The organism is Rhodococcus ruitaii (genome assembly GCF_055230935.1).
On record NZ_JBUYWC010000010.1, the window covers coordinates 1 to 57,671 of the forward strand.

At 64.8% G+C, this 57,671-nt stretch carries 54 protein-coding genes and 2 pseudogenes (1 of these 56 running past the window's edge); 30 read left to right on the top strand and 26 right to left on the bottom strand.

What is annotated here, in order from left to right:
• The first annotated feature begins 353 nt into the window (after nt 1–353).
• The 8 genes from ACZI8W_RS14140 to ACZI8W_RS14175 are packed head-to-tail and all read left to right on the top strand — an operon-like array spanning nt 354 to nt 8,154.
• A complete protein-coding gene (locus tag ACZI8W_RS14140) occupies nt 354–1,103 on the top strand; it encodes an SDR family NAD(P)-dependent oxidoreductase (protein WP_463369131.1) in 750 nt (249 codons plus the stop codon).
• A 17-nt stretch (nt 1,104–1,120) separates the two neighbouring features.
• A complete protein-coding gene (locus tag ACZI8W_RS14145) occupies nt 1,121–1,891 on the top strand; it encodes an enoyl-CoA hydratase/isomerase family protein (protein WP_463369132.1) in 771 nt (256 codons plus the stop codon).
• Complete coding sequence (locus ACZI8W_RS14150; RefSeq protein ID WP_463369133.1) at nt 1,891–2,304, top strand: Zn-ribbon domain-containing OB-fold protein; 414 nt, start codon at nt 1,891–1,893, stop codon at nt 2,302–2,304. The genes ACZI8W_RS14145 and ACZI8W_RS14150 overlap by 1 nt, the downstream gene beginning before the upstream one ends.
• Complete coding sequence (locus ACZI8W_RS14155) at nt 2,297–3,424, top strand: thiolase family protein (protein WP_463369134.1); 1,128 nt, start codon at nt 2,297–2,299, stop codon at nt 3,422–3,424. The genes ACZI8W_RS14150 and ACZI8W_RS14155 overlap by 8 nt, the downstream gene beginning before the upstream one ends.
• Before the next feature lie 10 nt (nt 3,425–3,434).
• Nucleotides 3,435–4,583: an acyl-CoA dehydrogenase family protein gene (locus tag ACZI8W_RS14160; protein WP_463369135.1), complete on the top strand. Its 1,149-nt coding sequence runs from the start codon at nt 3,435–3,437 to the stop codon at nt 4,581–4,583.
• Between the two features lie 34 nt (nt 4,584–4,617).
• On the top strand, nt 4,618–5,757 hold the full coding sequence (locus tag ACZI8W_RS14165; protein WP_463369136.1) for a CaiB/BaiF CoA transferase family protein: 1,140 nt from the start codon (nt 4,618–4,620) through the stop codon (nt 5,755–5,757).
• On the top strand, nt 5,754–7,259 hold the full coding sequence (locus ACZI8W_RS14170; RefSeq protein ID WP_463369137.1) for a class I adenylate-forming enzyme family protein: 1,506 nt from the start codon (nt 5,754–5,756) through the stop codon (nt 7,257–7,259). The genes ACZI8W_RS14165 and ACZI8W_RS14170 overlap by 4 nt, the downstream gene beginning before the upstream one ends.
• Entirely contained in the window at nt 7,246–8,154 is a 909-nt protein-coding gene (locus ACZI8W_RS14175) for an alpha/beta fold hydrolase (protein ID WP_463369353.1), read from the top strand. The genes ACZI8W_RS14170 and ACZI8W_RS14175 overlap by 14 nt, the downstream gene beginning before the upstream one ends.
• A 56-nt stretch (nt 8,155–8,210) precedes the next feature.
• On the opposite strand, the pseudogene ACZI8W_RS14180 reads toward ACZI8W_RS14175, so the two are convergent.
• From ACZI8W_RS14180 to ACZI8W_RS14225, 10 genes and pseudogenes are all read right to left on the bottom strand, one after another.
• Nucleotides 8,211–8,527, bottom strand: a pseudogene (locus ACZI8W_RS14180) (IS1634 family transposase); the annotation flags it as partial.
• A gap of 50 nt (nt 8,528–8,577) precedes the next feature.
• Nucleotides 8,578–9,779: pseudogene (locus ACZI8W_RS14185) on the bottom strand (IS256 family transposase).
• Nucleotides 9,780–10,099: 320 nt separating this feature from the next.
• Nucleotides 10,100–10,978, bottom strand: a complete 879-nt coding sequence (locus ACZI8W_RS14190; RefSeq protein WP_463369138.1) for an HpcH/HpaI aldolase/citrate lyase family protein — start codon at nt 10,976–10,978, stop codon at nt 10,100–10,102.
• Complete coding sequence (locus ACZI8W_RS14195; protein ID WP_463369139.1) at nt 10,975–11,430, bottom strand: MaoC family dehydratase; 456 nt, start codon at nt 11,428–11,430, stop codon at nt 10,975–10,977. Before ACZI8W_RS14195 ends, ACZI8W_RS14190 begins: the two co-directional genes overlap by 4 nt.
• A 37-nt stretch (nt 11,431–11,467) precedes the next feature.
• On the bottom strand, nt 11,468–12,715 hold the full coding sequence (locus ACZI8W_RS14200) for an acetyl-CoA hydrolase/transferase family protein (protein WP_463369140.1): 1,248 nt from the start codon (nt 12,713–12,715) through the stop codon (nt 11,468–11,470).
• Nucleotides 12,708–13,898, bottom strand: coding sequence for a thiolase family protein (locus ACZI8W_RS14205; RefSeq protein ID WP_463369141.1), 1,191 nt, complete (start codon nt 13,896–13,898; stop codon nt 12,708–12,710). The genes ACZI8W_RS14200 and ACZI8W_RS14205 overlap by 8 nt, the downstream gene beginning before the upstream one ends.
• Nucleotides 13,898–14,647, bottom strand: a complete 750-nt coding sequence (locus tag ACZI8W_RS14210; protein ID WP_463369142.1) for an SDR family NAD(P)-dependent oxidoreductase — start codon at nt 14,645–14,647, stop codon at nt 13,898–13,900. Before ACZI8W_RS14210 ends, ACZI8W_RS14205 begins: the two co-directional genes overlap by 1 nt.
• On the bottom strand, nt 14,647–15,813 hold the full coding sequence (locus tag ACZI8W_RS14215) for an acyl-CoA dehydrogenase family protein (protein WP_463369143.1): 1,167 nt from the start codon (nt 15,811–15,813) through the stop codon (nt 14,647–14,649). The genes ACZI8W_RS14210 and ACZI8W_RS14215 overlap by 1 nt, the downstream gene beginning before the upstream one ends.
• A 123-nt stretch (nt 15,814–15,936) precedes the next feature.
• Nucleotides 15,937–16,365 (bottom strand): MaoC family dehydratase, encoded by a 429-nt coding sequence (locus ACZI8W_RS14220; protein WP_463369144.1) that lies wholly within the window; start codon nt 16,363–16,365, stop codon nt 15,937–15,939.
• Nucleotides 16,362–16,829 (bottom strand): FAS1-like dehydratase domain-containing protein, encoded by a 468-nt coding sequence (locus tag ACZI8W_RS14225; protein WP_463369145.1) that lies wholly within the window; start codon nt 16,827–16,829, stop codon nt 16,362–16,364. Before ACZI8W_RS14225 ends, ACZI8W_RS14220 begins: the two co-directional genes overlap by 4 nt.
• Nucleotides 16,830–16,870: 41 nt before the next feature.
• On the opposite strand from ACZI8W_RS14225, the gene ACZI8W_RS14230 reads away from it, so the two are divergent.
• The 5 genes from ACZI8W_RS14230 (at nt 16,871) to ACZI8W_RS14250 (ending at nt 23,637) form a co-directional block, all read left to right on the top strand.
• Nucleotides 16,871–18,802 carry an AMP-binding protein gene (locus ACZI8W_RS14230; protein ID WP_463369146.1) on the top strand — a complete coding sequence of 644 codons (1,932 nt, stop codon included), beginning with the start codon at nt 16,871–16,873 and terminating at the stop codon, nt 18,800–18,802.
• The gene (locus ACZI8W_RS14235; RefSeq protein WP_463369147.1) at nt 18,799–19,614 is read left to right on the top strand and encodes an enoyl-CoA hydratase/isomerase family protein; all 816 of its coding nucleotides are present in this window, start codon (nt 18,799–18,801) and stop codon (nt 19,612–19,614) included. Before ACZI8W_RS14230 ends, ACZI8W_RS14235 begins: the two co-directional genes overlap by 4 nt.
• A gap of 160 nt (nt 19,615–19,774) precedes the next feature.
• Nucleotides 19,775–21,250, top strand: coding sequence for a phosphotransferase family protein (locus tag ACZI8W_RS14240; RefSeq protein ID WP_463369148.1), 1,476 nt, complete (start codon nt 19,775–19,777; stop codon nt 21,248–21,250).
• Nucleotides 21,251–21,306: 56 nt separating this feature from the next.
• Nucleotides 21,307–22,446, top strand: a complete 1,140-nt coding sequence (locus tag ACZI8W_RS14245; protein WP_463369149.1) for an Rv3169 family protein — start codon at nt 21,307–21,309, stop codon at nt 22,444–22,446.
• A 75-nt stretch (nt 22,447–22,521) separates the two neighbouring features.
• On the top strand, nt 22,522–23,637 hold the full coding sequence (locus tag ACZI8W_RS14250; protein WP_463369150.1) for an NDMA-dependent alcohol dehydrogenase: 1,116 nt from the start codon (nt 22,522–22,524) through the stop codon (nt 23,635–23,637).
• Nucleotides 23,638–23,771: 134 nt separating this feature from the next.
• Here the strand turns inward: ACZI8W_RS14250 and thiD are convergent, their stop codons facing one another.
• The gene (thiD, locus tag ACZI8W_RS14255; RefSeq protein ID WP_463369151.1) at nt 23,772–24,563 is read right to left on the bottom strand and encodes a bifunctional hydroxymethylpyrimidine kinase/phosphomethylpyrimidine kinase; all 792 of its coding nucleotides are present in this window, start codon (nt 24,561–24,563) and stop codon (nt 23,772–23,774) included.
• 127 nt (nt 24,564–24,690) lie between these two features.
• On the bottom strand, nt 24,691–24,990 hold the full coding sequence (locus ACZI8W_RS14260; protein WP_463369152.1) for a hypothetical protein: 300 nt from the start codon (nt 24,988–24,990) through the stop codon (nt 24,691–24,693).
• A 147-nt stretch (nt 24,991–25,137) separates the two neighbouring features.
• On the opposite strand from ACZI8W_RS14260, the gene ACZI8W_RS14265 reads away from it, so the two are divergent.
• The 11 genes from ACZI8W_RS14265 (at nt 25,138) to proB (ending at nt 40,022) form a co-directional block, all read left to right on the top strand.
• On the top strand, nt 25,138–27,129 hold the full coding sequence (locus ACZI8W_RS14265) for an alpha/beta hydrolase family protein (protein WP_463369153.1): 1,992 nt from the start codon (nt 25,138–25,140) through the stop codon (nt 27,127–27,129).
• The gene (locus ACZI8W_RS14270) at nt 27,126–27,701 is read left to right on the top strand and encodes a hypothetical protein (protein ID WP_463369154.1); all 576 of its coding nucleotides are present in this window, start codon (nt 27,126–27,128) and stop codon (nt 27,699–27,701) included. The genes ACZI8W_RS14265 and ACZI8W_RS14270 overlap by 4 nt, the downstream gene beginning before the upstream one ends.
• 49 nt (nt 27,702–27,750) lie before the next feature.
• Nucleotides 27,751–30,420, top strand: a complete 2,670-nt coding sequence (locus ACZI8W_RS14275) for a valine--tRNA ligase (protein WP_463369155.1) — start codon at nt 27,751–27,753, stop codon at nt 30,418–30,420.
• Nucleotides 30,417–31,856 (top strand): bifunctional tetrahydrofolate synthase/dihydrofolate synthase, encoded by a 1,440-nt coding sequence (folC, locus tag ACZI8W_RS14280; protein WP_463369156.1) that lies wholly within the window; start codon nt 30,417–30,419, stop codon nt 31,854–31,856. Before ACZI8W_RS14275 ends, folC begins: the two co-directional genes overlap by 4 nt.
• A 122-nt stretch (nt 31,857–31,978) precedes the next feature.
• Nucleotides 31,979–32,308, top strand: a complete 330-nt coding sequence (locus tag ACZI8W_RS14285) for a DUF4233 domain-containing protein (RefSeq protein ID WP_463369354.1) — start codon at nt 31,979–31,981, stop codon at nt 32,306–32,308.
• 17 nt (nt 32,309–32,325) lie between these two features.
• Nucleotides 32,326–32,745: a nucleoside-diphosphate kinase gene (ndk, locus tag ACZI8W_RS14290; RefSeq protein ID WP_463369157.1), complete on the top strand. Its 420-nt coding sequence runs from the start codon at nt 32,326–32,328 to the stop codon at nt 32,743–32,745.
• Nucleotides 32,746–33,134: 389 nt separating this feature from the next.
• On the top strand, nt 33,135–36,464 hold the full coding sequence (locus tag ACZI8W_RS14295) for a translation initiation factor IF-2 N-terminal domain-containing protein (protein ID WP_463369158.1): 3,330 nt from the start codon (nt 33,135–33,137) through the stop codon (nt 36,462–36,464).
• A gap of 223 nt (nt 36,465–36,687) precedes the next feature.
• Nucleotides 36,688–36,999, top strand: coding sequence for a 50S ribosomal protein L21 (gene rplU, locus ACZI8W_RS14300; protein ID WP_463369159.1), 312 nt, complete (start codon nt 36,688–36,690; stop codon nt 36,997–36,999).
• Nucleotides 37,000–37,035: 36 nt separating this feature from the next.
• Nucleotides 37,036–37,299: a 50S ribosomal protein L27 gene (gene rpmA / locus ACZI8W_RS14305; RefSeq protein ID WP_463369160.1), complete on the top strand. Its 264-nt coding sequence runs from the start codon at nt 37,036–37,038 to the stop codon at nt 37,297–37,299.
• A gap of 154 nt (nt 37,300–37,453) precedes the next feature.
• Entirely contained in the window at nt 37,454–38,908 is a 1,455-nt protein-coding gene (gene obgE, locus ACZI8W_RS14310) for a GTPase ObgE (protein ID WP_463369161.1), read from the top strand.
• A gap of 13 nt (nt 38,909–38,921) precedes the next feature.
• On the top strand, nt 38,922–40,022 hold the full coding sequence (gene proB, locus ACZI8W_RS14315) for a glutamate 5-kinase (RefSeq protein WP_463369162.1): 1,101 nt from the start codon (nt 38,922–38,924) through the stop codon (nt 40,020–40,022).
• Between the two features lie 71 nt (nt 40,023–40,093).
• Here the strand turns inward: proB and ACZI8W_RS14320 are convergent, their stop codons facing one another.
• The 6 genes from ACZI8W_RS14320 to ACZI8W_RS14345 form a co-directional block, all read right to left on the bottom strand.
• Nucleotides 40,094–40,510, bottom strand: coding sequence for a type II toxin-antitoxin system VapC family toxin (locus tag ACZI8W_RS14320; protein ID WP_463369163.1), 417 nt, complete (start codon nt 40,508–40,510; stop codon nt 40,094–40,096).
• Nucleotides 40,507–40,764 carry a FitA-like ribbon-helix-helix domain-containing protein gene (locus tag ACZI8W_RS14325; protein WP_463369164.1) on the bottom strand — a complete coding sequence of 86 codons (258 nt, stop codon included), beginning with the start codon at nt 40,762–40,764 and terminating at the stop codon, nt 40,507–40,509. The genes ACZI8W_RS14320 and ACZI8W_RS14325 overlap by 4 nt, the downstream gene beginning before the upstream one ends.
• A 76-nt stretch (nt 40,765–40,840) precedes the next feature.
• Entirely contained in the window at nt 40,841–41,467 is a 627-nt protein-coding gene (locus ACZI8W_RS14330; RefSeq protein WP_463369165.1) for a LysR substrate-binding domain-containing protein, read from the bottom strand.
• 69 nt (nt 41,468–41,536) lie between these two features.
• Nucleotides 41,537–42,397: an NAD-dependent protein deacetylase gene (locus ACZI8W_RS14335; protein ID WP_463369166.1), complete on the bottom strand. Its 861-nt coding sequence runs from the start codon at nt 42,395–42,397 to the stop codon at nt 41,537–41,539.
• Between the two features lie 24 nt (nt 42,398–42,421).
• On the bottom strand, nt 42,422–43,960 hold the full coding sequence (locus ACZI8W_RS14340; protein WP_463369167.1) for an ATP-dependent DNA ligase: 1,539 nt from the start codon (nt 43,958–43,960) through the stop codon (nt 42,422–42,424).
• A 51-nt stretch (nt 43,961–44,011) separates the two neighbouring features.
• Entirely contained in the window at nt 44,012–44,617 is a 606-nt protein-coding gene (locus tag ACZI8W_RS14345) for a phosphoribosylanthranilate isomerase (RefSeq protein ID WP_463369168.1), read from the bottom strand.
• A gap of 131 nt (nt 44,618–44,748) precedes the next feature.
• On the opposite strand from ACZI8W_RS14345, the gene ligD reads away from it, so the two are divergent.
• Entirely contained in the window at nt 44,749–45,714 is a 966-nt protein-coding gene (gene ligD, locus ACZI8W_RS14350) for a non-homologous end-joining DNA ligase (RefSeq protein ID WP_463369169.1), read from the top strand.
• Here ligD and ACZI8W_RS14355 read toward each other — a convergent pair.
• The 6 genes from ACZI8W_RS14355 to ACZI8W_RS14380 all read right to left on the bottom strand — a co-directional run bounded on the left by ACZI8W_RS14355 (nt 45,708) and on the right by ACZI8W_RS14380 (nt 51,966).
• On the bottom strand, nt 45,708–46,646 hold the full coding sequence (locus ACZI8W_RS14355; protein WP_463369170.1) for a D-isomer specific 2-hydroxyacid dehydrogenase family protein: 939 nt from the start codon (nt 46,644–46,646) through the stop codon (nt 45,708–45,710). The two genes, ligD and ACZI8W_RS14355, sit on opposite strands and share 7 nt — an antisense overlap.
• 63 nt (nt 46,647–46,709) lie before the next feature.
• A complete protein-coding gene (locus tag ACZI8W_RS14360) occupies nt 46,710–47,111 on the bottom strand; it encodes an ectoine synthase (protein WP_463369171.1) in 402 nt (133 codons plus the stop codon).
• A gap of 42 nt (nt 47,112–47,153) precedes the next feature.
• Nucleotides 47,154–48,437, bottom strand: a complete 1,284-nt coding sequence (gene ectB, locus ACZI8W_RS14365) for a diaminobutyrate--2-oxoglutarate transaminase (RefSeq protein ID WP_463369172.1) — start codon at nt 48,435–48,437, stop codon at nt 47,154–47,156.
• A 68-nt stretch (nt 48,438–48,505) separates the two neighbouring features.
• The gene (gene ectA / locus ACZI8W_RS14370; protein ID WP_463369355.1) at nt 48,506–49,024 is read right to left on the bottom strand and encodes a diaminobutyrate acetyltransferase; all 519 of its coding nucleotides are present in this window, start codon (nt 49,022–49,024) and stop codon (nt 48,506–48,508) included.
• Nucleotides 49,025–49,166: 142 nt separating this feature from the next.
• Entirely contained in the window at nt 49,167–51,269 is a 2,103-nt protein-coding gene (locus ACZI8W_RS14375; protein ID WP_463369173.1) for a RecQ family ATP-dependent DNA helicase, read from the bottom strand.
• A 49-nt stretch (nt 51,270–51,318) separates the two neighbouring features.
• Nucleotides 51,319–51,966: a DUF3515 domain-containing protein gene (locus ACZI8W_RS14380; protein WP_463369174.1), complete on the bottom strand. Its 648-nt coding sequence runs from the start codon at nt 51,964–51,966 to the stop codon at nt 51,319–51,321.
• A gap of 109 nt (nt 51,967–52,075) precedes the next feature.
• Here ACZI8W_RS14380 and ACZI8W_RS14385 point away from each other — a divergent pair, with 109 nt between their 5' ends.
• The 3 genes from ACZI8W_RS14385 (at nt 52,076) to ACZI8W_RS14395 (ending at nt 54,365) form a co-directional block, all read left to right on the top strand.
• Nucleotides 52,076–53,071, top strand: a complete 996-nt coding sequence (locus ACZI8W_RS14385; RefSeq protein WP_463369175.1) for a thiamine-phosphate kinase — start codon at nt 52,076–52,078, stop codon at nt 53,069–53,071.
• Between the two features lie 9 nt (nt 53,072–53,080).
• The gene (locus ACZI8W_RS14390) at nt 53,081–53,602 is read left to right on the top strand and encodes a gamma carbonic anhydrase family protein (RefSeq protein WP_463369176.1); all 522 of its coding nucleotides are present in this window, start codon (nt 53,081–53,083) and stop codon (nt 53,600–53,602) included.
• A 64-nt stretch (nt 53,603–53,666) separates the two neighbouring features.
• Entirely contained in the window at nt 53,667–54,365 is a 699-nt protein-coding gene (locus ACZI8W_RS14395) for a uracil-DNA glycosylase (protein WP_463369177.1), read from the top strand.
• 36 nt (nt 54,366–54,401) lie between these two features.
• Here the strand turns inward: ACZI8W_RS14395 and ACZI8W_RS14400 are convergent, their stop codons facing one another.
• Nucleotides 54,402–55,202 (bottom strand): enoyl-CoA hydratase/isomerase family protein, encoded by an 801-nt coding sequence (locus ACZI8W_RS14400; protein ID WP_463369178.1) that lies wholly within the window; start codon nt 55,200–55,202, stop codon nt 54,402–54,404.
• An 87-nt stretch (nt 55,203–55,289) separates the two neighbouring features.
• A complete protein-coding gene (rpmB, locus tag ACZI8W_RS14405) occupies nt 55,290–55,481 on the bottom strand; it encodes a 50S ribosomal protein L28 (RefSeq protein WP_006551201.1) in 192 nt (63 codons plus the stop codon).
• 192 nt (nt 55,482–55,673) lie between these two features.
• On the opposite strand from rpmB, the gene ACZI8W_RS14410 reads away from it, so the two are divergent.
• Nucleotides 55,674–57,353 carry a DAK2 domain-containing protein gene (locus ACZI8W_RS14410; RefSeq protein ID WP_463369179.1) on the top strand — a complete coding sequence of 560 codons (1,680 nt, stop codon included), beginning with the start codon at nt 55,674–55,676 and terminating at the stop codon, nt 57,351–57,353.
• 44 nt (nt 57,354–57,397) lie between these two features.
• On the top strand, nt 57,398–57,671 hold the start of the coding sequence (gene recG / locus ACZI8W_RS14415) for an ATP-dependent DNA helicase RecG (protein ID WP_463369180.1). 2,033 nt of this gene lie beyond the right edge of the window; the window shows 274 of its 2,307 coding nt (coding positions 1–274); its start codon is at nt 57,398–57,400; its stop codon lies beyond the right edge, outside the window.

A 57,671-nucleotide genomic window follows, 5' to 3' on the forward strand; every position in this document is an offset into this window, starting at 1 on the left:
GCGGTCCATCGACGTCACCAGGTTCGGCGACACCACCCCCCGGATCATTCGAGAGACAGGGGCGAGAAGTCATACCGAACTTGGCGACCGTCACCCTGTGTTGCAGGGCTATGAAAAAGGTAACGGGGGGGAGCTGCGTGACGCTCCGTCCGAATTGTCCGGGCCGGTGGTCCGGACATGGCTTTGCCAGCCCTTTCGGTACTTCTGTAAAATTATTCGACCAAAGTATTGTGATCGCTATCGCACTCGTTTAGCGTTGAGGCAGTGCAAGTCGCACGCGGGTGTCATGTGCCCCATCAGCGGCTTGATGTCACCCGTGGGCGATGACCGAACTCTTGAGAGGAGACACTCAGTTGAGTGGACGCACAGCACTGGTGACCGGCGCGGGTGCCAACGTCGGACGGGCGATCGCATGTCGCCTGGCAGGTAACGAATCGGTGGCGCGCGTCATCGTCAACGACGTTAACTCGGAGAGTGCCACCAACGTCGCCGAAGAGATCTCTAAAGAGTTCTCCGTGGCAGCCGAGGCAATCGTCGCCGACCTGACCAAATGGTCAGAGGTCGAGGCCATGTTCGAACAGGCAGGCCAGGTCGACATCCTCGTGAACAATGCGGGTGTTCCTCCGAATTATCCTGCGCCGAAACTGTTCGTGGACACGACGCCGGATGACTGGCGACCGTGGATCGAACTCAATCTGCTCGGGGTGATGTATGCGACCCGGCTTGCGCTACCGGGAATGATCGCCGGCAATTGGGGCCGTGTGATCACGATCATCTCCGATGCCGGCCGGGTGGGAGAACCACGGATGGCGGCCTATGGAGCCGGAAAAGCCGGAGCCGGAGCGCTCATGCGAGGCGTAGCCCGCGAGGTCGGCCGCAACGGGGTCACCTGCAACAACATCGCGCTCGGGACGATGAGCAACGTCACCGCGCACCTCGACGAGGAACAGATCGCGAAGATGCTGAAAAACCATTACATCGTGCAACGCACGGGTGACTTCGAAGATCCGGCGGCCGCCGTCGGTTACCTCGCCTCGGATGATGCAAGCTGGGTGAGTGGGCAGACGCTCGCGGTCAACGGCGGATACTCGGTCACGCTGTGAGTGGGGTCGGAGAGGGTGTGCGATCGAAGCTCGTCGGTCACGTGCTCTGGGTGACACTGGATCGTCCGAGCAGCCTGAATGCTTTCGATTGGGCGGCTTACGAACAGCTGAAGACGCAGTGGGACAGGATCATCGACGACGACGAAGTGTGGGTCGGTGTGATCCGGGGGAGAGGGGATAGGGCCTTCTGCACCGGAGCCGACCTCAAGTCCCTGCCGCAGGAGATCACGGCGCGTCGCGACGCGGGTGATCCGGATGCCTATCCGCCCATCGCCTTCAACGACAGGTTTTGCCCGAAACCGCTGATCGCCTCCCTCAACGGTGACGCGATCGGTGGTGGGCTCGAACTGGCTCTGGCCTGCGACATCAGGATCGCCGCTTCCCATGCGCGGTTCGCGCTTCCCGAGGTGCGCTGGGGCGGGATGCCGGGGGCCGGTGGAACACAGCGTCTTCCCCGTGCGGTCCCCCCGTCGGTTGCGCTCGAATTGATGTTCTCGGCTCGGTTGATGCCGGCCCACGAGGCACTGCGGGTCGGGCTGGTCAATCAGGTTGTGGAGTCGGACGAGCTGGAAGCCACGACGGAGCAGGTGGTCGAGCGCATTGCTAGTCAGGCGCCGCTGGGTCTGCGCGGCATCAAACGGGCCACATACGCGGGACTCGATGCGCGCCTGGACCACGGGCTGGAGATCGAACGCACCGAGGCCGATGCGGTCATAGCCAGCGCAGACTACCGCGATGCCATGTCCGCCTTCGCAAGCGGCGCGAAACCCGAATGGAAGGGGCGCTGATGTCTGCCACTGAGACCCTGGCCCCCTCGTTCGATCCCGCCGTCCTGGAGGTCGCCGACGGATCGGTACGGCTGCTCGCTGCCCGGTGCACCGCGACCGACGATCATTCGTTTCCCTACAGCGACTTGTGCCCCCGATGCGGGGCGCCCACGGAGAAGGTTACCTTGCCGAACACCGGTGTGATTTATGCTTCCGTCCGTCTGGAGGCACCTCTGACCATGCACCCGGTGCCGACGTCGATCGTGCAAGTCGATTTGCTCGGTGTCACCGTGTCCGGATGGTTGCGCTCAGGGACCCCGGTTACCGGTTCTGCTGTCGAGATCCAGCCGCTGTCGGTGGAATCCGAGGGTACGGCAGTCACCGCATACTGCTTCGAATCGGTTGTGCAGCAAGAGGGGACGGGTCATGCGTGATGTTTATGTGTTGGGCACCGGCATGTACAAGTTCGGTAAGTATCCGGATATGCGCGGTGACGAACTCGGCGCTTTCGCGCTGCATGATGCCCTCGCGGATGCGGAAATCGAGTGGAACATGGTCGAGTCTGTCTTCGCGGGTCACGTGGATTCGGGGCTGAACTCTCCACTGGATCTGATCCATGCGTTCCCCTGGACCGGAGTTCCCGTCTACCGTGTCGAATGCGCATCCGCCACCGGTGCACTGGCTTTGGCTCGTTCGGTTCAGTCTGTGGCCAGCGGCGAGGTCGAGGTGGCCGCTGCGGTCGGCTACGAGCGGATGCTGTCCGGCGGTTTCGCAAACATGATGGGTAATGAGGGCGTCAACCTCCACAAGGTCTCCGGCTTCACGCCGCTGTCCACTTTCGGTCTCATGAAGCACCGGCGCATGACCGAATGGGGTGATACGGACGAGGTGTTCGCCCGGATCGTCGCCAAGAACTTCGGTAATGCAGCACGGAATCCCAAGGCGCAGAGACGGCGCACTGTGACGGTCGAGGATGTGCTGTCGTCGCCGCTCGTCGCCGACCCGCTCCATCGACTCGAGTTGTGTCCGGTCGGTGACGGGGCGGCGGCGGCGATCGTCGTGAGCGGCGATTTCATCGAGAAGTTCCCCGCCGTCCGGGCTGTGAAGGTGATCGCCTCGGCCTCGGTGTCGGACCGGTACCATCACTGGGGTCCATTCAACTCGAACGTCGAGAGTGCGGCCCGGGTGGCAAAGCTGGCCTACGAACAGGCGGGCATCGGACCCGAGGATCTTGATGTACTGGAACTCCACGACGCCGCATCCGTCGAGGAGCTGCTCTTCATTGAGCAGATCGGACTCGCGGAGGTCGGTGGCGGGGCCAAGCTCATCCTGGAGAACAAGACCGCTATCGGAGGGGTCACCGCCGTGAACCCGAGTGGTGGTCTCATCGCGCGCGGACACCCGGGTGGTCCGACAGGTCTCGCCCAGGTGTACGAAGTGGTCCAGCAGCTTCGCGGCGAGGCCGGTGACCGGCAACAGCCCGATGCCCGTATCGGGATGGCTCACATGATCGGTGGCATGGGGATGTGGTTCGCGCACATCTTCGAAAAGTGAAGAGGTAACTATGTTTGTCGATTACACACCCGACCACCTGCAGTTCAAGTACGCCGTCGAGGACTTCGTCGAGAAGAGGGTCCGCCCGCTCGCGTCCGAGTTCGATTTCGACGCACCCCTCAGCGCACCGCAGGTCCACGAACTTCTCGCGCGATTGGGCGGAGGTGTGATGGACGAGGTCCCTCGCACCGAGGACGACGAAATTGACTGGATCGCAGTCGGAATCCTGCTGGAGGCCCTCTCCACGGTCAGCGGCTCCCTGGCCTTTCTCGTCATCGAGTCGTTGACCTTCCCGGCTTCGCTGCATTCGCTACTCGGCGATGCCCAGCGTGCCAGGTACGGGCACCTGTTCGAGAAGGGTAAGCACCTCGCGAGCGCCTTCTCCGAGCCCGGGGCGGGATCGAACCCGTCGGAGATGATCACCAGGGCCCGACAAGACGGTGACGGCTGGGTGATCAACGGCACGAAACTGTGGTCCTCGGGGGCGGGGCAGGCGGACGGGGTCTTCGTGGCCTGTCAGGTCACCGATGACGACGGAACCTCACGAATCAGCATGTTCCTAGTCGATCGTGCCGCGACGCCCTACGAGACGAGCGACGTCTCCATGCTCGGACTGCGCAGCCATTCTCTGTCGGAGATCCGATTCGATAACGTCCGGGTCCCTGCAGAAGCCCTCGTCGGGGCTGACAGCAGGGGAGCGCGGATCCTCGGATACATGCTCCAGCGGGCTCGTTGCACGATGGGGGTCATCGCGGTCGGGATCGCTCAGCGCGCGCTCGACCTCGCCACCGCGTACGCGCGTGAGCGCACGCAGTTCGGCAAACCCATTGCGAGCTACCAGCTGGTCCAGAAATTGCTCGCCGACATGGCCACCGAGGTCACTCTCGGACGGCTGATCTCGTTCCGTGCTCTCACCAAACTGCACACGGGACAACGTGCTTCGGTGGAATCATCGATGGCGAAGTCCTATTGCGCCGAAATGGCCGGACGGGTGACGCGTGATGCCATCCAGGTCCACGGTGCCATGGGTCTCAGTAGCGAGTCCGAGGTCGAGCGGCTTTTCCGAGATGCACGGATGCTGACCATCCCGGACGGGACGACCCAAATCCAGACGCTGGTCATCGGGCGTGAACTGACCGGAATCTCGGCGATCGTATGACGGTGCCACTCGACTCGACGCGAGAGGGGACGCGATGAGTGCATCACCGCACGGAGCGGTGCGGTTACTGGACTTCACCGGCACCTTGCCGGGCCCGCTGGCCACTGCGGTCTTCGCGCAGCTCGGGGCGGAGGTATGGAAAGTGGAAGGACCGGGGCGACCGGATGTTTCGCGGTCACGACACTCATTCAAGTTTCTGAATGACGGCAAGTCGATGATCGAACTCGACCTCAAGGCCCCCGAGGATCGCACCTGCGCACTGGATCTCGCATCGCAAGCCGATGTGTTGGTAGAGGCCTTTCGGCCGGGGGTCATGCGCCGTCTCGGACTGGACTACGAGACGCTCGCGGCTGTGAATCCGCGCCTGATCTACTGCTCGATCTCAGGCTTCGGTCAGACTGGGGTCCTCAGCAACCGACCCGCACACGACATCGTGCCTCTCGCCCAGGCCGGCGTGATTAACCGACACCGAGATCGCCAGGGCGAATTGATCTGTGAGCCACTTCCTGGTCTGTTTGCCGACATCACATCGGCGCTGCTCGCGGTCATAGGTATCCAGGCCGCGTTAGCCGAGCGAGAATCAACCGGCCGCGGCCGGTATCTCGATATCTCGATGTCGGACGCAGCGCTGTTGTTGAACTCCGCTGACGTTGCGGACTCCGTGGCGACGCCCGACAGTGTCGACAGGCCGCTGGGTCAACGCTTGTCGCACTACGGGGTGTTTGCGTGCGCTGATGGTCGTCACCTGGTACTCGGCATCGCTCCTCACGAGGACAAGTTCTGGGAAGCGCTGTGCGTCGCGGTCGGTATCGACGAGGCATGGCGGGGCCTCGATTCGGGCGAGCGGGCTGACCGAGCCGAGTCTCTGCATACGATGTTGTCCGCCCACTTCAGTGCTCATTCGTTGAGTTACTGGATCGGGATGCTGGACGGGGTGGACATCCCTTGGGCCCCGGTCCGAACTGCCACTGAGGTGGTGGGTGATTCTCCTCAGAACGTCCCGGGCATGCCAGGGACGTTTATACCGATCGGGTTCACCGACCTGCCGAAGCGACAATCTGCAGGCCCTCCCGGGGCCGACACCGACGGTGTCCTCGCACAGATCTACGACGGCGCGTCGGATCACAGACGCGCACAGTACGACAGCACCAACAAGACAGGACTGCCATCATGAATCTCGCGTTTCTAGTAGCACGCGCCGCTCGCCTCTGGCCGGAGCGCGTCGCCGTTGTCGACGGTGACCGCACCCAGACCTTCTCGCAACTTGACGAGAATTCGTCACGTCTCGCCTCGGCATTACGGGCACGAGGTCTGGTCCGCGGTGACCGGGTCGCGATGCTCGTGGGTAATCAGACCGAGTGGTTCGAGATGACCCTGGGTGTAATGAAGGCTGGTCTGGTACGCACGTACCTGAACCCACGGTTCACCTCTTCCGAGGTCACTTACCAGCTAGCGCACTCAGGCGCGCGGCTCCTCATCGCGAGTGACGAGTTTATGCCTCTCCTCGACGGCGCCCAGAGCGACAGCCTCGAAGAGGTAATCGTAATCGGGGAGCAGTACGAGAAGTTGCTCGCCGCCGGCCAGCCCGATTTCCAGTTCGTCAACGTGCCAGACGAGTTCCCGATCGAGTTCCGTTACACCTCGGGTACCACCGGAAGTCCTAAGGGTGCAATCCTCACCCATGGTCAGTATCGCGCCCACGCCTACGGCATGATGTATCACACGAATTGGCGCGAGGACGACGTTCTTCTCCATGCGGGACCGCTAAGTCACTCGTCGGGTGGGATGGTCGTCGGCATGCTGGCCGCTGGCGGCAAGAACGTCATCCAGCGTGGATTCGACGTGGGTGACATGCTCCGCAACGTCGAGGAGCACAAGATCACGACGATGATCCTTGTTCCGACGATGATCTACATGCTCTTGGACAAGGTCGACGAACTCAAGGCCGACGTCTCATCGATCCGCAATATCCTCTACGCGGCGGCGCCGATGTCACCGGAGCGACTGGAACGGTGCCTCGAGATCTTCGGACCGGTTTTCGCCGGTGTCTTCGGAATGACCGAGTCTCTCGGGCCGACAACCTTCCTCCCGAAGGAGGAGCATGTTCCGGGTAGTCAGCGGCTTGCGTCGGTGGGTCGTCCGACCTCCTTCGGTGAGGCGCGGGTCGCCGACGCGGACGGAAATCCGGTGCCCGTGCGCGAGGTCGGCGAGCTGATGACTCGCGGGCCACTCGTCTTCAAGGAGTATTGGGAGAATGCCGAGGCTACGAAGAACGCGTTCACTGAAGACGGCTTCTTCCGCACCGGCGACATGGCCTGGATGGACGAAGGGGGCTACGTCTACATCGTCGATCGTCGAGCCGACAAGATCATTACCGGCGGGTTCAACGTCTACCCGGCGGAAGTCGAGCACGCGTTGCTGGCTCATGAAGCCGTCGCGGAGGCGATCGTCGTGGGCGTGGCCGACCCGACCTGGGGAGAGGCGGTCACCGCCATGGTTCGTCTGCACACCAGTCATGAGGCCACTGAGGAGGAGCTCCAGCAGTGGGTCCGCACCAATGTCGCGGGGTTCAAGGTGCCGAAGCGAGTACTCTTCTCGTCCGATGAGTTGCCGAAGAATCCCAACGGTAAGCTCCTCCGTCGTGTTGTCCGGGCAAATCTCAATGCGGAGGCCTGATGCGCAAACCGGTGACGCAGTAGACGAGGTCAATGCGGAATCGGTCGATCCGTGGTGGTTTCAGTACGCGCTTCGGCACCAACACGAGCAGCTGACCGCCCCCGTCGCCGACGCGCGGATCAGCTACCGGGCGTGGGGGCGCGTCGGCGATCCGGTGATCGTCCTGGTCCACGGAGGGCTCGCACACTCCGGGTGGTGGAATCACATTGGTCCACATCTCCGGGGATGGCGAGTGCTGGCACCGGATCTCGCAGGTCACGGTCACAGCGACTGGCGAGCCCCCTACTCGTGGGATTCGTGGGCCGACGACATCGCCGCCATGATCGCCGCGGAATCCGCATCGTCGGCGATGGTGGTGGGACACAGCCTCGGCGGCTGGGTGGCGATGAGGTTTGCGAACCGCCATTGCGACTTGGCCGCCGGGCTGGTCGTCGTCGACTCGGCAACGGGGGCCGAAGAGGTGCCCGCCCTGGGGCCGGTCGACGACCGCGGGGTGCCCCTTCGCCAGTTGCGACAGTCGCGGGAAGAGATGGTCAGTCGGTTCCGAGCATTGCCTGAAGATTCGGCGAGTCTCGACTTGTTGACCAAACGGATAGCCGAGGATTCGGTCACAAAGGTCGGTGGCCAGTGGGGTTGGCAGTTCGATCCGGCTGTCCTCACCATGCCACCCATGCGTGTGGATGAGATACGACCGATTGCCTGTCCGTCGGTGTTGGTGCGTGGCGGGCGGGGACTGGTGAGCCCGGAATTGCACAGACGCACTGCCGAAGCGTTGGGATCTCCGCTCATCGAAGAGGTCGTAAATGCCAGCGGGCACCATGTGATGCTTGACCGGCCGATGGAACTCGTCGGAATAGTGCGATGGCATACCGAGCGGTGGCGAGCTGAGTCCTGACTCAACGGGTAGTGAGCTGAGTAGGACTGTTCACCTGAGTTAGGACATTTCGCATAGTGCCCCATTTTGAGGCCGAGTTTCGCAAGAATTTCGTGCTGAACTGCAGGTATCTCGGGCGGGAAGTCTTCGGTGACACCATTGATGACGATGGTGGACGTCCGCAGTGGCCGAAGTTGCTTGACCAGCTTCGCGATCGCGATGCCGGTACGATCCTGGATCACGCGGGCAACGGCGAGCGCGGTGAACACGATGGTCAGGTGGGCATCGATCGCGTCATGCGTGCGGTGGAAGATCGGCCGAGCACGCAGGTCGGTCTTCGACATGCGGAATGACTGCTCGACATGCCACAGTCGTGATACTTCGCGATCAACTCGGGGAGGATGTCCCGAGTTCCGTGGAACTTCGGTGGCGGCCCGGTGAGCATCAGGCTGCGTTCACCTGATCATTGTGCACTATCGATGCGACGGTTTCAGCGAACTGGCGCTCCAGTGCGGCGCGGAGTATCGGAAGGTGCCGGTGACCATTGACGCGGCGGAACTGCCTACCGGCCTCGACCATCCCGGCAGCACACCAGCGCAACGCCATCTGCCCGTCACGCCAGCGTTTGACGTTCCTCGCGTGCTCGCGGCACACCGAAATCATCGACTCGACGGCGTTCGTCGAACGGAGCGTACGAGCGAGGGTGGACGGCACACCCATCGCAGCACGGTGAGCGTCTCGTCCAGACCCTCACACAGACTGGCCGCCGCCCCAGGATGGGTACGGTCGAGCTCCGTCGCCAGCGCCCGCAGCGCAGCCTCGACCTCGAGCGCCGAGTCCGCATGGTAGGCGTCGGTCATCTTGCGGCCCACGCTACTCCGAAGACGCTGCGGCAAATGGTCTTTCACGTTCCGAATCTTGTGCAGCTGGCAGCGTTGGATCACCGGCTTGTCGAGCACGTCGACCACCGCCTTGCGCAGCGCCTTGGATCCGTCGAGACCGACCAGCATCGGACGGGTGACGCCGCGGCCGCGTTCCCGCAGATCCACCAGCAGCCCGGAGACCAGGGTGGCGTTCTCGGTGGAGCCCTCCACCAACGCGAGGGGGTGCTTGTTCCCCTCGAGGTCGATGCCCAGGGCGACGATGCAGCATGATTCGGCGAAGTGCACCCCGTCGATCATCAACGCGACCAGGTCCAGCCCGGACAGATCCTTCGACAGCAGCTCGTCCAGAGCGGTCTCGGTCATCGCCACGAACTTCCGTGAGACCGCTGACGTGCTTGTCGCCGAGGATGTTTCGTTCATCCGTTCACCGACCGGTTCGAGGCCGACCGGATAGCGGCGCGTCGACAGGCCGGCGAGCATCTTCTCCATCGCCATCCTGCCCAAGACCTCGGTGAGGTGAACAACGTACGAGTCGATCGGGAGCTCACCGGATCCGTCAGCGGCCCGCACCCGTGGCCGCGACACCGGCACCCGCCGACCGCCGAGGGTCACCGAGCCGCGTTCACGGCCGTGACGGACCGCGGTGCGGGCCTGGTCGTGGCGGCCTTTCGGGCCGGCCAGTGCGGTCACGTCGGCGTCCATCAGGGCCTGCATGACCTGCAGGCCGGCGCCGACGGCCAGGGCGAGCAGTCCTTCCTGCATGTTTTCGGTGATCTCGGCTATCGCCACACTCACCTGTTCTGGCATCACGGGTGGTGTCGCGTGCACGGACCTGGTTCTGGCTACTCTTGCTCATGGCGGTCCCTTGCTGTTGGTGTGTCTTGGCAGACGCCCGATACCTACCACACGGCAGGTTTCGAGCTGGGGACCGCCACCTCAACTTCTACGAGACCCGGACAACCTCCAGCGGGCACCATGTGATGCTTGACCGGCCGATGGAACTCGTCGGAATAGTGCGATGGCATACCGAGCGGTGGCGAGCTGAGTCCTGACTCAACGGGTAGTGAGCTGAGTAGGACTGTTCAGGTGAGCCGCTCGGCAGCCGAAAGGATGCGTTCGGCTTGCAGGAAATGCGGAGCATCGAGCATTCGTCCGTCAACCGCGAGGACTCCCGCCTCGCGGTTGACGGCGAAAGCCTCGACAATTTTTGTAGCGTAGGCGATCTCGTCCTTCGTCGGCGTGAATGCATCGTTGATGACGTCGACCTGAGCGGGATGAACGGCGATCCGGCCACTGAAACCCTCTTTGCGAGCCTTCCGGCAGGCGTCGGCGAGTCCGTCGAGGTCTTTGAGATCCGAGTACAGGGTCTCGACAGCTGGCACGCCGGCCGCCGCGGCGGCCAGCAACAGCGAGGATCGAACCATCTGATAGGTGAATGCCCACGACCCATCGCATGTACGGTTGGTCGTTGCTCCGACAGCTGTGCTCAGATCTTCTGCTCCCCACGTCAATCCGTAAAGTCTGGGTACAGAATCCGTGGCGTACCGAGCGAGCTGCAAGCACGCGATCGGTGTCTCTGTTGCCACTGGAAGAATCTGAGTCGAACCCTTGTCCCGGCCGTAGGCCGTCTCGACGGCGTCGAGATAGTGGCCGATTTGCTCCACCTCGGCGGGACCCGACGACTTCGGGACGACCACACCGGCGGGCCCCGCCTCGATCACCGCTACAAGATCGTCGAGCAGGCGACCGGTCTCGAGTGCGTTCACCCGCACCCACAGCTGTGACGAGGACTCACCGCCGACCAGGTATTCGGCGACGAGCGCGCGCGCTTCGTCCTTCCTGGTTTCGACCACGGAATCCTCGAGATCGAGTATGAGAGCGTCGGCGCTGCTGTCGACCGCCTTCGCCAGCTTCTTCGGGTTGTCGCCGGGCACGAACAGGAACGATCGGAGGTCACTCATTTGGTGGGCTTCTTTCGTTGCAGTCCTGTTCGTTTGCATGAGGCGACGAGCTCATCCCGCTGGTTGTAGCCACGGTGAAGGAAGGTCACGATGCCCGCGTCCGGCCGCGAGCGGGAGTCCCGCAACTCCAGAACCTCGGTGACGACGTGGATGGTGTCACCGTGCAGAACAGGGTAGGGGAAGCGAACTTCGTCCCACCCGAGATTTGCCACAGCGGTTCCCAACGTAGTGTCGCCGACCGAGATCCCGACAATCAGGCCGAGGGTGAAGGCACTGTTGACGATGCGATGACCGAACTCGGTCTCCCTCATGTACTCCTCGTCGAGGTGTAGGAGCGCCGGATTGTGCGTCATGGCGGTGAACAGGATGTTGTCGGTCTCGGTCACGGTTCGCCGAATAGGATGGTTGAATCGTTGACCAACGACGAGTTCGTCGAACCAGACGCCTGTCATGTATTCCTCCGTAGGTGGTGTCGAGCTCTTGGCGAATTCAGTGCGCACGGGCGAATCCGAGTCGGTCTGCTTCTCGTTCGAGGTCTTCGCGAGCCGCGGGGGCCGCGATCTCGATCAGTCGGCGTGCACGCTCGGGCTCGGTACATCCGGTGAGATGGGCGATGCCGTGCTCGGTCACGACGGCGTCGATGTCCGACCGGGCGGTAGTGACCGCGCCCGTGACCCGAGGCACCACCGAAGAGTGCCCGTTGACCTCGGACCGAAGGGCGATGACCGATCGCGAACCACTGTGTGCAGCAGCGCGACTGAAGTCCGATTGTCCCCCGATCGCTCCTATGTAGCGGCCATCGATGGATTCGGCGCCTGCTTGACCGAGTAGATCGACCTGAAGGGCGGAATTGATGGACACGAGCGACGACAGCGCGCCCAGCGTTCGTGGCGAATGCGTATAGCTCGCCGCGTAAAAGTCGATCGGATAGTGACCGCGCTGGAGGCCTGAGTAGAGCGCCTGGGTGCCGAGCGCCGAACCTGTGACCACCCGACCACGATCTATTTCCTTTCGGTTGCCGGTGATCACACCGATCTCGATCAGGTGTACAACGCCGTCTGAGATCATCCCGGAATGGATTCCGAGTTCGTTGTGCGCCTCGAGGCAGCTGAGCACCGCCTCCGGAATCGTGCCCACGCCGAGTTGAATCGTGTCGCCATCCGCGATGAGCGACGCCACGTTCCGTGCGATTGCCATCTCGGCCGAATCGGCCGGGCGAGCGTTGGCCGTCGGCAGGCTGCGATCGGTTTCCACTACGGCGGCGAATCGTTCCAGAGGTACCGATGGGGCGCCGGTGGACGCCGGCATCTGAACATTGATCTCGGCGATCAGGGTACGAGCTGAAGCGATCGCGTCTCCCGCATAGTCGACGCCGATGCCAAGGGTGACCCGACCGGAAAGGTCGGGCGGTGACACCTGGATGAGTCCGACGTCGCTCGGGATTGACCTAGCAGCGAACAGGGCGGGCAGGCCGGAGTAGTGCGTGGGGATAATGGACAGTGCGCCGTTCTTGCTGAGGCGCCGGAGCTTCCCGAGCGCACCGTACGACATCAGTCGAATCTCTGATGGTAGATCAGTGGTCAACCGATCATTCCACGTCAGACCGCAGAATGCCGAGACGTGGCCGATCTCGGGTACTTGATCGATGAGTGCATTCACCAGCGGGATCGGTTCAGCCGCGCCTTGACTCCACCAAACCCCTGTACCGGGAGTGACGAATCGTGCCAGATCAATCATCGATACGCTGAATCAACGTCGCTGTCCCCAAGCCGCCCCCACAACACATGGTGACGAGCCCGAACTCGACTTGGCGTCGCTCCATCTCGGCAAGAATCGTTGCGAAAAGCCGAGAGCCAGTTGCGCCGACCGGATGGCCCAGCGCTATTGCACCGCCGTTGACGTTGACGCGGTCCATGTCAGGTTTCAGCTCACGCTCCCACGCGAGTACCACCGAGCTGAACGCTTCGTTGACCTCGAAGAGGTCGATGTCGTTTATACTCATGCCATTTCGTTCGAGTAAGCGCTTCGTGGCGGGAATTGGGCCAGTGAGCATGATGATCGGATCGACACCCACGGTCGTCTGGTCGTACACGCGAGCGCGAGGCCGAAGGCCGTGCTCACGGGTCGCTTCGCGCGAGGCGATGATGATGCCGGCGGCGCCGTCGCAGATCGGCGAAGACGTGCCCGCGGTGATCCGCCCGCTGTCTTGACGGAAGACCGGTTTGAGTTTTGCCAACGATTCCGACGTGGTCGTCCCGCGCACCGCTTGATCGGAGCGGCGGATCTCTCCGTCCAGGAACAACTCGATCATCTCGGCGTCGAAACGACCGTTCTCGATCGCGTCGTGAGCGAGTTGTTGGGACCGTACTGCGAACTCATCGAGTTCTGCGCGGTCGAGGTCCCACTTGGCGGCGATCAATTCCGCACTTTCGCCCTGCGTCACGAACGCATACAGGTCTCGGAGTTCGTCCGGCCACGGGTCGCCGTACAGTCGGGCGACCTCCGCAGGGGAGTTCATGGGCACGTGGTCCATGTGCTCCACGCCACCTGCGATCATCAGGTCGTGAGTACCGGACGACACCAACCCAGCTGCCATCTCGACAGCGGTCTGTGCGGAGCCGCAGCGGCGATCCAGGACAGTTGCCGGTACCTCGACGGGGTACCCCGCCTGGAGCCAGGCGTTGCGGCCGATGTTCCGGGACTGTTCGCCGAATGGTGCGGTGCAACCGATCACCAGATCCTCGATAGCATTTGGAGACAGTCCCGTCTTGTTCAACAACGCTGTGTAGACCGAACCGAGGATCTCGTTGGGATGCAGGTCGCGGTACCAACCCCGCTCGGGGTGAGATTTGCCCATGGGGGTCCGGAGCGCCTCGATGATCAGTGCCTCGCGGCCGCTGTCGAGAAATGGGTTGGCCATCAGATAACGATCCCTCCGTCGACGGCCAGGATCTGGCCGGTGATATAGCTTGCTGCGTCGGATGCGAAAAATACAAAGGCTCCTGCGACCTCGTCGGGTTCGGCCCAGCGGCGCATCGCGATCCGCTCGAGTTGCTTGGCTGCAAGTTTCTCGTTGGTCCGAACGGTTTCGGTCATCGCGGTGGCAGCCAGTGGGGCAAGAGCGTTTACGGTGATTTGTCGCCGCGCCAGTTCCTTGGCCAGAGACTTCGTCAGACCGATGATCCCGGCCTTCGCGGCACCGTAATTGGCCTGGCCGATGGTTCCGGTCAGGCCGGCCGCCGAGGTGACGTTGATGATCCGGCCGGTGCCGTCATCCGGCAGAAGTGGGACTGCTGCCTGCGCGCAGTGGAACGATCCCATGAGGTGGGTATCTAGGACGAAGCGGAATGCTTCCTCGGTCATCTTCGGAAACATCGCTGGCGAGGTGGAGCCGGCCATGTTCACCACGATGTTCACCTGGCCATTCCCGAGGGCGGCGGTCGCTGCTGCTGCGACGTCGACGCGGTCCCTGTCGGTGACGTCGAGTGCGAAGGCTTGCGCAGTGCCCCCATCGATCACGATTCGTTCGGCGACGGCGGACGCTGCCGCCTCGTCGAGGTCTGTCACGAGCACCGAGGCACCGGCCGCCGCCAGAGCTCGACTGACGGCTGCCCCGATTCCGCCTCCGGCGCCGGTCACCAATGCGGTGCGGTTGTCCAACCTGAACATCAGTAGCTCCTGGGCAGTTTGAGGACGTGCTCGCCGAGATAGTTGAGCACCATCTCCTGACTGAGGGGTGCGATGCGTAGAAGTCGGGCCTCGCGGAAGTACCGAGCGACGTGGTACTCCTCGGCGTACCCCATCCCGCCGTGGGTCTGCAGAGCCCGGTCCGCGGCGTCGAAACCGGCGTCCGCGCACAAATACTTGGCGGTGTTGGCCTCTCGAGCACAAGGTTTTCCGTTGTCGTATAGCCAGGTTGCCTTTCGCAGGGTCAGCTCGCCCGCGTCCAGTCGCGCCAGCGAATCCGCGAGTGGGAACTGCAATCCCTGGTTCTTCCCGATCGGTCTCCCGAATACCTCGCGCTGGCTCGCGTACTGGACGCCACGACGCAAGGCTGCGCGTCCGAGTCCGAGGGCCTCGGACGCCACTAGCATCCTTTCCGGGTTCAACCCATCCAGGATGTACCTGAAGCCGCGCCCCTCTTCTCCGACTCTGTCCTCGTCGGGGATGAACAGGTCGTCGATGAACACCTCGTTGGAGGTGACCGCGTTTCGGCCCATTTTTTTGATCGACTTGATGGTGATGGCGTCCTGTTTGACATCGGTCAGGAACAGGGTCAGTCCATCGGTCTTCTTCTCCACCTGGTCGAACTTCGTGGTTCGGGTGAGTAGCAGGATCTTATCCGACTCTTGTGCTTTGGAGATCCACACCTTGCGACCGTTGACCACGTACCCGCCTTCGACCTTGCGCGCGAAAGTGGTCAGTCGAGTGGTGTCGAGGCCTGCGCCCGGCTCGGTGACGCCGAAGCATACGTGCAGATCCCCGCTGACAACCTTCGGCAGGGTCCGCTGTTTGAGTTCGTCGGAACCGTGAACGATCACCGGATGCATACCGAAGATAGTCAGATGCATACTGCTGGCGGCATTCATGCCGCCTCCGGACGCGGAGACCTCTTCGAGGATCAAGGACGCTTCGGTGATCCCCAGTCCGTGGCCGCCGTACTCCTCTGGGGCGGTGACGCCCAGCCAGCCGCCATCGGCAAAGGTCTTGTAGAACTCGTCCGGGAACTCATGTGCGGCGTCTCGTTCCGCCCAATACTCGTCGCCGAACTTCGCTGCCAGTTCGGCGACCGTGTGCTTGATGGTCTGCTGGTCCGCGGTCAGTTCGAAGTCCACGCCTTACCTCCACAACTCGATTATTGGAGCAAACATACTAAAGGACAGACCAAAAAGACACGTTTTCTGCGAGATTTGTGGGCGATTGGGGGTAGTCCACTGGCCGTCCGGTCAAATCGGACATCATGCGTCATCAATGGCCACTTTGCACCTGACCTGAGCCGCCGCTGTCATGCACACCGAACTGTCGGCCAGTAGCCGTATCTCCAACAGTGCGAATTCGTTCGTCTCATCCCAGGCGTCCACTACGCCTTCGACTGACAGGGTCACCCCGGGGTGGACGGGGGTGCGGTAGCGAACTTCGTACGAAGCGAGGTGTTCGACACCGAAGAGGTCGGTGAGCCAGCCGGCCACGATTGCCGCCTGGAGTTGGCCCATCGCAACCAGATCGGGAAAACCTGCCCGCCGCGCGGCGTCGAGATCGTGATGGAGCGGATTGAAATCGCCGGAGGCTCCGGCGAACCGGACGATGTCGGTAACCGTGAGGGGGCCGATCGTCCTGCCCGGAAGTGCGGCTGTCGGGGATACGCGTCTCGGCTCTCGGTTCGTCACGGCAGCGGCCTTTCGATCAGTTCCTCGTCGACGATGACGACTGGGTCCCCGTCATCCGTGGCGTATACGGTCTGTAGCGCCACGATGGTCAGGGTTTGATCCCGCTTGTTCTGCACGGTGCGTCGTTCGACCACGCGGCGGGTACCGGTCAGCTGGGTAGGCGCACACACCGGCCGCAGGTAGGTCCATCTGACCGAGCCCACTACGATTCGCGCGATGTCGAGATCTAGCTGTTGAACGAAACCTTCTTGGTCGCGCTGGTGTGCGGCGGTGACCACGTAGGTCGCCGGCGCCGGGATGCCGATGAAGCCGGCTGCTCGTGCTGCGTCTTCGTCGTGGTGCACCGTATCGGTGGTGAACGATGCGCGGATCAGCTCGCGGATCTTGCCCCGCTCCACGGGCACGAGCACACGATCGAGGGTTGGTCCGGTGGTTCCCGGAGCGCTCGACATCAGTTTGGTCATACCAATAGTATAGTTGGACGTATAGGAGGATGGAATACACGATGAGTACCTATGTGTGGCGACCGACCCAGGAATATCTCGACGATGCGAACGTCCAGCGACTGATCCGCTGCACGGGCACGAGCTCGATCGGCGAACTGCGAGATTGGGCAGTCCGCCATCCTGACCAGTTCTGGGACGTCGTGGCCGCCGACCTCGGAATCGAGTTCCGGCACCCGTACTCGCATGTCCTCGACATAGGTCGCGGCGCGGCGTGGGCGGATTGGTTCGTCGGTGGACAGATGAACGTGGTGGACACCTGTCTCCGCCGCTGGCTTCAGGACGATGCGGTGGCCGAGAGCCCCGCGATCGTCCACTCCTCGGAAACGGGTCGCGTCGAACAGATTTCGTATCGCGAACTGGCTGATCAGATAGCGCGGGTTGCGGGTGGTCTGCGTCGTCTCGGGGTGGCCCGGGGTGACCGAGTGGCGCTGTATGTGCCAATGATCTCCGAGGCTGTGGTGGCTCTGTATGCCGTGGTATCGCTGGGCGCCGTGCTCGTCCCGTTGTTCTCGGGTTTCGCCCCCAACGCGGTGGCGTCGAGGATCCGGGACTCAGGCGCGAAGGTGCTGATCACGGCGGACGGCACGATCCGGCGCGGGCAGCGAGTCGACCTATTGGAATCGGTGGGCAAGGCGGTGGACGGGCTCGACGACATCGAGCACGTCGTAGTAGTCGCGAACACGACCGCCGCACCGGAGGTCCCGGCAACGATCGCGCCCTACCTCTCGTGGTGGTCGGAGCTGCGGGCGCAGGGGGCCGGTGGCGTCCTCGAGGTCGAGGCCATGGGTTCGGCGGACCCGCTGCTTCTGGCATATACCTCGGGTACGACGGGCAAGCCGAAGGGTGCTGTGCACACTCACCCGGGATTCCTCGTGAAAGTGGCAAGTGAGGTCGCCTATTCGTTCGATGTGAAACGCGGTGACGTCTTCTGCTGGATCACCGACATGGGGTGGGTGATGGGACCGCTGTCCATACTCGGCACCCACGCAAACGGTGCCACTTTGGCTCTTTTCGAGGGCAGTCCGGACACCCCGGACAACGACCGGCTATGGCGTCTGGTGGAGGCGATCGGCATCACGATGCTCGGAGTCTCGCCCACTCTGATCCGGACGTTCCGAGCACCGGAGGCCGCTGCACGCTGCGATCTGTCGTCTGTGCGTGTCATCGGCTCCACGGGTGAACCCTGGGATGAGGACACCTACGACTGGATGGCCCGTGACCTGTTCGGTGGTCGCGTACCGGTCATCAACTTCTCCGGCGGGACGGAGGTGGGCGGCTCCTTCCTGGCGCCCTATCCGGTCGAGGACATTCCGAGTTGTTCGCTCGGCGGACCCTCGCTCGGCATGGATGTCGCCGTGGTGGATGCCGACGGCGCTGCAGTACAGGGTGTGGTCGGGGAGCTGGTCTGCCGTCAACCGTGGCCGTCGATGACGCGGGGTATCTGGAAAGACGACGATCGTTATATCGCGACCTACTGGTCGACCTTTCCGGGCACATGGAATCACGGAGACCATGCGATCGTCGATGAGGACGGACAGTGGTACATCCTCGGACGATCGGACGATGTGATCAACGTGGCGGGCAAGCGTTTGTCACCGGGTGAGGTCGAATCCATCGTCCTCAGGCACGACTCGGTCGCAGAATGTGCGGTCGTCGGAGTGCCCGATTCGTCGAAAGGCGAAGTTGTGTACGCATTCTGGGTAGCGGCACCGGGATCGTCCGATGACGTCTCCGACACCGTTCGCCAGATGGTGGCCGAGGAACTGGGTAAGCCGTTTGCTCCCTCGGTTGTCAGGCGTGTGAGCTCGTTACCCAAAACGACCTCGGGGAAGGTCATGCGGCGGACCATCCGCTCGTTCGTGACCGGCGCCGATCCCGGTGACACCACAGGCACGGGCGACGCCGTCTGGCCCGAAGAGTTCGTACGGTGAGCGACGACACGCCGGCCTTTGACGAGCCGGTGCGACTCGCGATGCGTGACCACGTCGCGGTCCTGACGTTGAATCGACCGGAGCGCCGAAACGCCATTTCCGATGGGATGCGGAGGGCTCTTCGAGATCACTTGGAGGCACTGTCCGGTGACGATGACGTGCGGGTGGTCGTGCTGACGGGGGCCGGTTCGAGTTTCTGTGCGGGTGGCGACTTCAAGGCGATGGGCGAGCGAAACGACGGAGCGGTCACGCTCGACGAACGACGCGCCCATTATGAGCGGGAAACCGCAGCGACGGCACTCAGGCTGGCGGAGTTCGTCAAACCTGTTGTCGCGGCCGTCAACGGGCCGGCAATCGGAGCAGGTCTCGGCATCGCTCTCCTCTGCGACATACGGGTCTGCTCCACGAATGCTGTTCTCTCCGCACCATTCACGCGATTCGGACTGGGACCCGACTGGGCTGTTGCTGCGACCCTCAAGATGATTGTGGGTGAGGAGCGGGCGTACCGGATCCTGATGGCCGGCGAATCGGTCACGGGAAGCGAGGCTTCGGCGTTGGGCCTCGTAAGCGAGGTGACGGACGAAACAGCGGTGCTCGAGCGCGCGCTCGTCATCGCGAACGAGATCGGTCTGGCGGCTCCGCTTGCTGCACAGGCGACAAAGGCCCAGCTGGCCGCATCGAAGGTCGACCTCGTCCGCGCAGCACTCCGGATCGAGTCCGAGGATCAGCCGCGATTGGCAATGTCAACCGACCATCGCGAAGCGCTGACGGCGAGGAGCGAACGGCGCCGACCGCGCTTTCTGGGCAAGTAGATGTCGTAAAGTCTTGCACATCCAGGTACTGGTCCACTGTTTACAATGGTCTAACCATTTGTTACATTCAGTGCAGATCTAAGCCGTTCTAAAACCGGATTCCGCAGCGGACGCGCTGTCCTCAGGGCGTGTCGGTCCGCTGAGATCGATTGGACATTAGATGACCTCGGAAACCGCGCCGTATCTCAGGGTCCTCGCTCGCCAGCTGTACGATGTCGCGGCGCGGTCAACCGACCGCGCCACACAGATCGCCCTCCGTCAGGCGACGCTGATGCTCGACGTGATCGCGACCGATTTGAGCGTTCTGCCCCAGCTCGAAGCAGTGGACAGCTACGAGTATGCGCGAACGAAAGACGAAGTTGTCTCGGTTCTTATCGCTACCGGTGCTGATCCGAGACTCGTCGGGCGCCTCCGCCGACTTGACGCGGTGCATACGAACTTCGATGCGATCGTGCAAGCAGTCGGTACCGCAACCGCCGAGTTGGTGTCGTCGACAGACAAAAGCGCTCTGGCGCTGATCGAACGCATCGCCGCGCTTGAAACCATTCGACAAGACGTGCGGCACGCTGCGATACACGAAGCGGTCGGCGGCCGGACGTCGGATGGTGATCGGGACGGCGCAACGGCGGTGATGACGCAGCCGCAGCAAGTGCGGTTGGCCGCATTCCTGGCTGACAGCGCAGGTCTGCCGCCTGAGACGATCGACATCGCCGGCGTCGATGTCATACCGGGTGGACTTTCGAAGCAGACCGTCCGAGTGAAACTCGCTGGCAACAGCAAACTTCCAGCGTCTGTTGTACTTCGGATCGACAAGAGCGCCAACTTCAACGATTCGCGTGTGGGTGATGAGTACATACTTCTCGAGAAACTGTTCGCCGCGGGGGTTCCGGTTCCCCGGCCAATCGCGAACTGCGCGGATCCGGCCGTGCTGGGCTGGCGCTTCATTGTTGTCGAGCATCTGAGTGGCACCAATGTAGGAAACGCGCATGATGTTGACGACCCGAGTCGCGAACTGGGCTTCAGCTTGGCTGAGACCCTCGCGAGACTCCACGCAGTTGATCCCGCCTCGGTTCCGTCACTCGCGGGCACTGGCCGAAGTGTGGCTGAGAAGCTTGCAGAGGAAATCGCGGAAATCGAGAGGCAGTGGTCGGTCACCGGCTACTCCTCGATCGCAATGGACATCGGCCTGCGATGGCTACAGAGCAATTTGGACGTGGTCAACGAAACGAAATCCGTCATACATCGAGATGTCGGGTGTCACAACTTCCTGGTGGCAGGCAAGTCGATTAGCGGACTTTTGGATTGGGAGCTCGCGGCAATCGGAAACCCCGCCGAAGACTTAGGGTACGTGTACGACACCGTCACCGAGATGATCTCCTGGAGCGAATTCGTCGAGCGATACCAACAGCTTGGGGGACCCGCACCGACCGAAGACGAGGTCTTCTTCTTTCGGTTGTGGAGAGAAGTCAGACTGGTGGCTCTCACGACCATGGCCAAGGGGTACATCACCGAAGGACTGACTTCGGACATGGCGCTCGCCTATGGCACGAAGTACCCGCTACAACGCGTCGAACACAGGGTGTCGCAGCTCGTTTACGAGTTGAGTCAGCGGATGCTGGCGCAAGCAACCCACTAGCGAGGGCAAGTGGCGACCGCGTTGAACTCGCTGATTCTGAACTCATAAGGAGCACAATGCTGATCCCGGCGGACGACCTGCCGATCCATCAAACACCTGAGCCGTTGAGCTATCTGGCGACATCGGAGCGGAACACATACGAGCGCTATCTCTTCAACGGGTACAGCCGCGAAGAGGGGTACTACTTCGGAATCGCTTTTGCCGTTTACCCGCATCTTGAGGTGATGGACTGCGCCATAAGCATCGTCACGAGTGACGGAAAGCAGGAGAGCTATCGTGCATCTCGTGCGTGCTCGGGAGACAGAACCGACACTCGGGTGGGGCCCTTCTCTTTGACCCTCGAGGCGCCGATGCGACGACTGAGAATCGCCCTCGACGAGAATGCAACCGGAATCTCTGCGGATCTGCTTTTCGTCGCACGAACCGTCGCCTGCGAGGAACCGGCAGACGACGTACGGCGTGGTTCGCGGGTGATCATGCGTAACTCGAGGTATCTGCAATTCGGTTCGTGGTCCGGGAGCATCATCATCGACGGTCAGCGTCGTCGGGTCGATCCGTCGGATGTGTTCGGTATCCGCGACCGGTCATGGGGTTGGAGGCAGGTCGGTGAACCCGAGACAGGCGGTGCGGCTCACAAGGTGAGCCTAACGGGGAACCAGAGATACAACGTGTGGGCGCCGGTTCACTGGGAAGATCATTGTTCCGTGTGGGGATCGCACGAAGATGTCGAGGGCAAGAAATACAAGGCATTTGCGCAATTGTTCACAACCCATCGACGCGAGGCGGATTTCGACCCCATCAACGCATCTGAAGTTGCCGATATTAGTGCTGGCCATCACGAACTAAGATTCCATTCTGGAACACGCTACGTACGTGGGGGAGCCTTCCAGATGTCCGACAATGGAGGTGTCACGACAAACGTAACATTTGATACGCGAGCCCGTTTTCACATGAAGGGCCTCGGCTACTGGCACCCGCAGTGGGGCCACGGAATGTGGCATGGAGAATTCGAGGAAACCCGCGAATCTTGGGATGTAAACACGCTTAATCCCCGGGATCCTGCGAATCTTCACATCCAGCATTTTGCGACCTTCAAGGATGATATGGGTAATAGCGGGTGGGGAACGTTCGAACAGTTCATATTTGGACCGCACAAGCCGAGCGAACTAACGGGGCTGGTTGACCCCGCACCTTAAGGAAACCGGATTACGCTGGTATAGATGACTCCCGGCACATGTAAACAAAGCCACGAGTAGTTAAGAGGAAAAACAATGAAGACAACCGCCGCTGTGCTTTGGGAAGCGCCCGGAGATTGGAAAGTTCAAGAAGTAGAGCTGGATGGTCCCGGCCCTACTGAGATTCTCGTAGAGATGGCTTACGCCGGACTCTGCCATTCCGATGACCACTATGCGATGGGCGACGTCACCGTCGGTGTTTATCCGTTTGTCGGAGGACACGAGGGCGCGGGGGTGGTGCTCGAGGTCGGCAGTGAAGTCCATGACTTCCAGCCGGGTGATCATGTGATCACTTCATTCATTCCAGCGTGCGGTCAATGTCGGTGGTGTGCGTCCGGAAACCAGAATCTCTGCGACAACGGAATGATGATGCTGTCCGGTGCACAGTTGGATGGAACATTCCGCATGAAGGCGGACGGTGTCGATACCGGCACGGCGGGGGGACTGGGAACCTTTGCGCGACACCAGATTGTCGACCAGCTATCTGCAATCAAGATCGATCAAGCGGTCCCCATGGACGCTGCCTGCCTTGTGACATGTGGCGTCGCGACCGGTTACGGTTCTGCGGTCAACGGTGCTGAGGTGACGCCGGGCGATGTCGTGCTGATTATCGGCGCAGGCGGAGTCGGTATGAATGCTGTTCAGGGTGCAGCAGGTGCCGGCGCTTCGAAAGTCGTTGTCGTAGACAGCGCGGACAGCAAAAAGGACTATGCACCACAGTTCGGGGCGACCGAGGTGTTTAACGACTTCACCAATGCTGACGAGTTCGTGAAGAGCATCACAAACGGGCAGGGCGCGGACTCTGCCATTCTAACAGTCGGCATCGTAACAAACGAACTCATTGGCCAGGCATATGCTGCTATCCGGAAGGGCGGCACGGTCGTCGTTGTAGGGATGAGCAACGAGTCGGAGGAATCGGTCATCCCCGGACTCAATGCGATTGGCATCGGTATGTTTCAAAAGCGGATTCAAGGCGTTCTCTATGGTATGAGTTCGCCGCGTGCCGCGATGCCGCGCCTGCTGTCTCAGTACGTGAATGGGTCATTGAAGTTAGACGAACTGATTACCAAACGGTATCCGCTGGAGGACATCAACCGTGGCTATTCAGACATGAGGGCGGGCATCAATGTCCGCGGCATCATCGAGTTCTGACCTAATGGCAACACCGTTCAGTTAGGCGGATCTACGGCATCGTGTCGGCGTGCCGCGTAGTCATGGACAGATACTCACCGAAATTTCGGTGTGCGTCTGTCCAATGGTGGTTCGCGGATGAGCGGCGAGCCGGGTTACGCGCCCTGCCAGACCGTGTCGAACGGGGTGTGCGCCGACACGCGACCCTTGATGCCGTTCGTAACGAAATCTTTTGCGGCCTTGACTGCTTCGGCTACTTCGGTGCCCTTAGCAAGCTCCGCGGTGATTGCCGCTGCCAGCGTGCACCCGGCCCCCGAGACGCGCTCGTTGCCGACCTTCGGTGCGGTCAGGAGTGTGACGTTCTCGCCGTCGAACAACACGTCGACCGCTTCGTCGCCGGGTAGCTCCACGCCGCCCTTTGCCACCACGTACTTCGGGCCGAGGTCGTGAATGCGGCGGGCCGCTTCGGTCAAATCTTCGATGGACTCGATGGAGTCCATCCCCGATAGCGTCTGAGCTTCGAAGAGGTTCGGAGTGATCACCGTTGCGTGGGGCAGGATCTGCTGACGCAGCGCATTGTCGGTGTCGAGCGCGGCACCGGGCTCTTGGCCCTTGCAGATCAGGACGGGATCGAGCACCACGTGCCGCCAGGCTTGCTTGCTCAGCCCTTCCGCGACCACGTCGATGGTGGCGGGTGTGCCGAGCATTCCGATCTTCACGACGTCCAGATCATGCGTGGACGTGGCGGCCTCGATCTGCTCGGCGATGACCTCGGCGGGCACCGGGAAGAAGCGGTGCCCCCAGTTGTTCTTCGGATCGAACGAGACGATGCAGGTCGCCGTGCCGACGCCGTAGACACCGAGCTGCTGGAACGTCTTGAGATCAACCTGCAGGCCTGCGCCGCCGGTCGCTTCCGACCCTGCGATGACGTATGCGAGATCGACCACTGTGCGTTCTCCGTTCGATATCGGGAAGACGAAACCCGAACTGTTTCGTCGAACGACCAGGTTACAACCGGCGGTCGGACGTCCGCCGGTTGCATCGCTCAGAGCGTCCGAAGCGAACCCCTGCGTGTCACCTGCTGACCAGCTGAGACGCCACCGCGGTGCCAGCGGCGACCACGCCGACCGCCGGCCAGGCACCGATCTGCTTCGCCAAGGGATGGGAGGCGCCGAACGCGCCCACGTAAGTGGCGACCAGTGCCGCGGTGCGAGCAGGACCACTCGTGCGCGCCCAATGCGTCCCACACACGGCGCCGACCACGCCGAGTACTGCGCCGCCGAGCGGACGATTGCCGGTTCGGCGTGCAACGGCGTAGCCGCCGACGAGCCCGCCTGCGGCGAGGGCGGACACGGCGGTCTTGTTCAGTGCCATGAAGTCTCCTTCTGGTTGTTTGTCCAGCTTTCTCCCCACGGTAGCGCGGCTGCGAATCTGCCGGCCGCGACGACCGTCATCTTGGCGACGGACTCGATCGAAGAACGTGCCCCGTGCGGGAGCGCTCGGACGCCTAGTGTTCTGGACATGACGGCCTTCGACGACTTCGACGATTACCTTGCGCTGCCGCGTGCCACGACGCTCGTGATGTCGCCGGACGGCACCCGCTTGGTCTTGGCTCAATCGACCCTCGACGACACGGCGACGTCGTTCATCGGTGCGCTCTGGGAAATCGACCCCTCGGGCGGCGAACCGGCACACCGGCTGACCCGCGGAGCGAAGGGGGAGTCGAACCCGGCGTTCACCGCGACCGGCGATCTTCTCTTCACCGCGGCGCGGGGCGGGGACGACGAGCCGACCTCACTGTGGCGTCTCCCCGCGGACGGGGGTGAAGCCGAAAAGATGGCCGCTCGTAAGGGCGGCATTGCGGGCGTACACGCCGCGACCGGTAGCGACCGGATCGTGCTCACCGCGAACGTGCTCGGCCACAGCGACACCGACGACGAACGCGTCCGCACCGCACGCACAGACAACAAGGTCTCCGCGGTGCTGCACACCGGCTACCCGGTCCGATACTGGGACCACGACCTCGGCCCGGAGCGACCGCATCTGCTCACCGCAGCACCGGACGCCGACCTGACCGATCTGACCCCCGGTGTGCGGACCTCGCTGCGCAACGCTCAACTCGATGTGGCAGCGGACGGTTCGTTCGCCGCGTCGACCTGGATCGTGGCCGGGCCACTGGCCTCGCGACGCACGACCATCGTGCGGATCGACCTGACCACGGGACTGCGCACCCCACTCGTCGACGACGAGACCGGTGACGCGACGCACCCCACACTGTCTCCAGATGATTCGAAGCTCGCGTATTTGCATGAGGCGCTCAGCGGTCCGGACACGCCACCGCGCATCACGCTGCGGGTACTCGACATCGCCGACGGCACCACCGTCGTCGACGCGCGCGACTGGGATCGCCGGCCGACGTCGATCGCATGGCTACCCGATGGAGCAGGACTGGTGCTCACCGCCGACGACCGGGGACGCGCCCCGATCTTCGTGCTGCGGCCCGGAACAGATACGCCCGAGCAGGTCACCGGCGACGACGCCGCCTACACCGACGTGTCCGTCGCACCCGACGGCTCCGCACTGTATGCACTTCGAGCGTCGTACGAGATGCCGCCGCATCCCGTACGTGTCGCGCTGACCGGACCCGACGCCGGGACGGTGGCACCGCTCCGGGTGCCCACCGAACTGCCGGAGCTGCCGGGACACCTCACCGACGTCACTGCCACGGCCGACGACGGCACACCCGTCCGCGCTTGGCTCGCCCTCCCGGACACCGCCGCGGCGGATACCCCGGCGCCGCTGCTGCTGTGGATCCATGGCGGGCCGCTGGGCAGCTGGAACGCGTGGTCGTGGCGGTGGAATCCGTGGCTGTTGGTCGCGCGTGGCTATGCGGTGCTGCTGCCCGACCCAGCGCTGTCGACCGGTTACGGCGACGACTTCATCCGCCGCGGCTGGGGCCGGTGGGGCAAGGAGCCGTACACCGACCTCATGACGATCACCGACATCGTCGAATCCCGCCCCGAAATCGACGCCGAGCGCACCGCCGCGATGGGTGGCTCGTTCGGCGGCTACATGGCCAACTGGGTTGCCGGGCACACCGACCGCTTCCGGGCGATCGTCACTCACGCAAGCCTGTGGGCGCTCGACCAGTTCGGCCCCACGACCGACGTCGCCTGGTACTGGCAGCGTGAGATGACACCCGAGATGGCCGTCGAGAACTCGCCGCACCTGTTCGTCGCCGACATCGTCACGCCGATGCTCGTGATCCACGGCGACAAGGACTATCGCGTCCCGATCGGGGAGGCGCTGCGCCTGTGGTACGAGCTGCTCAACGAATCCGGGCTGCCCGCCGAGGACGACGGCACCACCGCCCACCGTTTCCTGTATTTCCCGAGCGAGAACCACTGGGTGCTCAGCCCGCAGCACACCAAGATCTGGTACCAGACCGTCGAGGCGTTCCTCTCCGAACACGTTCTCGGCACACCGATCGCACTGCCGGAGATCCTCGGGTGACCTCTGCGTCGCGTGAGCGCACACCGACGCCGCGCTGGTGGCGGATCGGGGTGTGCGCGGTGCTGCCGGCCCTCGTCGGTGCGGCCTGTGTGGTGCTGCTGGGAGCACAGCTCCAGCCGGTCACGCCGTTCATCGTCGTGATCCTCGCGGGTTGGGTGTTCGTGATACTGGGGGCCCTGTGGCTGGTGCTGGCACTGATCCGGCTGTGGCGATACCGTCCCGACCGTCGCCTGTGGATCACTCCCGGGATCGTCGTTGCGGCCGCTGTGGTGAGTGTGCTCGGTGTCCCGTCGTGGATCGGGTGGCAACTGTCGAAAGGCGAGCTCGAACGGCGTGCAGACACCTGTGTGGCCAGCCTCGATGACGTGCGCGTCGGTGTCTACGACGTGCATAGGATCACGGCCGGGTCGCGCGGTTGTCATTTTTATACCCGCGGCGGGCTGTTCAACATGGTCGGAGTGGCGCACCTGCCCGAGGGAACCGACAAGATCGGGATTCCGGAGCGGGAAGGAGACATCGGCTACCGACACTTCTACGGGGACTGGTACACCTTCACCGAGATCGTCTTCTGACTTCCAGGCCGTGTCCTGGTGATGTGGGCCATCCGCTTACGATTGTCGGGTGACCCGTGCGCCAGAGAACCCGCAGAACCCCGCCGACGCCCTCCCTAAGAGCTGGGACCCCAGCGCAGTAGAAGGCGAGCTGTATCAGGGCTGGGTAGACGCCGGATACTTCAAGGCCGATTCTGCGAGCGACAAGCCCGGCTATTCGATCGTGCTGCCGCCGCCGAACGTCACCGGCAGCCTGCACATGGGTCACGCACTCGATCACACGCTGATGGACGCCCTCACCCGCCGTAAGCGCATGCAGGGCTACGAGGTGCTGTGGCTGCCCGGCATGGACCACGCCGGTATCGCGACACAGACCGTCGTCGAGAAGCAACTCGCCGCCGACGGGAAGACGAAGGAAGACTTCGGCCGCGAGCTGTTCATCGACAAGGTCTGGGATTGGAAGCACGAATCCGGCGGCACCATCCAAGGTCAGATGCGACGCATCGGCGACGGCGTCGACTGGTCGCGCGACCGCTTCACCATGGACGACGGGCTCTCCCGCGCCGTGCAGACCATCTTCAAGCGGATGTACGACGACGGCCTCATCTACCGCGCCGAGCGTCTCGTGAACTGGTCGCCGGTGCTGCAGACCGCGATCTCCGACATCGAGGTCAAGTTCGAGGAGGTCGAAGGCGAACTCGTCTCCCTGCGGTACGGCTCCCTGAACGACGACGAACCGCACGTCATCGTCGCGACCACCCGTGTCGAGACGATGCTCGGCGACACCGCCGTGGCAGTTCACCCCGACGACGAGCGTTACCGGCACATCCTCGGCACCACCCTCGAGCACCCGATCACCGGGCGGCAGATCCCGATCATCGCCGACGAGTACGTCGATCCCGAGTTCGGTACCGGCGCCGTGAAGATCACCCCGGCGCACGACCCCAACGACTTCGAGATGGGCCTGCGGCACAACCTGCCGATGCCCACGATCATGGACAAGGCCGGCAAGATCGCCGATTCGGGAACCCGGTTCGACGGCATGGACCGCTTCGAGGCCCGCGTCAAGATCCGCGAGGAACTCGCCGAGCAGGGCCGCGTCGTCGCGGAGAAGCGGCCCTACCTGCACAGCGTCGGACATTCCGAACGGTCCGGCGAGACCATCGAGCCGCGCCTGTCGATGCAGTGGTGGGTCAAGGTCGACACCCTCGCCAAGGCCGCCGGCGACGCCGTGCGCGGCGGCGACATGGTGATCCACCCCACGAGCCAGGAACCACGCTGGTTCGACTGGATCGACAACATGCACGACTGGTGCATCTCGCGCCAGCTGTGGTGGGGCCACCGCATCCCGATCTGGTACGGCCCCGACGGCGAGGTCGAATGCTTCGGCCCCGACGAGACGGCCCCCGAAGGCTGGGAGCAAGACCCGGACGTGCTCGACACGTGGTTCTCCTCGGGCCTGTGGCCGTTCTCCACCATGGGCTGGCCGACGAAGACCGCTGAACTCGACAAGTTCTATCCCACAAGCGTTCTCGTCACCGGATACGACATCCTGTTCTTCTGGGTCGCCCGCATGATGATGTTCGGCACCTACGTCGCCGGCGACGACGCGGTCAACGGTGGCGAACCCGGAACGGTTCCGTTCAAGGATCTGTTCCTGCACGGTCTCGTCCGCGACCAGTTCGGCAAGAAGATGTCGAAGTCGCGCGGCAACGGCATCGATCCGCTCGACTGGGTCGATCGCTTCGGTGCCGATGCCCTGCGCTTCACCCTTGCGCGCGGCGCGAACCCCGGCAGCGACCTGGCGGTCGGCGAAGACCACGCTCAGTCGTCGCGGAACTTTGCGAACAAACTGTTCAACGCGACGAAGTTCGCACTCATGAACGGCGCAGTCGTCGGGGAGCTTCCCTCCCGCGACGCCCTCACCGACGCCGATCGCTGGATCCTCGACCGGCTCGAACAGGTTCGCGCCGAGGTCGACGAGGCGTTCGAGCGTTATGAGTTCTCGAAGGCCTGCGAGACGCTCTACCACTTCGCGTGGGATGAAGTCTGCGACTGGTATCTCGAACTCGCGAAAGTCCAGCTTGCCGACAGCAGCGCACACATCGACGGCACCAAGGTCGTGCTCGGGGCCGTTCTCGACGCGCTGCTGCGCCTGCTGCACCCGGTGATCCCGTTCGTCACCGAGACCCTGTGGAAGGTGCTCACCGGTGGTGAGTCGCTCGTGATCGCGCAGTGGCCGGCGGCATCCGGCGCCACGGCCGACGCCGGTTCGGCGCGCCGCATCGAGGATCTGCAGAAGCTCACCACCGAGATCCGCCGATTCCGCAGCGACCAGGGACTCAAACCGTCGCAGAAGGTCGCTGCACGCCTGGTGGGTGTCGATGCCGCGGATCTCGACGCACAGGTGTCTGCTGTGCAGTCGCTCGCGCGTCTCACCTCGCCCGAGGACGGTTTCGACGCGTCGGCGGCGATCGAAGTGCGCTTGAGTCGCGCCACGGTGACGGTCGAGCTCGACACCTCGGGCACGATCGACATCGGCGCGGAGATCGCGCGCCTGCGCAAGGATCTTGCGGCGGCGGAGAAGGAACTCGCCGGCACGACGGCGAAGCTCGGCAACGAGGCGTTCCTGTCGAAGGCGCCCGCCCCGGTCGTCGAGAAGATCACGGGCCGCAAACAGATCGCCGAAGAAGAGATCGCCCGCATCACCGCGCGGCTGAAGGAGCTGGGACAAGCGTGAGTGCCGACACTCCGGCATCTCCAGACCGGCCCGGGGATCCGTCCCCGGTCGATCTGGCAGAATTGACGCTGGTCGAGGCCGAACTCGACCAACGCTGGCCCGAGACGAAGATCGAGCCGTCCCTGACACGGATCTCCGCGTTGATGGACATCCTCGGTTCGCCGCAGCACAACTACCCGTCGATCCACGTTGCGGGGACGAACGGCAAGACCTCGGTCACACGGATGATCGATGCGCTCCTGACCCGGATGCAACACCGGACCGGTCGGACGACGAGCCCCCACCTGCAGATCGTCACCGAGCGGATCAGCGTCGACGGTGCACCGATCTCACCGCGGACCTACGTCGACACCTACCGCGACCTCGAGCCGTACGTGCACATGGTCGATGTGCAATCGGAGGCCGTGGGCGGCCCGAAGATGAGCAAGTTCGAGGTGACCACGGCGATGGCGTTCGCGGCGTTCGCCGATGCTCCCGTCGACGTCGCCATCGTCGAGGTCGGGTTGGGCGGACGGTGGGACGCCACGAACGTCGTCACCGGCCAGGTCGCCGTGATCACGCCGATCGGTTTCGACCACACCGGGTATCTCGGTGAGACGCTCACCGAGATCGCGGGGGAGAAGGCCGGGATCATCAAGAAGGCTCCCGAGGATGGCCTCGTACCTCGCGACACCGTCGCGATCCTCGCGCAGCAGGAACCCGAAGCGATGGACGTGTTGCTGCGGCAGGCCGTCGAATCCGACGCCGCGGTCGCCCGCCAGGGTTCGGAGTTCTCGGTGGTACGCCGCGCTGTTGCCGTCGGTGGCCAGCAGATCGACCTGCAAGGACTCGGCGGGCTGTACACCGACATCTTCCTTCCGCTCCACGGCGAGCATCAGGCATTCAACGCCTCCCTCGCGCTTGCTGCCGTCGAAGCGTTCTTCGGCGCGGGTCCCGACAAGCAACTCGACGTGGAGACCGTGCGCGCGGCGTTCGCGTCGATCGTCAACCCGGGTCGCCTCGAGCGGGTGCGGAATGCCCCGACGGTGTTCCTCGACGCCGCGCACAATCCGCACGGCGCGAGGGCTCTCGCCGCGGCGCTGGCCGGCGAATTCGATTTCCGCAAGCTTGTCGGCGTAGTCAGTGTGATGGCAGACAAGGATGTCGCGGGACTCATGGAGGCACTCGAGCCGGTGTTCGACGAGATCGTGGTGACGCACAACGGTTCGCCGCGCGCCATGGACGTCGACGACCTCGCGAACGCCGCGGTCGCGCGTTTCGGTGACGAGCGGGTGGTCACGGCCGCGACCCTGCCCGACGCGATCGAGACCGCCATCGCGATCGCGGAGGAGGTCGGCGAGCCGGGCGAAGCGGTGTCGGGTGCCGGTGTAGTGGTGACCGGCTCGGTTGTGACCGCCGGAGCGGCGCGCACACTTTTCGGAAAGGACCCTGCGTGAGCAGTGACACCCCCACAGGTGGGGACGACCCGACCACCGGCGGTTCGACGACCGGTGACGACACCGAGACCACGGAGTTCCTTCCTCCGACGACCGACCCGTGGAAGGGATTCCGCGGTGTCATGGCCGGCACGCTCGTGCTCGAAGCGATCGTCGTGTTGCTGGTACTCCCCGTGATCGCGACGCTCGGTGGCGGGTTGACACCCGTATCCACCGGATACGTCGTGGGCCTCGCGGTGCTGATGATCCTCGGCGCGGGCGTCCAAGGCCGATCGTGGGCGATCCCGTTCAACATTGCCCTGCAGGTCCTGGCTGTGCTCGGTTTCTTCGTCGACCTCGCATTCGGTGCGATCGGGGTCTTGTTCTGCGCGGTCTGGGCATACATCCTCTACCTGCGTAAAGACATCAGAGACCGGGAGCGCCGGGGTCTGCTTCCGGGGCAGCGCGGCTGAACCACTACGCTGGCTCCGTGATTGAGCGGACCCTGGTACTCATCAAGCCCGACGGCGTCGCCCGCCGTCATGTCGGAGAAATCCTGTCGCGCATCGAGCGCAAGGGACTGAACATCGTCGCTCTCGAGTTGCGCACCGCAACCACGGACATCGCGGCGGCGCACTACGCAGAACACGAAGGGAAGCCGTTCTACCCCGGTCTCCTCGAGTTCATCACCGGCGGCCCTCTGGTCGCCGCTGTGCTCGACGGGCCCCGCGCGATTGCTGCGTTCCGTCAGCTCGCGGGCGGAACCGACCCTGTCGAGAAGGCTGTCCCAGGTTCGATCCGCGGCGATCTCGGACTCGAGGCGGGAGAGAATCTGGTCCACGGATCGGACTCCGTCGAATCGGCCGAGCGTGAGATCGCGCTGTGGTTCCCCGGACTCGCGTCTGCGTAGACGCCCGACCCTTCCAGAACATGCTCGACGGCGCCCTTCGGGGCGCCGTTGGCGTATCTGTGCCTCGCTGTGTGGGATACTGAGGACGGTTGTACCGCGCGAGCCCGCGCGGAACGACCGACGACATCACGGATCGATGCCCGACATCGCGGTGGCCGAGGAACGCAGGAGATACCTCGCTCGGCTGCACGCTGGATGCACCGGCGCTCGATCTGCGATCAACCAGGCACCGCTCGGCCGTGCAGTGAAAACGGGCACCGGACGACCGAGTGATGCGAGACCGAACGAACTCGCGCTCCCTGCACGAGTACACAAGCAGCGCCCTCGTGTGGCCGCTCACGCCGCCTTCCAGCGGTGATGGACGCGCCCGGGGGTCTTAGGAGACTTACGTGGCCGATCAAGAGCCGCAGGAAAACAACTCAACCGAGGCGAATGCCCTGAACTTGCCCGCGAAAATCCGCGTGCATGCGCTTGCCAAGCTACTCGGATTGACCAGCAAACAGGTGATGGCGCAGGCCGCCGAACTCGGTACCGAACTGCGCAGTGCCCACTCGACGCTTCCCCGCGAGGCCGCGGAAGAACTCCACGCCAGGTTGAGCCGCCCGGCCGAACAGACTCCGCAGACACCGGCGTCCGAAGACACCGCTGGGCCCGAAGACACCGCTAGGCCCGAAGACACCGCTAGGCCTGCCGAAACACCGGAAGTGGCCGAGTCGCCGGTAGTCGAAGAGTCCCCGGCCGTCGAAGAGTCTCCGGTGGTCGAGGAGTCTCCGGTCACCGAAGAGTCGTCTACGGGTATCGCGCTACAGCTCGATGACGCGGACGACACCGCAGCCACAGAGCCCCTGGCTGCGGCTTCCGTGGGTGGACCGACCGGATTGTTCACTTCCCTCGAACAGGACACACCGCTGTTCGAGATCCCTGAACCCACGCCCGCTCAGACCACCGAGCAGGTCACTGCACCGCTGTTCCTCCAGCCCGAGGCCGCCCCGGCCGGAGAAGAAGGCGAAACCCGTCCGCGTCGTCGTCGTGCCCGCCGTGGCACTGCGGCGCCTGCTGCCGAAGACACCGCAGCGTCTGCTGCCGACACCGCAGCGGCTACTGCTGCGCCTACCGAGGCCGCAGCAGACACCGCAACGGAGACCGAGGGTGCCGCCGAGTCGACGGACTCCACTCCGAGCGGGGGTCGTGACGAGCAGGACGACCACCCTCGTCGTCGCCGCCGTGGTCGTCGTGGCCGCGGACGTGGACGCGGTGACAGCGCCGAGAACGAGCAGCAGGACGAGTCCACCGAGCAGGCCGATCAGTCGGGGTCCGGGGACGCCGAGACCGGCGGATCCGACGAGAAGGCTCCGCCGGCTGCGAAGCCCATCGAGGCCGAGGCCGAGGCCGAGGCCGAGACCGTTGCCGATGGCGCGGAGGACAGCACGACGGAGGAGGCCGACGAAAGCTCGGGGGACGACACGCACGGCGACGGCTCGTCGCGGCGTCGGCGTCGGCGTCGGCGTCGGCGCGGTAACGGCGACACCACCGAGGCCGCGTCGGACGACGATCCGCCCAACACCGTCGTCCACGAGCGGGAACCGCGCCCCAAGACGCGTGCCGTGAAGGACGAGGTTCAGGGCATCAGCGGGTCTACCCGACTCGAAGCGAAGCGTCAGCGTCGCCGCGACGGTCGTGAGGCAGGCCGTCGGCGCCCGCCGATTCTCACCGAGTCGGAGTTCCTGGCCCGGCGCGAGTCGGTCGAACGCGTCATGGTCGTCCGCGAGAAGGTCGACGGACCGCACGTCGGCATGACCCAGGTGGCCGTGCTCGAGGACGGCATCCTCGTCGAACACTTCGTGACCAGCGCCGGATCGGCGTCGATGGTCGGCAACATCTACATCGGCCGAGTTCAGAACGTGCTCCCTTCGATGGAAGCTGCATTCATCGACATCGGTCGCGGCCGCAACGGTGTGCTCTACGCCGGCGAGGTGAACTGGGAAGCGGCAGGTCTCGGTGGTCAGTCCCGCAAGATCGAGCAGGCTCTCAAGCCCGGCGACCAGGTGGTCGTGCAGGTGAGCAAGGACCCGGTCGGTCACAAGGGCGCACGGCTGACCACCCAGATCAGCCTCGCCGGACGATTCCTCGTATACGTGCCGGGAGGCTCGTCGACGGGTATCAGCCGCAAGCTGCCCGACACCGAGCGCAAGCGACTCAAGGACATCCTCCGCGAGGTCGTCCCCGCCGATGCCGGTGTGATCATCCGCACCGCCGCGGAAGGCGTCAGTGAGGACGAACTCGCACGCGACGTCGCGCGCCTGCAGTCGCAGTGGGAAGCCGTCCGCGAACAGGCCGACAAGATCCAGTCCGACGGATCGGGTCAGCCGAAGGCGCTGTACGAGGAGCCGGACCTGCTCGTGAAGGTCGTTCGAGACCTCTTCAACGAGGACTTCTCGAAGCTGGTCATCGAAGGCGATAAGTCGTGGAACACGGTCGAGAGCTACATCCGTACCGTCGCATCCGATCTGCTGCCGCGAGTGGAGCGCTACCAGTCGCAGTCGTCGGTCGATGTCTTCGGTGTGCACCGGATCGATGAGCAACTCGCGAAGGCGCTCGACCGCAAGGTGTGGCTGCCGTCCGGCGGTACCCTCGTCATCGACCGCACCGAGGCGATGACGGTGGTCGACGTCAACACCGGCAAGTTCACCGGCGCGGGCGGAAACCTCGAGGAGACCGTCACCCGCAACAACCTCGAAGCCGCCGAGGAGGTCGTGCGGCAGATGCGTCTACGCGACATCGGCGGCATGATCGTCGTCGACTTCATCGACATGGTGCTCGAATCCAACCGCGATCTCGTGTTGCGTCGCCTCACCGAGGCGCTCGGCCGGGACCGCACACGGCACCAGGTGTCCGAGGTGACGTCTCTCGGCCTGGTGCAGATGACGCGCAAGCGTCTCGGTACCGGACTCGTCGAGGCGTTCTCCACGACCTGCGAATCCTGCCAGGGGCGCGGCATCATCGTGCATTCCGAGCCGATCGAGTCGAAGCCTGCGGACGACTCCGGACGTTCGTCGCAGGGTGGAGGGTCACGTCGCAAGCGGGGACGCGACAAGAGCAACAGCACTCCACAGGAGTCCGTGACCGAGCCCGCCCCTGCGGCCTCCACTCCCGACCCGGAGGCGGCCGCCAAGCGCGCGGCGCATCCGGTGGCATTGGCGATGGCCGCGCACCAAGCGCACGACAAGCCCGCTGGCGACGCCGAAGAGAGTGCCGTCGAGGTGGTCGCGGACACGGTTGCAGTGGAGCAGCCGGAAGTGGTTGCGAAGGCGGAAGTCGCGGTGAAGTCGGAAGCGCAGCCCGGCGAGGTCCACAGCGAGCCCGTGGTCGAGCTCACTTCGGAGGCGAAGCCTCCCGTCGAGTCCGAGCCGGCAGAGCAATCCGAGCCGGCAGAGCAGTCCGAGTCGGCAGAGCAGTCCGGGCAAGCGGAACCTGCTCCACGCCGTCGTCGTGCCCGCAGAGTATCGCGAGCAGCTGCCGCACCGGTAGACGAGAGTGCAGGAAAGCCCCGGGTGTTCGTGGTAGCCGCGCCCACGCCCGATGCCACACCGGAACCGGCTGCACCGGAACCCGCTGTTCCGTCCAATGACGGTGCCGACGCGGTGGAAATCGTTCGCCGTCCCCGTCGTCGCCGGGCTGCCGGACGGCCGGCGGGACCACCCGTCGACGCCCAGGTGTGATCCGCTGAACCCGGGTCGACGAATGTCGACCCGGTTTCGGTCACACCTGGTTTGACCCTGGTAGTCACCTTCCCGTAATCTTCTACAGTCGCTACTCGGCGATACTGCTCAGCTGCGCCTGGTTCAGGAAGTCGGCGGGACCCGAGTCAGCAGCCACACCAGACCAGTCGTGTCGCACTACCGCGACGCGAGCACGTTCGAAGAAGCAAGGGGTAGCCGTCCCATGGCAACGTACGCGATCGTCAAGACCGGCGGTAAGCAGTACAAGGTCGCGCAAGGCGATCTCGTCAAGGTCGAGAAGATCGAGGGTGAGCCCGGCACGGCTGTCTCGCTTGCTCCGGTCCTCGTCGTCGACGGGTCTGCGCTCACCACCGACAGTGATGCGCTGGCGAAGGTCTCGGTGAGCGCCGAGATCGTCGAGCACACCAAGGGTCCGAAGATCCGCATCCACAAGTTCAAGAACAAGACCGGGTACCACAAGCGCCAGGGACACCGTCAGAAGCTGACGGTCATCAAGGTCACCGGTATCAAGTAACTCGAACTTCGGCTTCACAACCCAGGAGGGTTCGTCATGGCACACAAGAAGGGTGCATCCAGCTCCCGTAACGGTCGCGATTCGAACGCACAGCGACTCGGCGTCAAGCGTTTCGGCGGGCAGTCCGTCAACGCTGGCGAGATCATCGTGCGTCAGCGTGGCACCCACTTCCACCCGGGCGTGAACGTCGGACGCGGCGGCGACGACACGCTGTTCGCTCTCGAGGCCGGTGCCGTCGAGTTCGGCAGCAAGCGCGGTCGCAAGACCGTCAACATCGTCCCGGTCGCGGCAGACGCCTGAGTCAGCCGTCCGACAAGGACACCGCGAGAGCATTCTCGCGACATACTCCCAATAGGGGCGGGCCAGGGTCGCACACCCTGACCCGCCCCTATTGTGTGTTTCATAGGCATTGTGTGTTTCATAGGCAATTTTTCGTTCGGAGAGAGGTCCACCCATGTCCCGCTTCATCGACCGGGTTGTGCTGCACGTCAGTGCCGGCAAGGGCGGCAACGGTTGCGCCTCTGTCCACCGCGAGAAGTTCAAGCCGCTCGGAGGCCCCGACGGTGGCAACGGGGGCAATGGCGGCGACGTCGTCCTCGAGGTCGACGAAGGTGTGCACACGCTGCTCGACTTCCACTTCCACCAGCACGCGAAGGCGTCGAACGGTTCGCAGGGAGCCGGTGGGAACCGCGAGGGAGCGAACGGAAAGCACCTCGTTCTCAAGGTGCCGGACGGCACGGTGATCCTCGACAAGGACGGCCATGTGCTCGTCGACATGGTCGGGGCAGGCACCCGCTATGTCGCGGCGAACGGGGGCCGTGGTGGTCTCGGCAATGCCGCGCTCGCGTCGCGCGCCCGCAAGGCGCCCGGCTTCGCGCTCCTCGGTGAGGAAGGCGAGGAGTTCGACCTCGTCCTCGAACTGAAGTCGGTTGCCGATGTCGGTCTCGTCGGATTCCCGTCGGCGGGCAAGTCGTCGCTCGTGTCGGTGCTGTCTGCCGCGAAGCCGAAGATCGCCGACTACCCGTTCACCACGCTGGTGCCGAACCTCGGCGTCGTGCAGTCGGGCGATACGACCTTCACCGTCGCCGACGTGCCGGGGCTCATCCCCGGCGCCAGCGAAGGCCGCGGTCTCGGGCTCGACTTCCTCCGGCACCTCGAGCGCTGCGCGGTGCTCGCACACGTGGTGGACTGCGCAACCCTCGAACCGAATCGCGACCCGATCTCCGACGTCGATGCCCTGGAAGCGGAGCTCGCCGCGTATCAGCCGGCGCTGTCGGGCGACAGCAGTCTCGGTGAACTCTCCGAGCGCCCCCGAATCGTCATCCTCAACAAGGCCGACGTCCCCGACGCCGCGGAACTCGCCGAGTTCGTCACCCCCGAGTTCGAAGCCCGAGGATGGCCCGTGTTCACGATCTCTGCGGTGAGTCGAGAAGGATTACGTCCCTTGACCTTCGCCCTTGCGAAGATGGTCGAGGACTACCGTGCGGCTCATCCGCCTGCCGCTCCCGCCCGACCCATCATCCGTCCCGTCGCCCGCGACGAGACCGGGTTCAGCGTCGTCGCCGACCCGAATGAGCCCGGTGGCTTCATCGTCCGCGGCACTCGGCCCGAGCGTTGGATCCGCCAGACGGCCTTCGACAACGACGAAGCCGTCGGTTATCTCGCCGATCGCCTCGCGCGGCTCGGCGTCGAGGACGAACTGGTCAAGCAGGGCGCCGAACCGGGATGCTCCGTCACCATCGGCGACGTCAGCTTCGAATGGGAACCGCAGACCCATGCGGGTGTCGACGTGGTGCCCACGGGCCGCGGCACCGACGCGCGCCTCGACCAGACCGATCGGGTGGGCGCCGCCGAACGTCGTCATGCCAAGAAGGTCCGCCGCGGTCTCGCCACCGACGACGAATTCTGAACCGAGGAGCACAGTGAGCGACACCCGCGGGGTCATCGCTTCCGCACGCAGCATCATTGTCAAGATCGGATCGTCGGCCATCACGAGCCTGGCGGGCGGCCTCGACCGCGAACGCCTCGATCAGCTCGTCGACGCCATCGAAGGGCGCATGCGGGCCGGTTCGAACGTCACGGTTGTGTCGTCGGGTGCGGTCGGTGCCGGTTTGGCGCCCCTCGGCCTGACCATGCGACCGCGCGACCTCGCCACCAAACAGGCTGCCGCGAGTGTGGGGCAACTCGCACTCGCGCACGCGTGGGGAACCTCGTTCGCCCGGTACCACCGCACCGTCGGGCAGGTGCTTCTCACCGCCGACGACATCGCCCGTCGCACCCAGCATCGGAACGCGCAGCGCACCCTCGACCGGCTCCGGTCGCTGGGCGCGGTGCCCGTGGTCAACGAAAACGACACCGTCGCGACGGTCGAGTTGCGCTTCGGCGACAACGACCGCCTCGCCGCGCTCGTGTCGCACCTGACCAGCGCGGACGCACTCGTCCTCCTCTCGGATGTCGACGGTCTGTACGACGGGGATCCCCGAAAGGGCGGAGCGACCCTGATTCCGGAGGTCACCAGCCCGGAAGATCTCGACGGGGTGGTGGCCGGATCGGGCGGTGCACTCGGAACCGGGGGAATGGCAACCAAGCTTTCCGCGGCCCGGCTCGCCGCCGACTCCGGGGTGCCGGTGTTGTTGGCCGCTGCGTCGGATGCCGCTCGGGCGCTGAGCGCTGCCGACGTGGGTACCGCGTTCGCTGCACGCCCCGAGCGCATGTCGGCGCGCCACTTCTGGGTGCGGCACGCCGCCGACACCCTCGGCACCCTGCATCTCGATGCGGGAGCGGTGCGCGCCGTCGTCGAACGCCGCAGGTCGCTGCTCGCCGCCGGCGTGACCGGGATGAGTGGCAGCTTCCACGCAGGTGACGTCGTTGCGCTCGTCGGACCGGACGAACGCACCGTGGCCCGTGGTGTCGTGGCCTACGAGCCGAGCGAACTCGATTTCATGATCGGATTCTCCACGCGGCAGTTACCTCAGGACCTGCAGCGACCCGTCGTGCATGCCGACGATCTGGTGCGCATCTGACGCCGAAGTTCCTTCTGTCCGGCGTGCACACCGTTCTGTTCACGGGTTCGGAATGTTGTTGTAGCCGTGGACTATTGCCACGGGTCGATAGTGGGTATCCCGGCGGCCTCGAATGGCCCCCGATCGCGGGTTGCGACGGTGAATCCTGCGGCAGCCGCTGTGGCGGCAATCATCCCGTCGGCGATGGCGATGGCGAGCCCTGCGGCGCGGGCCTGCGACATCATGCGGCCGTATTCCGCGGTGGCATCCAGGTCGTAGGCCAGGATGCGGCCGGTGAACACGGGCAGGGTGTAGTTCTCCAGCCAATCTGTGTACTCGTCGCGACGGCGACCGGCGGGCATCGTCGCGATGCCGTACCGGAGTTCGCCGACGGTGACCGCCGACAGGTACAGGGTCTCGCTGGCCTGGGCGTCCAGCCACGCTGTGACGCGATCGTTTGGGGCCTTGGTGGTGGGCTCGCTGATGACGTTGGTATCCAGGATGATCACTGGCCGAACTCCATCGGTTCATGAGGGGTCGTTTCGCGGCCGAAGTAGGTGGCCTGTTCGTCCTCGGTGAGCCGGTTCTCCTCGCCGATGACGCTGGAGAGGAGCGTGCCGAGCTTGACCCGCTCAGGCGGGTTTACTGCCTCGGTGAGGATGGCGCGCATTTCGGCCTCGATGCTGCGTTCGTTTCCGGCTGCGCGCTGGCGGATAGCGCGGTGTACTTCGTCGCTCAGATTTCGGATCGTCACGTTCTTCATTCGCTATCATCTCCCGTCTGACCGACATCAGTGGTGATAGTTCGGCGTATGTGCCATCGATGATGGCAAAGATAGCCTACCTGCTATCACTCTCGCTTGATGGTCGTGCATGCCGACGATCTGGTGCGTATCTAGGTTCGGGGTTCTCTGCGTCCCTGCGAAATGGCGCGGCCGCATGATGAAGTTCGGCGCTCACCGCGGCGAAGACCGGTCGGCGCGTGCTGCCCGAGCGGTATGCGATGCGGGTCCGTCTCCCGATCGGGAGGGCTGTGAGCACCACTGATGGCGGGACGTCGATCGCGCCGAGTTGCGGTACCAGTGCGACACCGGCTCCGATCGCAACCAGGCCGAGCACCGTCGCGAAGTCGTCGATCCGATGGGTCACGTGCGGTTCGAAGCCCTGGGAGTGGCACGTACGGACGGCCATGGTGTGGCAGAGAGTTCCGCGATTGCCGAGAATCCAGCGGATCTCCACACCGAACGTGCGGCTGCCGTTGCTCCCGGCGCGTGAGCTTCCTGCGCGTCGAGATCTGCTCCGGTCCCTTCGAGAGATCCGGCGGATCTGTGGTCGAACGACGTAAGCCGTCGCTGCTCGCGTCGCCGCGCCGGGGAGGCAGCTTCCACGCCGGCGACGTCGGCCAGAGGTTCGACCGCTGCGACACTTTCCCCCAGCTCTGCGGGTTTCCTTTCCCTCACGACCCACGGCAACCCGGACAACGGGAGGAAAGTTCCGTGCGGGGTTTGGGTCACCGGCGAGGACGGGCCGCCAAGATCAATATTCGGCTGTAGTACCAGCGCGTCTCAGGGCACTGAGCACCTCGGAGGTGCCCGCGTCGATCTTCACCGTCGCGTGGGTATCTCCACGACTGGGTCCACGGTTCACGATCGCGACCGGGATACCCTGTGCGACAGCGCGACGGACGAAGCGCAGTCCCGATTGCACGGTGAGTGAGCTTCCCGCGACGAGAAGCACATCCGCGTCGTCGACCAGTTTGTAGGCTGCGTCGACGCGGGGGCGCGGCACGATCTCACCGAAGTACACGATGTCGGGTTTGAGCATGCCGCCGCACCGGTCACAATCCACGACGACGAAGTCGCTGGTGTCGGCGACGACGGCGTCGGCATCCGGCGCGACCTCGAGGCCGGTGACGCCATGCGCGCGCTCCGTGAAATCGGGGTTCGCTGCCGACAACCGTTCGTGCAGCGTGAACCGTGAGATGCGGTTCTCGCATGCAAGACACCGGACCTGAGCGTACGAGCCGTGCAGGTCGATCACGTGACGGCTTCCCGCTTTCGTGTGCAGCAGGTCGACGTTCTGGGTGATGACGCCGAGGACGGTGCCGCTCCGTTCCAGCGCGGCGACCGCCCGGTGACCGGCATTCGGTCGTGCGGCATCCATATGCCGCCAGCCGACGTGGTTGCGCGCCCAGTAGCGTTGCCGGAACTCGGGATCGCCGACGAACTGCTGAAACGTCATGGGATTGCGCGGCGGTGAATCGGGGCCCCGATAATCGGGGATCCCGGAATCCGTCGACACCCCGGCTCCGGTGAGGACGACGACGCGTCGCCCGGCCACAAGGGTATGCAGCGCCTCGGACGGGTTCGTCACCGTCGACTCTCGGGTACCGACCACAGGCCCTCCTTCGCGGCCTCCATGCTATTCCTGCGCGGTGGTGTTGGTCCCTCGGGCGGGGAGCAGGCCCCGGACGGTGTCGATACTGTCGGCGTCGGCAGGCGACTTGTCGGGGCGGTAGCGCAGAACCCGGGCGAAGCGCAGCGCGACACCACCCGGATAGCGAATGCTGGTCTGCACGCCGTCGAGTTCGATCTCGACCACCAACTCGGGCCGCAGGTACACAGTGTGGTCGTCGCGATGGGATTCGAAGTCGGGGAACCGGGTGGTCTGCCATCGCAGCAGTGCGTCGGTCAGGCCCTTGAAGGTCTTGCCGACCATGATCGGGGGACCGCCGTCGGGGTCGCGGGCACCGAGGTGCAGGTTGGACAAGAACCCGGTGCGACGCCCGTAGCCCCATTCGGCACCGAGGACGATCAGGTCGAGCGTGTGTTCGGGTTTGATCTTCTGCCACGCATGGCCCCGACGACCGGCCAGATACGGCGACGACAGGGACTTCACCATGACCCCCTCGTGGCCGTGTTCGAGAGCGGCCTCGAGGTGAGCGTGCGCCGCAGCCGGTTCCGGCGAGTCCACCGCCGGAATCCGATGTGCACCCGCGACACGCTCGAGGAACGTCAGGCGTTCGGTCAGCGGCAGATCGAGCAGGTCGACACCGTCGAGGTGGAGGCAGTCGAAGAAGTACGGGCGGAGTAGGAGTTCGCGGGCGGTGCTCGACCCGAAACGGCTCATGGTCTCCTGGAACGGGCGTGGTCGCCCGGTATCGGTGAGGGCGAGCGTCTCCCCGTCCAACACGACACTGCGGCACGGCAGTTCGGCGACCAGATCGACGAGTTCGGGTACCGACGAGGTGATCTCGCGCAGAGTCCGCGTGAACACCCGCACCGAGCCGCCGTCTCGGTGCACCTGAATGCGTGCACCGTCGAGTTTGTACTCGACGGTGCAGTCGCCGGCGAACTCGTCGAGCGCCGATTCGACGGACGCGGCGGGCACAGCGAGCATCGGCCGGACCGGACGCCCAAGCTCGAGCCGGAACGCGGACAGGGCATCGAGCCCACCGGAGAACGCCGCGGCTGCCGCACGGGGGAGTTGCCCCGAGAGCATCACCGCGCGTCGTACGGCGTCGGCCGGCAGCTCCGCGGTGGCCGCCACGGCGTCGGTCATGACGCCTTCGAGTGCGCCCTGTCGGAGCTCCCCGCCGAGCAGCTGCACCAGGAAGTCTTGCTCGTACACGGTGGCGCGGGTGAACAGGTCCGACAACATTTCCATTCTCAGTCCGGTCGATCCGGGACCGGACAGGCCCGCGATGCGGTCGACGAGTGTGCCGACCTCGGTGACCGTCAGAGTCGGATCGTGGGCGGGTGCTGCCTGCAACGCCGCGAGTGTGCGGTACCCGACGCCGATGCGCCCTTGCGGCAGCACACCGGACAGCCACGACACCACAGGCTCGACCTCATCGGGAGTCGCCTGTGCCAGCAGGGCTCGCAGGGCGCCTGTCTTGACCTTCCGCGACCGTGTCGCGGCGACCGCGGAAGAGGTCTCGACCACCTGAGTCAACAGCACCGTTCGACGGTATCGCCGCAGGATGGTCGACGTCGACGAATGCCGACAGTGTCAGCGCGCGCCCGCGCTCTTCGCCGCAGCGACGAATCGACGAATCGCGTCGGAGTCCTTCACCCCGCGCGATACTTCGACACCACTCGAGACGTCGACACCCCAAGGCTGGACCGCGGCAATGGCGGCGGCGACGGTATCGGGATACAGACCACCGGCCAGCAGCCACTGCCCCGTCGGCAGTGACGGTAGTACCGCGGGATCCCACGATTGCCCACTGCCCGGTGTCGGGGCGTCGACCAGCAGGAGGTCTTCGCCGAAGGCACCGGTATTCAGGGGCTGGGCGGTATCGGCGCCGACGGCGCGGATCAGGCGCGCGGGATGATCTGCCAGCGCGGCGAATGCCTCGTTCGGGTAGTTGCCGTGCAGCTGGATCGCTCGGACTCCGGACGCTTCGGCGAGCTCGCGGACCTCCTCGACCGATTGTCCGGCGAACACGCCGACGGTGAGCACGTTCTCGGGCACGTCGGTGGCCAGCTCGGCCGCACGTTCCGGGGTGACGTGCCGGGGGCTGGCGGCAAGCACGAACCCGATGGCGTCGGCGCCCGCAGCGACGGCTGCTGCTACGTGCTCGGGGTCCCGCAGGCCGCAGATCTTGACGAACATACCTCGAACCCTACGTCGCGGCCAGCCGGCGGTTGTTCGGGGCGGTCCCGGATGTCGGTGAATGCCGCATGTGGGGTGCGGCCAGAGGAGACCATGGACTGCGAAGAGGATCGACGACGGGAGCCCGGGGAATGGGAGCTGCAAAGAGTTCGTCGACGGCAGTCGAGCTGGACGTCGACGGCCGAACGGTGCGGATCTCGCATCCCGAGCGGGTCTATTTTCCGGCGCTCGGCGTCACCAAGCTCGACCTCGCCCGCTACTACATCGCCGTGGGAGACGGCATTGTTCGCGCACTGCGGGATCGTCCGTGCATGCTGCATCGGTTCCCCGAGGGGCTCGAGGGAGACAAGGTGCATCAGAAACGGCTGCCGCGCGGCGCACCGGACTGGGTGCAGACCGTCCGTGTGCACTTCCCCCGATACCACCGCGACGCCGACGAACTGTGCGTCACGCACCTCGCGGACGTCGTGTGGGCAGTGCAGATGTCGACGGTGGAGTTCCATCCGTGGAACTCGCGCCGCGGCGACGTGGAGAAGCCCGACGAGTGGCGGATCGATCTCGACCCGATGCCCGAATGCGACTTCGGGAAGGTGCGGCGTGTCGCGTCGGTGGTGCACGAAGTACTCGACGAATTGGGCGCGGTGGGGTGGCCGAAGACCTCTGGCGGACACGGGCTGCATGTCTACGTACGGATTGATCCGAACTGGGGATTCGACGATGTACGCAGGGCTGCACTGGCTTTCGCGCGCGAAGTGGAGCGGCGCGCGCCGGCGGACGTGACCACCACGTGGTGGCGTAAGGACAGGGACCCCACTGCGGTGTTCGTCGACTACAACCAGAACACTCGCGACCACACACTCGCGGGCGCGTATTCGGTGCGCGGAGTTCCGGAAGGAACCGTCTCGGCGCCGGTGCGGTGGGCCGAAATCGACGATCTCGAACCCCGCGATTTCACCATCGAGACCGTCCCCGGCCGATACGCGAAACTCGGCGACCTGCATGCCGGTATCGACGACGACTCGTTCCCGCTCGATCGGCTCCTCGAATGGGCCGATCGGGACGAGCGAGACATGCAGGAAGAGGATGGATCTCAGTAGCCGGCGCTCACGTCGATCGCCGCGACAGGTTCGACTCCCGACGCGAACCGAGTGACGTTCTCGACCACCCGGTCCACGTAGGCGGGAACCCGCAGCGCCGGCGGATTCGAATCGTGTGGCGTGATCATCGCATTGGGTAACGACCACAGGGGATGCCCGCCGGGGAGGGGTTCGGGGTCTGTGACGTCAAGACCTGCACCCGCGATCGTGCCTGCAGTCAATGCGCCGACCAAGGCGTCGGTATCGATGAGGTTGCCACGCGCGATGTTCACCAGCCACGCGGCCGGCTTCATCGCCGCCAGTTCCTCGGCGCCGATCAGATGCTCGGTATCCGGCGTGGCCGCTGCAGAGACCACGAAATGATCTGCAACCGACCATATCTCGCTGATCCGCTCCACGGAGAACGTCTCGACTGCGCCGGGGACGGGACGTCCGCTCCGGTTGACGGCCAGGGCTCGTGCACCGAGTGCGGCAAGCATCGGGATGAGCGCGCGTCCGATTCCGCCCGCGCCGATGATGCCGATCGTCGCTCCCCGCAGCGTGCCCAGACGCGGGTAGAACGACTCGGGTGCCCAGGACGTCGCCGCCAGATGGTGGGGGAGTGCTCGCACACCGGCGAGCAGCAACATCAGGGCGTGCTCGGCGACGGTGGCCGAGTACGCACCGGCCGCAGACGTCCACAGCACCTGTGGGTGGCGCTTGATGATGCCCTCCGAGAGCCAGTGTTCGACACCTGCCGAAGGTAACTGCACCCAGCGTACTGAGTCGGGAAGGGTTCCAGGAAAAAGATCCGGTCCGCTGGTCCAGATCAGTGCGTCGGGACGCTCCTCGAGCGACACCGTGATCGCGCCTCCGCTGGAGACCGCTCGGACGAACACGTCGTCGGGCCGGGGACCGACAGCAATGCGGGGCGAACGCGCAGAGGAGGTCATGGCCTCGACTCTATGCGTCCGCCCCGCATCGGTCACGCTGTGTGACCCCTGCTTTCAGGTCGGTCAAGCGGTCTCTTCGACGATGAGCGGGTAGACCCCGTTCTCGTCGTGCACCTCACGCCCGGTGACCGGCGGATTGAACACGCACAGCATCCGCATGCGGGTGTCAGGCTCGACACGGTGCCGCTCGTGTCCGTTCAGCAGGTACATCGAACCCGGCGCGAGGTCGTACACGACATCGTTGTCGAGGTCGCGCAGTTTGCCGGTACCCTCCACCAGCCAGACGGCCTCGATGTGGTTCGCGTAGTGGAACTCGTTGATCGTTCCCGGCTCGATGACGGTCTCGTGGAACGAGAAACCGACTTTGTCGCCGGCAAGAACGATGCGCTTACTACGCCACTGTCCGTCCTCGGAGGTGATGTCGCGCTCGGTGTCGGTGATCTCGTCGGTGGTGCGCACGATCATGTGATGCGGTGCTCTTTCTGCTGATGAACTGGGGACGGTCGGTCAGGAACGAACCTTGGCGGTGGCCTCGGCGAGGATGTTCAGACCGTACTCGAGCTCGTCGTCGGTGATGGTCAGCGGCGGCAGCAGCTTGACGACCTCGTCGGACGGACCCGACGTCTCGGCCAGCAGCCCCTGCTCGAAGGCGAAGGCACATACCTTGTCGGCATCAGCCGGGTCGTCGAACACCAGACCCTGCACCAGGCCGCGACCGCGAGTCGACACTCCGTCGAACTTGTCGGACAGGTTCATGAACGTCTGATGGATGCGCTCGCCCTTGCGCAGCGTGCCACGCTCGAGCTCGTCGTTGGTCCAGTAGTGCTTCAGTGCTGCGGACGCAGTGATGAACGACGGGTTGTTGCCACGGAACGTGCCGTTGTGCTCGCCCGGGCCCCACACATCGAGTTCCCGCTTGAACAGCGTGAGCGCCATCGGCAGGCCGTAACCGCCGATGGACTTCGACAGCGTCACGATGTCGGGGGTGATGCCTGCTTCCTCGAACGAGAAGAAGGCGCCGGTGCGGCCGCAGCCCATCTGGACATCGTCGACGATGAGCAGGATGTCGCGCTCGGCGCACAGATCCGCCAGTGCGCGCAGCCATTCGGGGCGTGCGACATTGACGCCGCCCTCACCCTGAACGGTCTCGACGATCACCGCGGCGGGCCGGTTGAGGCCACTGCCGGAGTCGTCGAGCACGCGGGAGAACCACTGGAAGTCTTCGGTGACCCCGTTGAAGTAGTTGTCGAACGGCATCGGAGTCGCGTGCACGAGCGGAACGCCGGCGCCGGCGCGTTTCATCGAGTTGCCGGTGACCGACAGGGCTCCGAGCGTCATGCCGTGGAACGCGTTGGTGAAGTTGATGATCGATTCGCGGCCGGTGACCTTGCGGGCCAACTTGAGAGCGGACTCGACGGCGTTGGTGCCGGTGGGGCCGGGGAACTGGACCTTGTAGTCGAGGCCACGCGGCTTCAGGATCACGTTCTCGAAGGTCTCGAGGAGATCGCGCTTCGCGGTGGTCATCATGTCGAGGCCGTGCGTGACCCCGTCTCTCATGATGTAGTCCACCAGGGCGGACTTCAGGATCGGGTTGTTGTGCCCGTAGTTCAGGGCACCGGCACCGGCGAAGAAGTCCAGGTAGTCCTTGCCGTCCTCGCTCCGCAGCCAGGAGCCGGACGCTGTGTCGAATACTGCGGGCCACCCACGGCTGTAACTGCGGACCTCGGATTCGAGGTGCTCGAAGATATCGTTACCAACGTGGGTGTTGGGCTTGTCTTCCAGGATGGTCATTGCTTTCTGGTCCTCCTGTGATGAATGCGATCGCGAACTCAGGTTCGGGATACCCGAGAAATCCCTGATCAATCGCCGATCGTGTAGAGATCTTCCGCCAGATGTGAATCGGGAAAATCGTCGGGAGCGAACAAATCCGTTCGCGTGATATGAGTGCCACGGCGACGTGCCAGGGCGGTGAACATAGCGATCGAAGCGGCGTTGTCGGGGCTCACTGTGGTTTCCAGCCGGGTCACGCCGGACGGTCGCAGGCGGTCGAGGAGAGCGTCGAGCATGCGCCCGGCCACTCCGCGGCCACGCTGATCAGCGTCGACGGCAACCTGCCACACGAACAGCGTCTGCGGGGAATCCTGCCTGCGGTAACCGGTGATGAATCCGACCGGGCGGCCGGTCTCGTCGGCCGCGACAACCGATGTATCGGCGAAGTCACGACACCACAGCACATACGCGTAACCGGAATTGACGTCGAGCACCTCGGAATCGCGGGCAATCTGCCACAAACGCTTTCCGTCGGAGATTTGCAAGCTCCGAAAACTCAATTCAGCCGGTTCGGTCGTTGGGGTACTACTTTCCATAACGGGCTTCATAAGTACTTCGAACCTAACAAGACTCCCGAGCGAAATCACCCCTTTGGCCTGAATCTGCAGCGGATAGTACGGGCTCTGTGCAGGTGAGGCAGTGCTTGTGAGGCCAGTCACAATTGCGTATCGTCCGGCGTTCCCCGAGCGATTACTTCGGGCTCGCCAGTGCGAAGGGCAGGATCCGGCCGGCTCCCGACCCGATGAGATGCCGCGCCGCCATCGTCAAGGTCCATCCGGTATCGGTCACGGCATCGAGGAGGAGCACCGGCCCGTGATGCCCGTGGAGATCCACCGGCTCCCACGCGTCGACCAAGGCGGCGATCCGGTACGCCGAGTTCGCGGCGGTCACGGCCGGGACACCGGTGCGTCGACGCAGGACACCCAAGTTCTGCAGACGGCCGAGTCGAGCGAGCTGCCCGGCGAGCGATTCCACGAGTACCGGGTGGTCGGGTGACTCCAGTGCCATCACCGCGGTCGGCCGCTCGGCCCAGTCCCAGGCCGCCAGGACGGCCACCGCGGCCTTCACCACCGAGTCGGGCGCCTCGGCGTCCGGGCCGTCCAGCAGCATTCGCAATCGTGGGCCCCACCCGAGATCGGACAGCCGGCCGAGCACACGACCGGGCTCCGGCCCATCGGTGATCTTCCCGGACAACTTCACGCCCAGGGTGGCCATCCCGGTGGGCCACTGCTTCCGGGGCGGGAGATCGACACCCGGACGTTCGAGCCGGTCGCGGGTGCGTTGAACCTCGTCGTCGTCGACACCGGCGTCCCATCGAACTCCTGTGCAGTTGTCGCATCGACCGCACCCGGGCATGTCCGGACTCGACTCGGGATCGTCCAGCTGGCGCCGGAGAAAGACCATCCGACAGCCCGTGGTCCGCTCGTAGTCGAGCATCGCCTCCTGCTCGGCCGCGCGCGCCACCTCGAGTCGGGCGTAACGCTCGGCGTCGTACTCCCATGACTGCCCGGTCGCGATCCAGCCGCCTTTGACGCGACGCACCGCACCGTCGACGTCGAGAACCTTCAGCACCATCTCGAGGCGCGACCGATTGAGGTCGACACGAGGCTCCAGTGCCTGCGTGGACAGTGGACGTTCGTCATCGAGTGCCCCGATCACGCGACGAACCAGCGACTCCTCCGGGAACGCGACCGAAACGAACCACCTCCATATCTGCCGGTCCTCGCTGCCGGGCAGGAGGATCACTTCGGCGCGGTCGGTGGACCGGCCCGCGCGCCCGACCTGCTGGTAGTACGAGATCGGCGACGACGGGGCCCCGAGATGCACCACGAATCCGAGATCGGGTTTGTCGAAACCCATCCCGAGCGCAGATGTCGCGACGAGTGCCTTGATGCGGTTCGAGAGGAGATCGGCTTCGAGTTGTTCACGCTCGGCGGTGTCGGTCTGCCCCGTATACGCGGCCACCGCGTGACCGTGTTCGGCCAGCAATGACGACAGGTCGTGTGCCGCGGACACCGTCAAGGCATAGACGATGCCCGAGCCCGGAAGTTCGTGCAGGTGTTGCGCGAGCCATGCGGCACGTTTCGCCGGCTCGTCGATCCGCACCACGGACAGATGCAGCGACGGGCGATCGAGCCCGCCCCGCAGAACGAGCGTATCGTTGCTTCCCGCGCCCACCCCCAACTGCGCGGCGACATCAGCGACCACCCGGTCGTTCGCGGTCGCGGTGGTCGCCAGGACGGGTATGCCTTCGCCGAGTTCTGCGACCAGGGTGCGGATCCGCCGGTAATCGGGCCGGAAGTCGTGGCCCCAATCCGAAACACAATGCGCTTCGTCGACGACCACGAGGCCGGCGTCGCGGGCCAGCGACGGCAGGACCTGGTCGCGGAAGTCCGGATTGTTGAGCCGCTCGGGACTGACGAGCAGAACGTCGATATCGCCGTCCGCGATGCGCTGATGGATGCCGGCCCATTCGGTGACGTTCCCCGAGTTGATCGTCGCGGCATGAACACCGGCGCGTTCCGCCGCGTCCACCTGATTGCGCATCAAGGCGAGCAGGGGCGAGACGATGACGGTGGGCCCGTGGCCGTGGGCGCGGAGAAGCTTGGCGGAGATGAAATACACCGCGGACTTGCCCCAGCCGGTGCGTTGCACCACGAGTGCGCGGCGCCGGTGCACCACGAGCGCTTCGATCGCCGTCCACTGATCGCCGCGGAGCGTCGCGCCGGGCCCGGCAAGTTCGGCGAGTAGTCGTTCGGCCTCGTCGCGCAGATCGATCAGGGAGGTACTCATGTGCCCATCGTGCACGAGTACACCGACGTCCTGCCCGCTGTGCGCAGCCTCAGGGGCCTTCGACCGGAGCGGGATCGATGTCCTGCTGCGGCAGGACATCGATCAGCGTCGACGAGATGTCCTGCAGAGGAGTCGGGCCCGAGGTGTCCGGAATGGTCAGCGCGACGTAGACCGGACGATCCACCGCATACCACGTGCTGGCATCGATGCCCTGCTCGGCGCCCGACACCTCGAACCACTGCACTCCGTCGATGATCTGCAGCGCGGCGGCCTGATCGAACTCGGCGGGCCGGTCCAGACCGCAACGCAGGACCACCTCGGAGGCGTCGGGGGCCTGCCACGCCGCCGCGCCGACCGGTGCCGGATCGGCAAGCTCTGCACGGGCGAAGTCGCTCATGTTCTCGGGAAGCGCGGCGAGCAGATCGGTGCACGACTCCGATTCCGCGTCCGGTGCCGGAACCGGCCCCAGGCCCACCGGGCTGGTCACGGGAGTCCGCGCCACCATGACGGCCGCCACGATGATGCCGGTGAGGAGCGCGACGGGCAGTGCGACCGCCGTTGCGATCAGCGCTGGGCTACGGCGAGGCCCGTCCCCTGTGCTCCCGGTGGCATCCGCTGTGGTCTCGGTGGCATCCGCTGTGCTCTCGGCGGCATCCGCCGCGGTCGGATCGGGTTCGGGCGCAGAGTTGTCGTTCATATTTTCCCGGAATCGGAGAGTGAGCGGGTAGGAAGGTAGCGTTCGACGACGCTAGCAGGGTGGCCGCTCCGCGCCACCACAGCCGATCGAGAAAGAGGCGCCAATCACCGTGTCGGATCCGATCGGTTCGCCCAGCAGCCCCGAGCGGGAACTCACCGTCGCCGAGGTGGGGGAGTTCCCCACGATCGCCCGAGCGGCTGCCGGCCGCCGGCAACCCCTCACGACGCTGGTGGGGCCAGGCCACGACGCCGCGATCGTTGCGGCGTCGGACGGCCGGGTCGCGGTCTCCACCGACATGCTCGTCGAAGGCCGCCATTTCCGGCTGGACTGGTCGTCACCGCAGGACGTCGGACGCAAGGCGGTGGCGCAGAACGGTGCGGATGTCGCCGCGATGGGTGCACGACCCACCGCGTTCCTCGTCGGACTCGGGTGTCCACCCGACACCCCCGTCTCGGTGCTCGACGGAATCTCCGCGGGCATCGGTGAGGCTGCAGAAGCGATCGGTGCCGGCGTGGTCGGGGGAGACCTCGTCCAGGCCGACCAGGTGATCGTCGCCGTCACTGTTCTCGGCGACCTGCAGGGACGCGCACCGCTGTTGCGTTCGGAGGCACGCTCAGGTGACATCGTCGCACTCGCCGGCCGTACCGGAACGTCTGCGGCCGGGCTGGCCGTGCTTGCGGCCGGACACACCGGATTCACCGACCTCGTCGACGCACACCGGGTTCCGTCGCCGCCCTACGAGGCCGGTGTCGGTGCGGTACTCGCCGGGGCGCACGCCGGGACCGACATCTCCGACGGTCTGCTCGCCGACCTCGGGCACATCGCGGTCTCATCGGGGGTCGCGATCACCGTGGAACAACCCGCCCTCGAACCCGGCCCGCGCCTGAGAGCGGCGGCGGGGGAACTCGGAGCCGACCCGTGGACATGGGTGTTCACCGGAGGCGAAGATCACGCCCTCGCCGCGTGCTTCCCCCCCGATGCGGTGTTGCCGGACGGATGGCGACGAATCGGCCGCGTGCACGACGGCAGGGGCGTGACGGTCGACGGCCGGAACTGGGATGCCCCGGGTGGGTGGGAGAGTTTCGAGTGCGAGACCTCGAGATAGGTTTCCGGCATGGCTGTTTACGCTCTCGGCGACCGCACACCCGACATCCACCCCACGGCCTACGTGCATCCCGATGCGGTGGTCATCGGCGATGTCACCCTCGGTGCTCACGCCTCGGTGTGGCCGTCCGCGGTGCTGCGGGCCGACTACGGCCGGATCGTCGTCGGCGACGAGACCAACATCCAGGACGGCACGATCATCCACTGCACCGCACTCGACGACACGATCCTCGGCGCACGGTGCGTGGTCGGCCACAACACCCACATCGAGGGCGCCACGATCGGTGACGGCGCACTGATCGGATCGGGTTCGCTCGTACTCAACGGTTCGACGATCGGCGCGGGCGCACAGGTTGCAGCCGGCGCCCTGATCCCGCCGCGCTTCGAACTTCCGGCGCGCCGGATGGCCATGGGGATTCCCGCGAAGATTCGTGAAGGAGTCGAGTTGCCCGAGGGACACTTCGATGCGAACGCGAAGATGTACGCCGCGAACGCCGACTACTACCGCACCGCTCTGCGTCGAATCGACTGATCAGGGCTCCATCGAGCGGCCAGAACCGGTAGCGACCCGACCAAACGACGGAGGAGTAACCGACGTGAGCGAGCAGACGACCGAGCGGGCACCGAAGCCTCTGTCGGAGATCGTCGACCCGGGGTGGGCGGCGGCCCTCGCGCCGGTCGTCGACGACATCACCGCGATGGGCGCGTTCCTCAGGGCGGAGATCGCGGCCGGGCGCAAGTATCTGCCGTCCGGCGAGAACGTCCTGCGTGCGTTCACTCACCCGTTCGACCGCGTGCGGGTGCTGATCGTCGGCCAGGACCCGTACCCGACACCCGGCCACGCGGTCGGGTTGAGCTTCTCCGTCGCACCGGACGTGCGACCTATTCCGCGCAGCCTCGCCAACATCTACCGCGAGTACGGCGCCGACCTCGGATTGCCGCAACCCACCGACGGCGATCTCACACCCTGGTCGGAGCAGGGAGTGTTGCTGCTGAACCGGGTGCTCACCGTGCAACCGGGTCAACCCGCCTCGCATCGGCGTAAAGGGTGGGAAAGCGTCACCGAACAGGCGATCCGAGCACTCGTCGCGCGGGAGGCCCCGCTCGTCGCGATTCTGTGGGGTCGTGACGCAGCGACCCTCCGCCCGATGCTCGGTGACGTCCCGACTGTCGAGTCTGCGCACCCGTCGCCGCTGTCGGCCTCGCGCGGGTTCTTCGGATCGAAGCCCTTCAGTCGCGCGAACGCGTTGCTGGTGGAGCAGGGCGGCGAGCCGGTGGACTGGCGTCTGCCATAGCCGAGCGGCGTGCGGCAGCCCATCGGCTCGCGGCAATCACTGGTGGTCGGTTCCCGCGCCCAGCGACCAATCGGGGCGACGCTTCTCGACGAACGCATCCACACCTTCGATGCCGGTGGGGGTGGTTGCCGCAGCGGAGATGGCTGCGGCCTCGGCATCCAGCTGTTCGGACAGAGACCGATGAACGGACTCGTTCACCAGGCGGTGGATGCCCGCGTAGGAGGCGGTCGGGCCGTGCGCCAGGGTGCGTGCGATCCGCAGGGCCTCGCCCTGGATCTCGTCGTCGCCGACGATGCGGCTGAGTAATCCGAGCCGGACACCTTCGTCGGCGCTGATCACAGCATCGGTGAGGATGAGTTCGCGGGCACGGGCGAGTCCCACGACGCGCGGCAGAGTCCATGACATGCCACCGTCCGGGGTGAATCCGATCGACGGGTAGGCGGCCCGCAGTTTCGTTCCGGGACCTGCGAACGCGATGTCGGCGTGCAGCACGATGCTCATTCCCGCACCGGCCGCCCAGCCGTGGACTGCGGCGACGACAGGAACCGCGATGGCATCGAGTTCGCGAACGAAGTCGTGGAACAAGTTCGCGATGTCGAACAGGTGGGCGCCTCGGTCTTCCGCCGCGGCGAAGCCGTGGACGTTTCCACCCGCACAGAAGTTGGCGCCCTCGCCGACCAGCAGAACTGCGCCGATCTCGGGGCCGGCCGAACGCAGGGCATCGATACCCTGCCGCATGCCTTCGGGGGACAACGACGTGCCGTGTTCGGCGGTCGCCACGGCGATCCGCAGCACACCGTCCTCCACGCGTACGAGGGGCTGTAAGTTATCGGTCACAGTCGCACCATATCGGTATCTATGGCCGAACGATCAAGGCCCCCGGTGCATTACGCACCGAGGGCCTTGATCGACTTTTCGACCGGATCAGCCGCGAACAACCTTTCCTGCCTTCAGGCAAGAGGTGCACACGTTCATCTTGCGGGTGTTGCCCGGTGCAACCTGAGCGCGCACGCTCTGGATGTTCGGGTTCCAGCGACGGTTGGTACGCCGGTGCGAGTGCGAGACCGACTTCCCGAAGCCGGGGCCCTTGGCGCATACGTCGCAGACGGCAGCCATGTCGCGAACTCCTTGTGTCTAGTGGATATCTTCTGTCTGTGCATGCTTCAGACACGGGAATCGTCGTCACCCGTGTCAGGCAACCGGACCAGCTTAGCCAACCGGACTGGGTAAGACCAAACCGGACATGCAAACGCGGCGCGGCTAGGCTTTCACCGGGTGCACGAGGGCGCAGGAAAAGGGGTTGATCGGGTGCTCGAAGTCGGTGAGGGTGTCGACGGCCGGGTGTTTCGTCGGTGGGTCGATCTCGGTCTGACGACTCTCGAGGAACGCCGCCACGAGATCAACACACTCAATGTCTTCCCGGTCCCGGACGGCGACACCGGAACCAACCTGCTCGCCACGTTGCGCGCCGCCGCCGACGAACTCGGCGGACCTGTCGACGGGGCGGTCACGGTGGGGGCGGTCGCCGAGGCGCTCGCCCGCGGCGCGTTCGTCGGAGCGCGTGGTAACTCCGGGGTGATCCTTGCGCAGGGTTTGCGCGGTGTTGCGGATTCGATAGCGGGTTTGAGCACCATCGACGGCCGTGATTTCGCTCGGGCCCTGGATCGGGCAGCCACAGCTGTGACCGATGCACTGAGCACACCCGCGGAGGGCACTGTCGTCACGGTGCTGCGTGCTGCTGCGGACGGAGCAGCACGCGCCGCGGCAGGCACGACATACTTGAAGGTTGCGGTCGGGGCTGCGGCCGACGCTGCGGCCACGGCCCTCGAAGACACCCCGGAGCAACTCGATGTTCTTGCCGCGGCCGGAGTCGTCGACGCCGGTGGTCTCGGCCTGCTGATCCTGCTCGACTGCCTGGTCGAAATCGTGTCGGGACAGCGACCCGACCGTCACCTACGCCTCACCAGCATTCCCGTCCGGGGCACCGGCGGTACGGGGAGTGCGGATCGCGGCGCCGCCGAAGGCGACGGTGAGTCGCAGGACTACGAGGTCATGTACATCGTCGACGGGTCCGATCGCACGCGGATCGCGGCGCTCCGTGCCCGGCTCGACGGACTGGGCGACTCGGTTGCGATCGTGGGAGACGGCTCGGCGGGGTGGTCGGTCCACGTGCACTGCTGCGACCCCGGTGCTGCGGTCGAGGCGGGACTCGCTGCGGGCAGGCTGCGCCGCATCGCGATCACCTGCTTCACGCTGGAAGCAGACCGGGCCGGGCGGTGCGTCACAAGTGCCCCGGACGTCTCGGGGGTCGCAGGTGTTCCCCCGTCCGCCTCCGGTCGTGCGGTCCTCGCGATCGTCTCGGGTGACGGCGCCGCACGATTGTTCGACGCCGAGGGCGCTACCGTCCTCCCCGCGGAGACAGCGGTCGATCCCCGTCAACTCCTCGACGCGATCCGCTCGTTGCCGAGCACGGACGTCCTCGTCCTTTCCAACGGGTGGGTGTCCGAGCAGGACGTCGTCGCAGTGGGTGTCCAGGCCAGAGACGGCGAGCGCGAGGTGATGTTCCTGCCGTGTTCCTCGATGGTTCAGGGGTTGGCGTCCCTGGCGGTGCACGACGCAGGGCGCGCGACCGTCGACGACGCGTTCGCGATGTCGGAAGCGGCGGCCGCAACCCGCTGGGGAGCGTTGCAATACGCGACTGAACGTGCGTTGACCTGGGTCGGGACGTGCGAACCGGGCGACAGTCTCGGGCTCGCCGGTCGAGATGTCGTAGTCATCGAGCATGATCTTGTAGCAGCGGGTGTGTCGCTGCTCGACAAGATCCTCGCTGCGGGCGGTGAGCTCGTGACGATGCTCGTCGGCGACGGCGCCCCCGACGGGCTCGCCGAACAACTGACCCACCACCTCGACGACCACCACCCCGAACTCGAGGTCGTGGTGTACCAGGGGGGTCAGCGCAGCGACCTGCTGCAGCTCGGCGTCGAGTAGCCGGTGGCCGCGGACGGCCACCGCATGGAACGGAAGGGACGGCAGTGGCGACACTCGCGGACCGGCTCGATCACCTCCTCGGTCGGAAGACCGCCGACAAGCTGTCCGACGCGTTCGAGATGACCACCGTGGAAGACCTGCTGCGGCACTACCCACATCGCTATGCCACTCAGGGTGCCGAACTCGGCGACACCCAACCGGCTGAGGGCGAACACGTGACGATCATCGCCCGCGTGGAGAAGGCCGACGAGGTGCGGATGAAGAGCCGGCCGGGCACCCGGCTGGCCGTGGTGCTGGTGTCCGACCGCCACAAGATAG

Bases quoted from the DNA above. Each gene is read 5' to 3' on its own strand.
- ACZI8W_RS14150 (WP_463369133.1), top strand. From the start codon at position 1,891: ATGTCTGCCACTGAGACCCTGGCCCCCTCGTTCGATCCCGCCGTCCTG.
- ACZI8W_RS14155 (WP_463369134.1), top strand. From the start codon at position 2,297: ATGCGTGATGTTTATGTGTTGGGCACCGGCATGTACAAGTTCGGTAAG.
- ACZI8W_RS14160 (WP_463369135.1), top strand. From the start codon at position 3,435: ATGTTTGTCGATTACACACCCGACCACCTGCAGTTCAAGTACGCCGTC.
- ACZI8W_RS14165 (WP_463369136.1), top strand. From the start codon at position 4,618: ATGAGTGCATCACCGCACGGAGCGGTGCGGTTACTGGACTTCACCGGC.
- ACZI8W_RS14170 (WP_463369137.1), top strand. From the start codon at position 5,754: ATGAATCTCGCGTTTCTAGTAGCACGCGCCGCTCGCCTCTGGCCGGAG.
- ACZI8W_RS14175 (WP_463369353.1), top strand. From the start codon at position 7,246: ATGCGGAGGCCTGATGCGCAAACCGGTGACGCAGTAGACGAGGTCAAT.
- ACZI8W_RS14190 (WP_463369138.1), bottom strand. From the start codon at position 10,978: ATGAGTGACCTCCGATCGTTCCTGTTCGTGCCCGGCGACAACCCGAAG.
- ACZI8W_RS14195 (WP_463369139.1), bottom strand. From the start codon at position 11,430: ATGACAGGCGTCTGGTTCGACGAACTCGTCGTTGGTCAACGATTCAAC.
- ACZI8W_RS14200 (WP_463369140.1), bottom strand. From the start codon at position 12,715: ATGATTGATCTGGCACGATTCGTCACTCCCGGTACAGGGGTTTGGTGG.
- ACZI8W_RS14205 (WP_463369141.1), bottom strand. From the start codon at position 13,898: ATGGCCAACCCATTTCTCGACAGCGGCCGCGAGGCACTGATCATCGAG.
- ACZI8W_RS14210 (WP_463369142.1), bottom strand. From the start codon at position 14,647: ATGTTCAGGTTGGACAACCGCACCGCATTGGTGACCGGCGCCGGAGGC.
- ACZI8W_RS14225 (WP_463369145.1), bottom strand. From the start codon at position 16,829: ATGACCAAACTGATGTCGAGCGCTCCGGGAACCACCGGACCAACCCTC.
- ACZI8W_RS14230 (WP_463369146.1), top strand. From the start codon at position 16,871: ATGAGTACCTATGTGTGGCGACCGACCCAGGAATATCTCGACGATGCG.
- ACZI8W_RS14240 (WP_463369148.1), top strand. From the start codon at position 19,775: ATGACCTCGGAAACCGCGCCGTATCTCAGGGTCCTCGCTCGCCAGCTG.
- ACZI8W_RS14245 (WP_463369149.1), top strand. From the start codon at position 21,307: ATGCTGATCCCGGCGGACGACCTGCCGATCCATCAAACACCTGAGCCG.
- ACZI8W_RS14250 (WP_463369150.1), top strand. From the start codon at position 22,522: ATGAAGACAACCGCCGCTGTGCTTTGGGAAGCGCCCGGAGATTGGAAA.
- ACZI8W_RS14260 (WP_463369152.1), bottom strand. From the start codon at position 24,990: ATGGCACTGAACAAGACCGCCGTGTCCGCCCTCGCCGCAGGCGGGCTC.
- ACZI8W_RS14265 (WP_463369153.1), top strand. From the start codon at position 25,138: ATGACGGCCTTCGACGACTTCGACGATTACCTTGCGCTGCCGCGTGCC.
- ACZI8W_RS14285 (WP_463369354.1), top strand. From the start codon at position 31,979: ATGGCCGGCACGCTCGTGCTCGAAGCGATCGTCGTGTTGCTGGTACTC.
- rplU (WP_463369159.1), top strand. From the start codon at position 36,688: ATGGCAACGTACGCGATCGTCAAGACCGGCGGTAAGCAGTACAAGGTC.
- rpmA (WP_463369160.1), top strand. From the start codon at position 37,036: ATGGCACACAAGAAGGGTGCATCCAGCTCCCGTAACGGTCGCGATTCG.
- obgE (WP_463369161.1), top strand. From the start codon at position 37,454: ATGTCCCGCTTCATCGACCGGGTTGTGCTGCACGTCAGTGCCGGCAAG.
- ACZI8W_RS14325 (WP_463369164.1), bottom strand. From the start codon at position 40,764: ATGAAGAACGTGACGATCCGAAATCTGAGCGACGAAGTACACCGCGCT.
- ACZI8W_RS14345 (WP_463369168.1), bottom strand. From the start codon at position 44,617: ATGTTCGTCAAGATCTGCGGCCTGCGGGACCCCGAGCACGTAGCAGCA.
- ligD (WP_463369169.1), top strand. From the start codon at position 44,749: ATGGGAGCTGCAAAGAGTTCGTCGACGGCAGTCGAGCTGGACGTCGAC.
- ACZI8W_RS14355 (WP_463369170.1), bottom strand. From the start codon at position 46,646: ATGACCTCCTCTGCGCGTTCGCCCCGCATTGCTGTCGGTCCCCGGCCC.
- ACZI8W_RS14360 (WP_463369171.1), bottom strand. From the start codon at position 47,111: ATGATCGTGCGCACCACCGACGAGATCACCGACACCGAGCGCGACATC.
- ectB (WP_463369172.1), bottom strand. From the start codon at position 48,437: ATGACCATCCTGGAAGACAAGCCCAACACCCACGTTGGTAACGATATC.
- ectA (WP_463369355.1), bottom strand. From the start codon at position 49,024: ATGAAGCCCGTTATGGAAAGTAGTACCCCAACGACCGAACCGGCTGAA.
- ACZI8W_RS14375 (WP_463369173.1), bottom strand. From the start codon at position 51,269: ATGAGTACCTCCCTGATCGATCTGCGCGACGAGGCCGAACGACTACTC.
- ACZI8W_RS14380 (WP_463369174.1), bottom strand. From the start codon at position 51,966: ATGAACGACAACTCTGCGCCCGAACCCGATCCGACCGCGGCGGATGCC.
- ACZI8W_RS14390 (WP_463369176.1), top strand. From the start codon at position 53,081: ATGGCTGTTTACGCTCTCGGCGACCGCACACCCGACATCCACCCCACG.
- rpmB (WP_006551201.1), bottom strand. From the start codon at position 55,481: ATGGCTGCCGTCTGCGACGTATGCGCCAAGGGCCCCGGCTTCGGGAAG.